The organism is Pseudomonas sp. IT-P171 (genome assembly GCF_949767765.1).
GTDB classification, from domain to species: Bacteria; Pseudomonadota; Gammaproteobacteria; order Pseudomonadales; family Pseudomonadaceae; genus Aquipseudomonas; species Aquipseudomonas fluorescens_B.
Genome location: NZ_CATKQN010000003.1, coordinates 171,429 through 228,391, shown reverse-complemented (window position 1 = coordinate 228,391; position 56,963 = coordinate 171,429). Strand labels below are relative to the sequence as shown.

The window sequence follows — 56,963 nt, the reverse complement described above, 5'->3', positions numbered from 1 at the left end:
CAACCATTCGGAGGCGTTATGGATGATCGCGCGCAGGTGGTCAGTGTGGTTTTTCAGTTCGCTGATGAACGCGAAGATCCCGGCTTCGGTGGAAAAGTCCCCGAATACCGCCGTCGCCCCCAAGTCGCGCAACGCCTGTACGCCGGGGCGTTCAGTGCGATAGCTGAAGATCACGGCATGGCCGTCTTCGAGCAAACGCTGCGCACAGTGCAGGCCGACACGCTGGCCTGCACCGGTAATGAGGATCGGGGCGGATGAAGAAGTCATGAACGGCTCGCGTCGCGGTAAGAGCAAAACTATACCAGCGACGGGAGCGGTGTACCTATCGTGGAGCCTCCTTTGTGCGAGCGAGCTTTTGTGGCGAGGGAGCTTGCTCGCGCTGGGCTGCGTAGCGGCCCCCTGTCGTGAGCGCTGCGCATTCAAGCGGGAGCAAGCTCCCTCGCCACAAAAAGCTCGCGCCCACAGGAGGATTGTTAGTGGTTTAGAGTCGAGGCATCGGCGGGCACCGGACGCGCGGGAGTGCTGTTCAGCCAGCCTGCAAGGATCCGGGTCGACAGCGGAATGAAGAAGTAGACCATCAACGGCGTCAGGCACAGCGTGCTGATCAACACCCGAGGCAGCAGGCTCATTTCGCCGAGCAGCGGCCCCAGTACAACGTTGAACATCAGCGACACCGGGAAGAACGCCAGCCAGATCGCCACGGCCTGTTTCCAGCGAGGGGGACGTTGGCCGGCAGCGCCGAACCACCCTTCGATGCCGCTCACCCGGTGTTCTGTCTTGTGCGCAAACAGGTCGCTGCCGCGTGCAAGCCAAGCGGTACGCGAGGCGGAATGCTCCCAGGCGTGCATCGTCTGCTCGTTGGCGAAGCGGAAAATAATCTGGAATTCGTCATCCTCGGGCGGCGGGGCGAGCACGCCTGAGCCGAGATAACCCTGGAAGTCGGTGGCCAGTTGTTCGCCTTCGCGCAACCAGGCCATCAGGTCCTGATAACGCCCATCGGCGACGCGGCGCGCAACCATCAGCGTGACGGGTGGGGTAGACATTGTGTATCTCCGTATGGACTAACGCGTCACTCCGGGTAGGAGTTTCGCCAGGCGCAGCGCCGGGGTGGTGGGCTGCGTCTCGGAACAAGCAAGGATTATTCCGATTCTACAGGTTGTGCCCCTGATAATCGTTGTTCATCTATGTGTTGAATGATCATGGGGCAACCGAGTTAGAATGGGATCCAATCCTTGCAAGGACGTTGACCTGCCTTATGCCTGTTCTGACTGACGATGTCGCTGGTACTCAGACCTCTGTTCCGCTTGAGCAGGAAGAACTGTTTCCGATTCGCGAGGTGTCTCGGCTGACAGGCGTCAACCCGGTCACGTTGCGGGCATGGGAGCGCCGTTATGGTCTGATCCAGCCCAAGCGCACCGAAAGCGGGCATCGCTTGTACGCGGTGGCCGATATCGAGCGGGTCCACAGTATCCTTGGCTGGATCGACCGCGGCGTTGCCGTCAGCAAGGTCGCCAAGATCCTGGCCAGGACCGCGCCGCTTCAGGCGCTGGCGCACCTCATCCCCAATGAACTGGTGCAAGCGGATTACGCGCAGTGGCAGGAACAGGTCAAAGTCGCCGTCAGTGCGTTTGATGAGGTGCAACTGGAGCAGGTTTATGGGCAGATTTTTTCCAGTTATCCCCTGACGGTGGCGTTCCAGGACATTCTGATTCCGCTCTGGCAGCAATTGCTGCAACGCCATGAAGGGTTCGGTCAGACAAGCGAGTGGCTATTCCTGGATGGCTTTCTGCGTTCTCGCGTGTTGCAGCGTCTGCTGTTGGTACGTGTCATGCAGCCGCGCCGCGTGATTGTCGCTGCCCTTAACGATCAATGTCGCGAGCTGGAAGTGCTGCTCACGGCGCTGTTTCTGAGCAGTGTCGATTCGGCGATTCAAGTGCTGGCGCTCGGACAGCCCTTCGACGAATTGACCCTGATCTGCGAAAGAGTCAAGCCACAGGCGTTGGTGCTGGTGTCCAGTCATGCTCCTGCCCCTGAGCTGCCGCGGCGTTTGAATCGGCTGGCCATGAGCCTGGATTGCCAATTGATGCTCGCCGGCGATGCGTCGGATCTGGCGCAAGAGAGCCTGAACGGCTCGTCCATTGGTTGTCTGGGGAGCGAGGGAATGGTGATGCGCCAGCGTCTGAAACAGTTCCTGGCAGGCAACCTGGATACCTGAATCAGAAGTGCAGGGCGGGATGCGTCAGCCGATGCTGCTGAAGGATGTACTGGCGCAGGCGCTCGGTTTCGTCGGTGTCGCTCTGGCTCAACTGATATGCGTAGAAACCGTTATCGGTTTCCTTCTCGAAGGTGCCGCGCATCGCGATCCGCTCATAGCCTGAAGGGCTGAACCACAACGCGAAATGTTTGGGTGGTTTGGTCTTGTTGCGGACTTCCAGCAGGACGCCCTTGAACGACACCTCGTGCACCCACATCGTACCGGGCTGGCCACTGGCATTTTCCAGCGCGACCGGCTCGTCGAGTACCAGGCGCCATGGCCGGACCATCGGCCCGTCTTCATAGATGCTGGGGACGCCGAGGCGCAAATGCAGCGCATGAAACTCGTCTTCCACCAGATGCAGCGGGAAGGTCATTTGCTGATTTTCGAAATTGGCCTGGATGGTGACTTGCTCATGTGCGGCAAGGCGCGTGAGCAAGTCACGGATTTGCGAACCACCGTTGACGAGCAGGCTCGACGTCGCATCCCGCACATTGAGTTGCGGGTTGTGTTGCATGGTCTGGATGAAATCCAGCTCATCCTGGGTCAGGAGTGCGTCGCGTTGCATGATCTGCTCGAATGAAATAGTTACAAAGTCACCGGTGATTGTAGTTAATGACAATCAATTCTTGGATTTGTTTTCGCCGTTCGTCGCTTTTAGCGCGGCAAGCTCTTTTTCAAGCTCGGCGACTTGCGCCTCCAACTGTGTAACCCGCTGCTGTGCCTTGACCTGAACAGTCACGTCTTTTTGCACGCCGACAAAATAAGTCTGGCCGTCGCTCGGGTTTTTCACCGTCGAAAGCGACAGCTCATTCCAGAAGGGGGTGCCGTCCTTGCGGTAATTTCGCAGGATTTCCCGGCAGGAGCCGCCGCTGTCCAGCGCCTCGCGAATCAACTGCAGTGCGTCCTGATCGCGGTCGCCTGACTGCAGGAAGCGGCAATCCTGGTAGAGGATTTCTTCGCTGGTGTAACCGGTCAGGCGTTCGAATGCCGGGTTGACGTAAATCAGAATGTTGTCTTGCTCGCCTTCTTTTTCGGCGATCACGATGCCGTCATTGGAGGCGTTGATGACCATTTGAAGCAATTGCGCGTTGATCATTGAAGAATCCCTTCCTGATTGATTGACGTTCTGCATTCTAAAAGAACAATGAGGTCTGTGCTGTTAATATCCCGGTCTTTTAAGCTTCAGGATCAGATTGATGAAAGTCGCCATCCTTTCCGGCTCGGTGTACGGCACGGCTGAAGAAGTCGCCCGCCACGCCGCGAACATTTTGAAAACTGCGGGATTCGAAACCTTTCACAACCCGCGTGCGAGCCTCGCCGATGTTCAGGCATTCGGCCCCGATGTCTTTCTGGCGGTGACTTCGACCACCGGCATGGGTGAACTGCCGGACAACCTGCAACCCCTGTATTTCGCCATTCGCGATCAGTTGCCAGCGGCCTGGCGTGGTTTGCCCGGTGCTGTCATCGGTCTGGGTGATGCGAGCTATGGCGACACGTTCTGCGGCGGCGGCGAACTGATGCGTGAACTGTTCGGCGAACTGGGCATCCGCGAAGTGCTGCCGATGCTGCGCCTGGATGCCAGCGAAAGCGTTACACCGGAAACCGATGCCGAGCCTTGGCTGGCGGAACTGGCCACGGCCCTGCGCGGCTGACTGGCCGTTCGCCCAGACCCACAAGGCACGGATTTTTGACAGTGAGGAGGGGGCTGTTGAAGAGGCTCGCTGCGCCTTTGCTGGCGTCGGTACCTTGACATGGATCCATGCTTGTTCGCGCACTGACTCGTTAGGCCATCAAGCTGGCTGCCAATGCAACTACGCGAACCTCGAGGGCTGACTAGACTCGGTAGTCATTGGAAACACTCCATAATAAAAAAACGAGGTTCCCTGCCGTGAGCGTAGCCCCCCTCCAATCGTCCCCCAGCGTCAAAGACCAGGTCAGCGCCGCCGAGTGGCAGACCCGCGTCGATCTGGCGGCCTGTTATCGCCTGGTCGCCCTGCACGGTTGGGATGATCTGATTTTCACCCACATTTCCGCGAAGGTGCCCGGCACCGAAGACTTCCTGATCAACCCGTTCGGGCTGATGTTTCACGAGATCACGGCGTCGAGCCTGGTGAAGGTCGATCAGGCCGGCAACAAGCTGATGGACAGCCCTTACGAGATCAACCCGGCGGGGTACACCATCCACAGCGCCGTGCATGAAGTACGTCACGACGTGGTGTGCGTGCTGCATACCCATACGGCCTCAGGCGTTGCGGTTTCGGCGCAGAAGCAAGGCGTTCTGCCAATCAGCCAGCAGTCGTTGTTTGTCCTGTCCAGCCTGGCTTACCACGCTTACGAAGGCGTAGCGCTGAACCATGAAGAGAAGGCGCGGTTGCAAGCCGACCTCGGTGAAAACAATTTCCTGATGCTGCACAACCACGGCCTGCTGACCTGTGGCGGCACCATTGCCGATACGTTCCTGATGATGTTCACCTTTCAGCGCGCCTGCGATATCCAGGTGATGGCGCAGAACGGTGGCGCGGAACTGATCGCCATCGAACCGCAGATTCTGGCGGGCGCCAAGGCGATGATCGCGGGTGTCACCAAAAGTGCACAAGGCATGGGCGGCGCACTGGCCTGGCCAGCGTTGCTGCGCAAACTCGATCAACAAGACCCGGGTTATAAATTCTAATGCCACTTGCCGAGATCCCTCTGTGTGTCTGGCGCAAACGCGGCCAGACGTTCGTGTTCCGTGGCCAGAACCTCCGTTACTGGACGGCGGGGCAGGGTGAGCCGCTGTTGCTCATCCATGGCTTTCCGACTGCCAGTTGGGACTGGCATTACCTGTGGCAGCCGCTGGCCCAGCGCTATCGGCTGATCGCCTGCGACATGCTTGGCTTCGGCGATTCCGCCAAACCGGTGAACCACGAATACAGCCTGCTGGATCAAGCCGATCTGCAACAGGCATTGCTGGCGCATTTGAATGTCGAACAGCCGGTGCACGTGCTGGCCCACGATTATGGCGACAGCGTGGCACAGGAACTGCTGGCCCGGCATTATGAATCGCGCATTCATCTTGCCAGCTGCGTGTTCCTCAATGGCGGCCTGTTTCCGGAAGCCCACCGCCCGGTACTCATGCAAAAACTGTTGCTCAGCCCGCTGGGCTGGATGATCGGCCGAGCCTTTTCCCGGGATGCGCTGGTGAAGAGTTTCCGGCAGATCTTCGGGCCGCAGAGCCGTCCTAGCGAGAGTGAGATGGATGACTTCTGGAGCCTGGTGGACAGCAATCACGGGCCCCGGATCATGCACAAGCTGATTGCCTACATTCCCGAACGTCGGGTCCAGCGCGAGCGTTGGGTCAGCGCGATGCAGCGCGGTGAGGTGCCGTTGCGGGTGATCGATGGCGAGGCCGATCCGATTTCGGGCCGGCACATGGTCGAGCGCTATCGGGAGTTGATCCCTGAGCCGGATACCGTGCTGTTGCCCGGCATCGGCCACTATCCGCAGACGGAAGCGCCCGCGCAGGTGCTGAAACACTATCTGGCGTTTCGCGACCGGTTGATTTCGCTGCCGTTGAAGGCGGCCTGCTCGTGAGTCAGGTCTGAAAAGATCGCAGCCTATCACCCCAATCCCCAGCGTCATCATCCCCCAGCCTTATCGCGCACCATTCAGCCTCCCCCGTGTTTATTGTGACCCGCGGCGCCTTGCCTGACACTCGGACTCATTGTCCCTTGGCCTGCTGGAGTTCCCCCAATGAATGAGCCTGTGCGCTTCGAAGATAAAGTCGTGATCATCACGGGAGCCGGTGGCGGCCTCGGGCGTGCCCATGCGCTGCTGTTCGCGAAACAGGGCGCGAAGGTGCTGGTCAACGACCTTGGCGGCTCGGCTCAAGGCGAAGGCGCCAACGCATCTGCGGCAGACCGTGTCGTGGCTGAGATCCGCGAGGCCGGTGGCACCGCCGAGGCCAACCATGACTCCGTCACCGAGGGTGACAAACTGGTGCAACACGCCCTCGACGCCTTTGGCCGTGTCGACGTGGTGGTCAACAACGCCGGGATCCTGCGGGACAAGACCTTCCACAAAATGGACGACGCCGATTGGGACGTGGTTTACCGCGTCCACGTCGAAGGCGCCTACAAAGTGACCCGCGCCGCGTGGCCGCACCTGCGCGAGCAAAACTATGGTCGTGTGATCTTCACGGCGTCGACCTCGGGCATCTACGGCAACTTCGGCCAGTCCAACTACGGCATGGCCAAGCTCGGCCTCTACGGCCTGACCCGCACGCTGGCTATCGAAGGCCGCAAAAACAACATCCTGGTCAACGCCATCGCCCCCACCGGCGGCACCCGCATGACCGAAGGCCTGATTCCGCCGCAAGTGTTCGAGCAACTCAAGCCGGAGCTGGTCAGCCCGCTGGTGGTGTACCTCGCAAGCGAAAACTGCCAGGAAACGTCCGGGTTGTTTGAGGTCGGCGGCGGCTGGATGGGCAAGGTGCGCTGGGAGCGTAGCCTGGGTGCAGGGTTCGATCCACGGGTCGGTTTTTCTCCGGAAGACGTCGCGGCGCACTGGCAGCAGATCTGTGATTTCGAAGGCGCGGCGCATCCGAAGGACAACATTGAAGCGCTGAAGGAAATGATGGGGAATTTGCAGAAGTACGCGCTCTGATTCCTTCGCTTTCGCCAGGGCTCGCCTGAGACCTGCCATCCCTCAAAAAACCATCGCCCATAAAAAAGGCCGCTGCAAACGCAGCGGCCAAGGTAAGACGTTGGATCAAGGAGCTACAAATCAACGTCAGTGAACACGGGGCGATGAGTCGAAACCTTCGATTCATCTGAAGTCTGTCGCCAATGGGCGCGAGCTGATCACACGCTATCGCTGTGTGTCGTCAGGCCGTTTGCTGTGAAAGCCCGCGAAGAATAAGCGCTTGAACCGAAAGGAAAAATAGCGATTCCGAACATGCAGTGTTGCAGTCCGGGTAACAGTCTGGCGTTCATGCATCCGGCTGATGAGCCTCCATCCACTTCATCCATACCTCGCGCATCACTCCACGCGGCAAGGCCATTCATCCTTTAGAGGTACACAACGAATACCTCCTTCGTGCGCTTATCGCTCCCGAGCTGCGGCAGTAGGGTGGGGCCTTCTGTCACTCACCGGGGAAGACGCATGACAAAAACAACAATGCGCGCCATCTTCACACCGCAGGCGCTGGCCGCTGCGGTTGCCTTGGGTTGCTGTGCCCAGGCGCAGGCCGTTTCATTCAACATTGGCGAAATCGAGGGGACATTCGACTCCTCGCTGTCCGTCGGCGCGAGTTGGGGCATGCGTGATGCCGACAGGTCGCTGGTGGGCACCGTCAACGGCGGGACCGGCCAGGCGTCCACCGGTGACGATGGGCGGCTGAACTTCAAGAAGGGCGAAACCTTCTCGAAGATCTTCAAGGGTATTCACGACCTGGAGCTGAAGTACGGTGACACCGGGGTGTTCGTCCGTGGCAAGTATTGGTACGACTTCGAATTGAAGGACGAAGACCGCGAGTTCAAACCGATCAGCGACCACAATCGCAAGGAGGGCTCCAAGTCTTCCGGTGCGCAGATCCTCGATGCGTTCGTCTATCACAACTACTCCATCGCCGATTTGCCGGGCACTGTGCGCGCCGGCAAACAGGTGGTCAGTTGGGGCGAAAGTACCTTCATCGGCAACTCGATCAACAGCATCAACCCGGTCGACGTTTCAGCGTTCCGCCGTCCTGGTGCGGAGATCAAGGAAGGCCTGATTCCGGTGAACATGCTGTTCGCTTCTCAGGGGCTGACCGACAAACTGACGGTGGAAGGTTTCTATCAACTGGAGTGGGACCAGACCGTTCTCGACAACTGCGGCACCTTCTTCGGCGGGGACGTGGCGGCAGACGGCTGCACCACAGGCTATACAGTCGCCAGCCCGGCGATTGCGCCGTTGCAACCGATCGCTGCCGCTTTTGGCCAAGGGTTCCAGGTCGGCAGGGAAGGCGTGATCGTGCCTCGTGGCGGCGACCGCGATGCCCGCGACTCCGGGCAATGGGGGACGGCGTTGCGCTGGCTGGGCGACGACACCGAGTACGGCCTGTACTTCATGAACTACCACAGCCGCACGCCGAACGTCGGCACCACCACCGCCGGGCTGGGAACGCTGGCACGGATTCCGGCCATCGTCGGTACCGCCAACGCCATTGCCCCCGGCACCGGTTCGGCGCTGGCCCAGAGTGTGATGCTCGGTCGTGGCCAGTATTACCTCGAATATCCGGAAGACATCCGTCTCTACGGCGCGAGCTTCTCTACCACCTTGCCCACCGGCACCGCATGGACCGGCGAGATCAGCTATCGCCCCAACTTGCCGGTGCAGGTCAACAGCACCGATCTGACACTGGCCATGCTCAACCCGATTGCCGGCGGCGCGGCCTCGCCGATCGCCACGACGCCCGGCGCGGACAACAAAGGCTATCGCCGCAAGGAAGTGACGCAGATCCAGAGCACCCTGACGCACTTCATCGATCAGGTCGCGGGGGCGGACCGTCTGACGTTGGTCGGTGAAGCGGCCGTTGTTCACGTCGGCGGGCTGGAGGACAAAAGCAAGCTGCGTTATGGCCGCGATTCGGTCTACGGACAGTACGGTTTCCGTGGCGATACCGACGGTTTCGTCACCTCGACGTCCTGGGGCTACCGCGCCCGCGCAATCCTTGATTACAACAACGTCATCGCCGGGATCAATTTCAAACCCAACCTGTCGTGGTCCCACGATGTCGCCGGTTACGGCCCCAACGGTCTGTTCAACGAAGGCGCCAAGGCGATCAGCGTCGGCGTCGATGCGGACTATCGCAACACCTATACCGCGAGCTTGAGTTACACCGACTTCTTCGGCGGTGACTACAACACTCTGGAAGATCGCGACTTCCTGGCGCTGAGCTTTGGCGTGAACTTCTGATCTGGCTGAGAAGGATGATTTCAATGCGCAAAATGATTCTGCAATGCAGCGTTCTGGCTCTGAGCCTGTTGGCCGTCGATGTAATGGCCGCAGTGTCGCCGGAAGAAGCCAACAAACTCGGCACCAGCCTGACGCCACTGGGCGGTGAAAAGGCTGGCAATGCCGACGGTTCGATTCCGGCCTGGACCGGCGGCCTGCCGAAAAACGCCGGTGCGGTGGACAGCAAAGGTTTCCTCGCCGACCCGTTCGCCAATGAAAAGCCGCTGTTCATCATCACCGCAGCAACCGTCGACAAGTACAAAGACAAACTCTCCGACGGTCAGATTGCGATGTTCAAGCGCTACCCGGAGACCTACAAGATCCCGGTCTACCCGACCCATCGTACGGTGGCCTTGCCAGCGGACATCTACGAGTCGGCCAAGCGCAGCGCGCTGAACGTGACGCCGATCAACGACGGCAATGGCCTGGCCAATTTCACCGGCAATCGCTACTACGCGTTTCCGATTCCGAAGAACGGCGTCGAGGTCATCTGGAACCATGTCACCCGTTATCACGGTGGCAATTTGCGTCGCACCATCACCCAGGCCACGCCGCAATCCAATGGCGACTTCACGGTGATCCGTTTCAAGGATGAGGTCGCGGTGCCTTCGCTGCTGGGGGATTTGAAACCGGGCAGCGACGAGAACGTCCTCAGCTATTTCAAACAGGAAGTGACCGCACCGGCGCGGCTGGCGGGGAACGTGCTGCTGGTTCACGAGACGCTCGATCAGGTCAAGGAACCGCGCAAGGCCTGGATCTACAACGCCGGCCAGCGTCGCGTGCGGCGTGCACCGCAAGTAGCCTATGACGGCGTCGGTACATCGTCCGACGGGTTGCGCACCACTGACAACTTCGACATGTTTTCCGGCGCACCGGATCGCTACGACTGGAAGCTGATCGGCAAGAAGGAAATGTACATCCCTTACAACAGCTACAAGCTTGACTCGCCCAACCTCAAGTACACCGATGTGATCAAGGCCGGGCACATCAATCAGGACCTGACACGTTACGAGTTGCACCGGGTCTGGGAGGTCGTCGCCACGGTCAAGCCCAACGAACGGCACGTGTATGCCAAGCGGCACATGTACATCGACGAAGACAGTTGGCAGGTGGCGCTGGCGGATCACTACGACGGTCGCGGCCAGCTCTGGCGTGTCGCCGAAGGGCATGCCCAGTTCTACTACGATCACCAGGTGCCGGCCTATACCGTTGAAGCGCTGTATGACCTGATTGCCGGTCGCTACATCGCACTGGGGATGAAGAACGAAGAGAAGCGCAGCTTCGAATTCGGTATTGATGCCAAGGCAGGTGACTACACGCCGGCAGCGCTGCGGAGTACAGGGGTAAGGTAATCATTCCTACAGCCCCTACGGAAAAAGGTGACTTTGCGGTCACCTTTTTTATAGGTGTCGATCAGCGTGTTGAATACTTCTTCAACAAGTCGTGTGGGGAGGACTAGGGTGGCGCCACAATTATAAAAAGGCGCACCACTATGACTGCCATGGCCCCGTGTCTGGACCGTACTGGACTCTTGCCCCGCTTGTCTTCCCATCACCTGACTCGCGAGCGGTTGATCGAGCCGTTACTGGCCTCGACAGCGCGGGTGAAACTGCTCTGTGCGCCGGCCGGCAGTGGCAAGAGTGCGCTACTCATCGAATGCCTGATGCGGGCGCCCGAACCGTGTCACGTCTGTTGGCTGCCATTGGCGGGTGCGTCATTGAGTGTCGGCGAGTTTCTTCAGCGGTTGGCTCGGGCGTTGGGATCGAGCTCCGCGGACGAACAAGGATTGCTGGCGTATCTGGCGCAATTGCAAACGCCGACCTGGGTCTGCCTGGATGACTATTGCCGCACGCCCGACCCGGAGCTGGATCTTTTGCTCGACCGGCTATTGGCGATCAGTAACCCGGTGATTACCTGGTGGCTGAGTGGTCGCCGCCGCCCTCCCTGCAATTGGCCACGCCTGTTGCTCGCCGACGAACTGTACGACTGCGAGCGCGCCACGCTGGCTTTCACTCAAACTGAAATCGCCCGACTGTTGCATCACCTGGAGCCAGAGCAGGCCGCCAAGCGTGCCAGCAGGATTGTCGAACTGAGCGGCGGCTGGTGCGCGGGTGTGCGGATTGCGTTGCTGCAAAAATGCGACGGGTCGCGCAACGAGCCGCTGCATGCTCGGCCGGACACGCTGCACGATTACCTTGAGCACGAACTGTTCAGCATTCTGACCCCGGAGCTCACGGAAGCCTGGCGGGTGCTCGCCCATCTGCCGCGTTTCAATGCCCGGCTGTGCGACCACCTGTTCGGTGCGGGGGAGGGCGCGCAGTACCTGAATACGTTGCAGGCGTTGGGTTGCTTTATCGAGCCCTGGCAGGACTCGACAGACTGGCTGCAGATTTTCGCGCCACTCACGCATTTGATGCGCGAAGAACAATGGCCGGAGGCACGCTCCTGGCATCGCCGCGCCTGTCAGTGGTTCGCCGCTGAACTGGACTGGAAAGCCGCATTTGAACAGGCCTTGCTGGCGCAAGAGTTCGAAGTTGCGGTCAGCCTGTTGCAGCATTTCAGTTTCGAGCACCTGTTCGAGGAGCAGACAGTGGTGCTGTTGTTGCGTCTGCATGAACGGCAAGGCGAGGAGCTTACGCTGAGCTCGCCGCAACTGGTGGGGCTGATCACCGCAGCGTTGCTGTTCGCCGGGCGGTTCGAGCAGGCGGGCGAATGCATCGAGCACTTGTCGCGCTTCATGCCTCAGCCGTCGGCGCTCCAGCAACAGCAGCTGATCGCGCGCTGGCAAGCCTTGCAGGGTTGGCTCTTGCATTTGCAGGGGCGCATGGAGCCTTCGCGGACGCATTTGCTGGAGGCGCTCAGCGAGCTCGGCCCCCCGCTGTGGGGCGCCCGGCTGATGTGCCTGTCCGGCCTGACCCAGCAAGCGTTGCTGCGGGGCGAGCTTGAGGTGGCGCAGGCCCTCAACCGTGAGGCGTTGTGCCTGGCGCGCGCGCACGATTCGCTGGTGTTCGAAGGGTTGCTGGAGCTCGATCACGCGCAAGTGCTCGAACAACGGGGAGCGCCCGGCAGGGCCGAGCACTTGCTGGCGAACATGAACGATTTGCTCGCCCAGCGGCAACCGCTGGCCGAACCGTTGCTCGGGCGGATTGCCTTGCGTCGCGGGCGTTTGAGCTTGTCTCAGGGACAGGATGCACAAGCGGCCGAGTACTTCGAAAGCGGGCTACAGATGTGCCTGCGCAGTCAGGACAAGCGCGTGCTTTATGGCTTTCTCGGCCTCGCGCAATTGGCCGCCAATCGCCAGGACTACGCCCAGGCCTTTGTCCTGCTGCGTGACGCCGAGCGGTTGATGCAACAGCGGCGGATTCCAGACTCGGTCTACCGCAGTGTCCTGCTGCAAATCAGCTGCCATTTCTGGCTACAGCAGGGCCGCCCGGAATTGGCCCATGAAGCCCTGACCCGGGTGCTGCGCCACTATCATGGTGCCCATGCACGACAGGCTCCGCCGGCGACGCTGGAGCTGATTCCCGGCCTTGAATACCTGCTGGTGCTGACCGAAGTGTATCGCGGGCAGGCGCAAGCCCCTCTGGTGCAGCTCGAGGCCCAGTTGAACTGGGCACGACAACGGGGAATGTCGGGGCTGCAAGCGCAATTGCACCTGGCACTGGCAGAAGTGGCCTGGCTGACGGGCGATACGCCTGCTGCCCGCCAGTCGTTGCAGGAAGGCCTGGCAATGGTCGAGCGTTGTAACCTTCAACAGGCTCTTCGCGACTTTCGATTACGCCAGCCACGCTTGCCGGAGGCGATGGGTCGTACTGATTCAGCGCTTACCCCTGAATCGGCGGCTTTGGGCCAGAACCGGTTAAGTCAGCGTGAAATAGAAGTCCTTGAGTTGGTTGCCCTGGGGAACTCCAATCAACAAATAGCCGATCTGTTGTTCATATCGTTACATACAGTTAAAACCCATGCGCGCCGGATTAACGGGAAATTGGGGGTTGCGCGTAGAACTCAAGCAGTGGCCAAGGCAAAAACGTTGGGTATCGTTGTTTGATGGGTGGTTATATGTTTACGAATGCATACAAGTTTTAGAGTTACTTGTGTTGTTGGAGTGTTTTATAAAGTGGGCGTCGGCCCGTCAATTTGTATTTGTCTTTTTGAATGTATCTTGGCCGATCCCTTATTTATGGAAAGGATGCTGTTTGTGAAAAATTATTTGTTGGAAGAAGTCAGTAAAAAGTTGGCTGAGGTTTTCGGTGATATGAGTATTGCGATCAATGCCGATGAAACCTACCTGAATTCGGTAGTGGTCAACGACGAAGGAAAGCAGATGGTTGATTATTCCGAGAGCTTGAGCTGGGCGATCATGGAGAAAGTGCAAGAGAATGAACTGCCGGCGTTCAATGATGAGTACGCAGGTATTTTCTTCAAGCGATGGACTTTTGATAAAAATGATCGAGTGACCGAGTTGGATATCGCCGACCTTAATAAAGCAGGTCGGGTTGTAGTCGAATCCTACCGAAACAAGTAATCGCTCCAGTAGGCGATCAACTTGATTAACCTGTGACGGCGGATGGCTCATATCCCATTCGCCAACTTACGGCCCGCGTCGTCGTCAGCAATCGCTGCGCCGCCGGGCCGTTTTCGTCGGCGTGAAACAATGATGCCGGACCAACGATGGTCATGACCGCCGCCACGTTGCCGACGGCGTTGAAAACAGGTGCCGACAAGGCATCGACGCCCGGCATCAACAAACCATGGACATGATGCAAACCGCGCTCACGGATCTGTTCGCACAGCGCGGCATACGCCTGATCGTCCGCCAGCGCATGGGGAGTAGCGTTGCGCAGTTCTTGCTCGCGCAGGTCTACGGTTTCTCGTTTCGGCAAATAGGCGCCGAACACCAATCCGGTCGACGAGCTGAGCAACGGCAACACCGAGCCCAATTGCGTCACCACCGTCACCGCGCGCACCGCCGGTTCGATATGCACCACGGTCGCGCCTTGATTGCCCCACACCGCCAAAAAACACGTCTCGTTCAATTCATCGCGCAACTCGGCCAGGGGCAGGGCGGCAACTTTGAGCACGTCCATACTGTTGAGTGCGGCCAACCCCACACGCAAGGCCTCGCGACCCAGGCCGTAATGATTGGTGGCGGTGTTCTGCTCGGCAAAACCGCTGGCGATCAAGGCCTGCAAATAGCGGTGGACCTTGCTCGCCGGCATCTGCACGTGCTCGGCCAGGCGCGACAGGGACGTCGACGGTGACAGCTCGGCCAGTGCCTTGAGAATGTCGGTGCCGACCTCGGCCGAGCGGACTTTCTGTTTGTCGTTGTTGCGCGGCGTTTCCATGGAGGCGGTCTGATTCCGGGACGAATGGGCGTCTTTATAGCTTGACGGTCAATACCAATCAAATTACGTTATGCGTAATCGAATTACGATAAAAATAACCCAGGCGTGCCGGAACCTCTGAAACAGAGTGACAGGCCATTGCCTACTCCCTGTTCAGGAGGCTCCATGAACCTCGATTCAACGGCGCCAGCGCTGGCCTACCAGTCCGGCTTCGGCAACGAATTCAGCAGCGAGGCGTTGCCTGGCGCATTGCCCGTCGGCCAGAACTCCCCGCAAAAGGCGCCATACGGTCTCTACACCGAACTGTTCTCCGGCACTGCATTCACCATGGCCCGCAGCGAAGCGCGGCGCACCTGGATGTACCGCATTCAGCCATCGGCCAATCACCCGGCGTTCGTCAAACTGGATCGGCAACTGGCCGGTGGCCCGTTGGGTGAAGTGACGCCCAATCGCCTGCGCTGGAACCCGTTGGATATTCCGACCGAGCCCACCGACTTCATCGACGGGCTGGTGAGCATGGCGGCCAATTCGGCGGCGGAAAAACCGGCCGGAATCAGCATCTACAGCTACCGCGCCAACCGCTCCATGGAGCGTGTGTTCTTCAACGCCGACGGCGAGCTGTTGCTGGTGCCAGAACAGGGACGGCTGCGCATCGCCACCGAACTGGGCGTGCTGGAACTTGAACCGCTGGAAATCGCCGTGTTGCCGCGCGGTCTGAAATTCCGCGTCGAGCTGCTCGACCCGCAGGCGCGCGGCTACATTGCGGAGAACCACGGCGCGCCATTGCGCCTGCCGGACCTCGGCCCCATCGGCAGCAACGGCCTGGCCAATCCGCGGGACTTCCTGACCCCGGTCGCCCATTACGAAAACCTCCAACAGCCGACCACCCTGGTGCAAAAATTCCTCGGCCAGTTGTGGGGCTGCGAACTCAATCATTCGCCGCTCAACGTGGTCGCCTGGCACGGCAACAATGTGCCGTACAAGTATGACCTGCGCCGTTTCAACACCATCGGCACGGTCAGCTTCGACCATCCGGACCCGTCGATTTTCACCGTCCTGACCTCGCCGACCAGTGTCCACGGTCTGGCCAATCTGGACTTCGTGATCTTCCCGCCACGCTGGATGGTGGCCGAGAAAACGTTCCGGCCACCGTGGTTCCACCGCAATCTGATGAACGAGTTCATGGGCCTGATCAAGGGCGAGTACGACGCCAAGGCCGAAGGCTTCGTACCCGGTGGCGCGTCGCTGCACAGCTGCATGAGCGCCCACGGCCCGGACGGCGAAACCTGCACCAAAGCGGTCAACGCCGAGCTCGCACCCGCGAAAATCGACAACACCATGGCCTTCATGTTCGAGACCAGCCAGGTGCTGCGCCCAAGCCGATTCGCTCTCGATTGCCCGCAACTGCAAACCAACTACGACGCCTGCTGGGCCACGCTGCCCGCCACTTTCGACCCGACCCGGAGATAACCCATGACTCAGACTTCCATCACTCGTAGCTGGGTTGCCTCTGCCAACGGCCATGCGGATTTCCCGCTGCAAAACCTGCCGCTGGGCGTGTTCAGCGTGAAGGGCTCTGCTCCGCGCAGCGGTGTGGCGATCGGTGACCACATCTTTGATCTGGAGGCGGCACTCGATGCCGGGCTGTTCGACGGCGCGGCAAAAACGGCTGTCGAAGCCACCCGTGGCGGTCAGCTCAATGGGTTTTTCGAGCTGGGCCGTGAGGCTCGCGTCGCCCTGCGTGAACGCTTGATCGAACTGTTCAAGGAAGGCAGCACCCTGCACGGCAAGATCGAAGCCCAAGGCGCGAAACTGCTGCCGCTGGCGGCAAACTGCGAAATGCACCTGCCAGCGAAGATCAACGATTACACCGACTTCTACGTCGGCATCGAGCACGCGCAAAACGTTGGCAAACTGTTCCGTCCCGATAACCCGTTGCTGCCGAACTACAAGTATGTGCCGATTGGTTATCACGGCCGTGCATCGACCATTCGCCCGTCCGGCACCGATGTTCGCCGGCCGAAAGGCCAGACCTTGCCGGCCGGTCAGACCGAGCCGACCTTTGGCCCGTGCGCACGCCTGGATTACGAACTGGAACTGGGTATCTGGATCGGCCAGGGCAACGAGATGGGTGACGCGATCGCCATCGGCGATGCCGCCGATCACATCGCCGGTTTCTGCTTGCTCAACGACTGGTCGGCCCGGGATATCCAGGCGTGGGAATACCAGCCACTGGGGCCGTTCCTGTCGAAGAGTTTCATCACCAGCATCTCGCCGTGGGTGGTGACGGCCGAAGCGCTTGAGCCGTTCCGTCGTGCGCAACCGGCGCGTCCTGAAGGCGATCCGCAGCCGCTGCCGTACCTGTTCGACAAACGCGATCAAGCCGCTGGCGCCTTCGACATCGAACTGGAAGTGCTGCTGCTCACCGAAGCCATGCGCGAGCAGAACCTGCCGGCCCATCGCCTGACCCTGAGCAACACCCGACACATGTACTGGACCGTGGCGCAACTGGTGGCGCATCACAGCGTCAACGGCTGCCAGTTGCAGGCCGGCGACCTGTTCGGTTCGGGCACGTTGTCGGGGCCGGAGAACGGTCAGTTCGGCAGTCTGCTGGAAATCACCGAAGGCGGTAAAAAACCGATCGAACTGGCCTCTGGCGAAGTGCGTAAATTCCTCGAGGACGGCGACGAAATCATTCTGCGTGCCCGTTGCAGCCGCGACGGTTTTGCCTCCATCGGTTTCGGCGAGTGCCGCGGCAAAGTGCTGCCGGCGCGTTAAGAGGATCGGGTCATGGAGCTCTATACCTACTACCGCTCGACCTCGTCTTACCGGGTGCGTATCGCGTTGGCGTTGAAGGGGCTGGATTACCAGGCACTGCCGGTCAACCTGATCGCACCGCCGGGTGGCGAACATCGCCAGCCAGCGTATCTGGGCATCAACCCGCAAGGCCGGGTGCCGGCCTTGCGTACCGATGAAGGCGAGTTGCTGATTCAGTCACCGGCGATCATCGAGTACCTGGAGGAACGTTATCCACAGGTGCCGCTGCTGTCCAAAGACCTCGCCGCCCGCGCGCATGAACGGGGTGTGGCAGCGGTGATTGGTTGCGATGTGCATCCGCTGCACAACGTCAGCGTGCTCAACCGGCTGCGGCAGTCGGGGCACGATGAAACGCAGGTGGTCGAGTGGATTGGACACTGGATCGGCGAGGGCCTGGCGACGGTCGAGCAGTTGATTGGCGATGAGGGTTATTGCTTTGGTCCGACACCTGGCCTGGCGGATGTTTACCTGATCCCGCAGTTGTACGCGGCTGAGCGCTTTAGCATTTCCCTTGAGGCGTATCCGCGGATTCGTCGGGTGGCGGCGCTCGCAGCGTCTCACCCGGCCTTCATCAAGGCTCACCCGGCGAACCAGCCAGACACCCCTTGAGTCATAAACAAGCGCAAAAGGTCGCAGCCTTCGGCAGCTCCTGCCGGGTGTACCCCCTCTCAATGTAGGCGCTGCCGAAGGCTGCGATCTTCTGCGTTTAATGGACGACCGAGTTGGGCGGCAGGTGGCCTAATCGCTCGGTCAGGCGAATCCGCTGAATCGGGTCGTCGCTGAGCAGCAGCGCATGCTCCAGATCGAAACGCTCGGCGTTCGGGCAGTCCAGCCGTTGATACAGGCTGGCCCGGGCCAGGTAATCGGAGGCGCTCGCGTTACCCAGCTCCAGCACACGCTCGGCGTCGATCAACGCACCAATGTAATCATCGTGAGAAAGGTGCAACTGACGCAGGTTGCGCGACAGTCGCTGCAGCATCTGCACGGGCTCGGCGGTGAGTAAATGCTCGGCGTTGAGTTTCATGTTCGGGCCGTACTGGCGCTGCAACAGTTCACGGCAATCGTTGGGGTACAACCGGCGTCCACCGCAAGGGTCGAGCAAATGATCGGCTCCCGGAACCCGCAGCAGAAAATGCCCGGGAAAGTTGACCCCGACCATGGGGATTTCCAGGCCTCTGGCCAGTTCCAGCGCAATCAGCCCCAGTGCCAGCGGTTGCCCCCGCCGGCGTTCCAGCACTTTGTCGAGTAAGGCTGCTTGCGGGCGCAAGGGGGTAAAGTCGTCCTGGGCGAAGCCCAGGTCATTGAGGCGTCGCAGCAGCGGTTGGGCCAGTTCGCTCACGGGCAGCATCGGCAGACCGTAACTGACGCGTTGTTGCAGGTCCTTGAAATGGGCCAGGACCGCCGCTGGATTCACTTCCTTGTCATGCTCGACAGACATCCACAGCGCTGCCTCGAACAGCGCGGGCGGTGATCGTTGCAGACAATCGAAGAAGTGTTGGCGAGGCGTCATCAAAATCTCCGGGGAATGCCTCGTTTTAGCCTCGTCTGCGGCGTTCGTCCAGTGGCACGCCGGGTTATGTCCGAAAGCGCTGGATCGAGGCAATCCTTATTCCGGTGCGCTTCTGCAATTTTTGGGCGCGAGCCTATACTGGCGACTACAAGAAGTGATTCGGGAGCCCCTACGATGTTCGCTCTCATGCAAAGCACTCGCCTTGAATCGCTGCATCTGAGCGTCGACCCGGTCACCGGGTTGAAGGCGGTCATTGCCATTCACAACAGCCGTCTGGGGCCTGCCCTGGGAGGCTGTCGTTACCTTGCCTATCCCGATGACGAGTCCGCGGTCGAGGATGCCATTCGCCTCGCCCAAGGCATGAGTTACAAAGCGGCGCTCGCCGGTCTGGCGCAGGGCGGTGGCGTGGCGGTGATTGTGCGACCGGTCCATGTGGAAAACCGCGCGGCCCTGTTCGAAGCGTTCGGCCGCTGCATCAATCAACTCGACGGCCGCTACATCACGGCCATCGACAGCGGCACTTCGGTGGCGGACATGGATTGCATCGCCCAACAGACCCAACATGTCACCAGCACCACCTCGGCGGGCGACCCGGCGCCTCACGCGGCGATGGGCGTGTTCACCGGCATTCGTGCCACCGCCATGGCTCGCCTGGGCAGCGATAACCTGGAAGGCCTGCGCGTGGCCATTCAAGGCCTGGGCAATGTCGGTTTCGCCCTGGCCGAACAACTGCATGCCGCCGGAGCCGAACTGCTGGTCAGCGACATCGATCACGGCAAGGTGCAACTGGCCATGGAGCAACTCGGCGCTCATCCGATCGCCAACGACGCGCTGCTCAGCACGCCTTGCGATATTCTCGCGCCGTGCGGCCTCGGCGGCGTACTCAACAGCAATACCGTCACGCAATTGCGATGCTCGGCCGTGGCCGGTTCGGCGAATAACCAGCTGACTCATCTGGACGTTGCGGATCAACTGGAACGGCGGGGCATTCTTTACGCGCCGGATTATGTGATCAATGCCGGCGGGCTGATCTACGTCTCGCTCAAACACCGCGGCGAAGAGCTGACGACCATTACCGCCCACTTGTCGAAAATCAGCTCGAGGCTGACCGAAGTCTTTGCCCATGCCCAGGCGGAGAAACGTTCCCCGGCGCGGGTGGCGGACGAGTTGGCGGAGAAAGTGTTGTACCAATGAAGGCTCACAGCGTCCTTCATGCCGCTGGCAAATTCTAGAGTCCTGACTACGCTGCAAGCGGGATGGCGCAACGCCACCCGCCCGGTTGATGAAGGCCTGCCTGCGTCTGGGGCAATCATGACTGGCGCAATGCTTTTTCGTGATTTCAAGGAGCGAATCATGTCTTCCAGTTCATCTCTCACCTGCAATTTCACGATCAACTCCAGTCTCGATATTGGCGTGTCGTTTGTCAGTGACGATAACGGCGCCAATTACGGCGGGCAGATCACTATTTTCACCCCTGGCACCGCAGGTCCGGTGAGCACCGGTTTATGGGACAGCGACGGCAACGTCTTCTTCACCCTCTACCAGTCTGAAAACCCGGCCATCAACTGCGTGATCAACTCGGGTTCGACGCCCGGTTCCTGGGACCCCTATATCGAGGTTGCCCAGCAAAACGGCCTGACCTGCACCATCACCGGCCCAGTGCCACAACCCGGTGAAAACACATTTGGCTATACCCTCGACGTAGTGCCGAGCGCCGGCGTTGGTCAGGGCCCCGTGACGGCTCAGACAGCCGGATCGCCGACGCCTCAACACGTAACGCGAATGTTGCTTCCTGCGGGCGGCAAAGAGGCATGGACGCTGATCATGCAGGGCAATGCTGCGGTGCCCGATGAAATCAGCGTTGGCTCACCGGTTGTCATGGCGTGGGCGCGGTTTGACGACGGGACACAGGTGGCCGGCGGGGTCTACAAGTCCGACACCCCGACGGATTACAACGTCAAGTTCATGTGGGTGCTGGACGCCAACGGTAATCAGTATCCCGGTTGGCCCATCGATGTCAGCGATCACGAGGACTTCCTCAACAATGGCTATCTGTTTTCACTGACGCCCGACAGTGATGAGGTCTACCTGCTGAACGTCGTTGAACGGCCTTGGGTGAAATCATGACGACTACTTACACGTTCTCCGTCAGTCTGTTCGACGCGATCGCCAACCCGAACGGGTTGCAGGTTTGGCAGAGCGGCACGTTGACGTTCGACACCGATTCGATGACGGGCGCATTGGCGCTACCGGGTTTTTACAAAGATCCGATCCCATACGAGGGAAGCGCCGTATCACCGTCAACGTCGGCAGGCACGACCATCAAGGCCTCGGGTAAAAGTACCGAGGCACAGATCACCTTCACCGTGACCTATAACTTTGATGGTTTTCTTTTCAACGGCAGCTATGTCGGCGGTTTGATCAGCATGCTCGACTACGGCGCACAAGAGACCTACCTCTACGTCATCCAGGGGCTTTCTTCGCAGGGGCCATCGGGGGCTTCATTCCGCGGAGGTTCGACAGCGGTGGACAAGAGAACCCCGCGAACGGCCTGATCCCCGGTTTTTCGCAGGCATGAAAAAGGCCCTGAGTCATTCGACTCAGGGCCTATTCAATTCGGGTGTCGCTTACTTGGGTGTCTTGGCTGCTTTAGCTGGCTTGGCAGGCTCAGCGGCTTCGACTGCTTCAACAACGGGTTCCGCTATTTCAGCCGGCGCACTCAGCAGTTCGGACAACGCATCCGGCTGGCTCTTGAATGCCTTGGCGAACACATCGCGGTTCTTCGCCATGTAGATCCCGGCTTCTTCCACTTGCTGCTCGGTCAGGGACGGAACGGCTTTTTGCAACACTTCAGCCAGCAATTCGGCCAGTTCGAGCATTTTGTCATGACGGTCAGCTTCGGCTTTATCCATGAACAAGCGCTCCAGATCTCGGCTGCTGCGGTATACCACTTCGACGGCCATTCACCACCTCACATGCCTTCACGATAGTTGTCTGTTTCGACCACTGTATTTATATACAGCGAAAAGGATAAGCGAATCCCTGCGCTTTGGGTAGTGGCTTTTTAATGTAGACCGAATTCAGGGTTTGTCAGGTGGGCCGTGGCGCTCCAATGGCGAGGGCTAGCCCCCACAGGGTGCGACCAAACGCCACGGAGCGCGTTTTAGAGCACCTCGCCATCATGTCGCAGGCGCCTCTGGCCTTTTTTCTGCATGCAGAACAACCGTCACGTCCAACCCGCATCATCCGCTCGAACCGAGCTAAGGAAGAATCATCGTGAAAATCAACTGGGCCGAGAACCTGCGGCAAAACGTGCACCAACTGGCCGAGTCCCTGGGCAATCTGTTCGTCGAGACTTTCCACTACCTGGCGCTGTTCGCCATAGGTGCCGTGACCGCGTGGGCAGCGGTGATGGAATTTCTGGGGATGATCGAAGAGGGGCACATCAAGATCGACGATATCTTGCTGCTGTTCATCTACCTCGAACTGGGCGCGATGGTCGGGATTTACTTCAAGACCAACCACATGCCGGTGCGCTTCCTGATTTACGTGGCGATCACTGCGCTGACGCGGCTGCTGATCTCCAACGTCTCGCACCACAACCCGCCTGACCTGGGCATCATTTACCTGTGCGGCGGGATTCTGCTGCTGGCGTTTGCGATTCTGGTGGTGCGTTACGCCTCGTCGCAATTCCCTTCGGTGAAGATCGAACACCCGCAACGCAAGATCGGTGCGGGTTCCGGTGAGCATCCCGAAGTGGAAAAGGGCGAGATTTAAAGGCGCATGGCGGGCCGCGGCTGGCCTTTGGCTGGCGGCGGCAGCTTGTGGTTGTCGCCGTCGGTCATGGCTTCGAGGATGGTCATGGCGCACTGGCCCTGTTCGATGGCAATGCCGAACTGGATGCTTTGCACCAAACGTTTGAGGCGCTTGGGGTCATTGCGTTGTTCGGCGCTGATCATCCGTTTGGCCACGATACGGCCACTGTTGGAGAGGGTCAGCATGATGCTGCCGTCCAGACCCTGAATGCTCAGGTTGATCTGGTAATCCGGTGCAAAGGCATCGGTAATGAGCTGAAAGGGGTTGTCCATGATGCGTCACCGCCTGATTGAACGTGCAGTTGTTGACCGGCCATGGTCGGGTTGGTTCGCAATACCGGACCATCGGCAGGCGCTCGCTGAGGTTCTCAAAAAATCCTTTTTGCCTCGTCAGGGGTGTAGCAAGGGGCATGCCGGAAAGGTTGTCGGACAATGATCGCGGGATAAAAGAGGCGGGCTCTATGGCCCGCCTTCTTTTTGCCTGCCCGTTTCAGGGCATGAATGAGTCGATGATCGCTGACAGTGCAATCAGACCGATCAGCACTCCACCCAGCTGACAGCCAGGCCGCCTCGTGAAGTCTCTTTGTATTTGTCGTGCATGTCGGCGCCGGTGTCGCGCATGGTGCGGATCACCCGGTCCAGGGAAATGAAGTGTTTGCCGTCGCCGCGCAGGGCCATTTGCGTGGCGTTGATCGCCTTCACGGCAGCGATGGCATTGCGCTCGATGCACGGCACCTGTACCAGGCCGCCGACCGGGTCGCACGTCAGGCCGAGGTTATGTTCCAGGCCGATTTCGGCGGCGTTTTCCAGTTGCTCCGGGGTAGCACCGAGTACGTCCGCCAAACCGGCGGCGGCCATGGCGCAGGCCGAGCCGACTTCGCCTTGGCAGCCAACTTCGGCACCGGAGATGGAAGCGTTTTTCTTGCAGAGAATTCCTACGGCTGCAGCGCCCAAAAAGAACGCCACGACATCATCGTCCGACGCGTCCGGGTTGAACTTCATGTAGTAGTGCAGGACGGCGGGAATGATCCCGGCCGCGCCATTGGTTGGCGCGGTGACCATCCGTCCGCCGGCGGCGTTTTCTTCGTTCACGGCAAGGGCGAACAGGTTCACCCATTCCATCGCCGACAGCGTCGAAGTGATGACATTCGGCTTTCCGATTTCCAACAGGCTGCGGTGCAATTTCGCCGCCCGACGCGGAACATTCAGACCGCCGGGCAGGATCCCTTCGTGGCGCAAGCCCTGCTCGACGCACTCGCGCATCACCGACCAGATATGCAGCAAGCCCTGACGGATGTCGGCTTCGCTGCGCCAGGCCAGTTCATTGGCCATCATCAACTCGGAAACCCTGAGTCCATGCTGATTGCACAGCTTGAGCAATTCGGCAGCGCTGGAGAAATCGTACGGCAGCACTACGTCGCTGGTCGGAGCGATGCCGGATTCGGCTTCGGCCGCTTCGATGATGAAACCACCGCCGATCGAGTAGTACGTTTGCTCCGACAGCTCACCGGTTTCGCCGAAGGCTGTCAGAGACATGGCGTTGGGGTGGTAGGGCAGGCTCTCATCAAGCAGCAGCAAATCGCGGTGCCAGTCGAAGGCAATGGTGGTTTGGCCGGCCAGATTCAGTTCGCCGGTCTCCAGCAATGTGTTGATGCGGCTGTCGATGCAGGTCGGATCGATGCTGTCCGGCCATTCGCCCATCAGGCCCATGACGCAGGCCCGGTCGGTAGCGTGACCGACTCCGGTTGCGGACAGGGAGCCGTACAGGCGGATTTCCACCCGACGGACGGCATTGAGCAGATTCTGCTCGATCAGTGCCTGGGCGAAGGTCGCGGCGGCGCGCATCGGGCCGACGGTGTGGGAACTGGACGGACCGATGCCGACTTTGAAAAGATCAAAAACACTGATAGCCATGCTAAAGCCTATACAAGCAATGGAAGAGAAATCGCCGCCATTTTTGTAGGACAAGCGCAATGTCAGCGATACTGCGCGTCTCGGTCCTACGTGACTAACGAAACTTCCTAAGACAGCCTTTAGCAGGACTAAACAATGAGTCGCCAATTGCACGCCCAGACTTACGTCTGGCTGCACGTGTTTTCCTGTGCCGCGCGGCACTTGTCGTTCACCCGTTGTGCCGAAGAACTGCACATCACACCGGGTGCGGTCAGTCAGCAAATCCGCCAACTGGAAGAACGGCTAGGGTTCCGACTGTTTCACCGGCGTGCGCGGGGGGTGGAGTTGAGCGCGCATGGCCAGCGACTGGCCATTACGGTCAACGAGGCTTACGGCAGCATCGACGCCGAATTGCGACGACTGGACGCCGGAATGATCAGCGGGATTTTGCGGGTGCGCTCGATTCCCTCGTTCCTGAGCAAATGGCTGACCCCGCGTCTACCGCGCTTGCAGCAGCGGTTTCCAGACATTCAATTGCGCCTGGTGGCGGAGGACAGCAGCGTGCCGTTGCACGAGGGCGACTTCGACCTGGCGATCGATCTGAACGATGGCAGTTACCCCGGCCTGATGTCCACAACCTTGCTCGACGAGCAGATCTTCCCGGTCTGCGCGCCGAGTCTGTTGCGCGGGCGGCCGCCGTTGCATGGCCCGGCAGACCTGTCGCACTTTCCGCTGTTGCACGACATCACGGCCTGGCGCGGCAGTTATGAGTACGCGGAATGGGAGTTCTATCTCAACGCCATCGGATACGAAGGCGCGGATGTGCGGCGCGGGCACACCTTCAATCGCAACCACCTGACCATCGAGGCGGCGATTGCCGGTATGGGCGTGGCGATTGCGCGGCGCACCTTGCTGAATGATGAGCTGGAACGCGGAGCGTTGATTGTGCCGTTTGGTCTGGCGGTGCCGAATCACAAGCGTTACATGCTGCTGTATGCGCCGGGGGCGCTGAGCCATCCGGGCGTGCGTGCAGTGCATGACTGGCTGGTGGAGGAGGCGGGCGTTTTTCGAAGCCTGCACCCGCTGGCAGAGCGGCAGATGTGAGTATTTGTGACAAAGAAGTGAAGCGACCCAACTCCCGACCTTAACAGCGCTTTTGCTCCTTGTCCGGCTTTTTTTGCGAATGAAAATTTATCTTTTTTCAGGGGTTGAAATGTTCGGCGCACAGACCGATTGTGTAGGTAAGAGGTCACGGTGATGACGCCCAAGGGCCAGCCGAAGGGCCTCTCGCGAGCTAGCTGAAATAAGGGATGAACTATGCAAATCCAAGTCAACAGCGATAACCATATTCAAAGCAGCATCCGACTGGAGGAGTGGGTACGTACTACCATTGAGAGCACGCTCGAACGTTATGAAGAGGACCTGACACGCGTCGAGGTCCACCTGCGGGACGAGAACGGCGACAAGCCCGGTCCCCACGACATGCGCTGCCAGCTGGAAGCGCGGCCAAAAGGCCACCAACCGATTTCTGTTACCCACAAAGCCGCAAACCTGGAACTGGCGATCGACGGTGCGGCTGAAAAACTCGAACACGCGCTGGAACACCTGTTCGGCAAACTGCGGGGCAAACCACGTGCCGCTATAGTGCCGTTCGAAAGGCCCACTGCCGATGCGCTGCTGGAAGACGAGTTTCTCGAGAACGAACAGGCTGCACAAAACGGCTGACGCCTGAATCACTATTTGTCTTTCCACCTCTGAAAACGGGCCTGCTGATGCAGGCCCGTTCTTGTTTCAGGGGTTGGCTAATTCTCAGGTTGATCAATACCTGTGGCGAGGGGATTTATCCCCGTTCGGCTGCGAAGCAGTCGTAAATGGATATCAGGCACCCCGTGATTGCAGATTTTGGGGCCGCTTCGCAGCCCAACGGGGATAAATCCCCTCGCCACAGTGATGTTTGCCTCCAGGCATCGTTGGATCAAACGCAGGAAAAACCGGATCTTTTTTGCGTATGAGAATATTTATCATTAATATTGCGACCTTGTTGGCCCCCTGACTTTCTCGCGGCCTCACCCGTTTCAAGGTCGAAACATGAAAGCACTCCCCGTTTCCTATCGATTGGCCGTCACGTCGCGACTGCTCGCTGCCGTGGTGGGCGGCTATATCGTCGCGGCGCTCGCCAGTGTCAGCCTGAGTCTGTGGGTGCCCATGGCCCGCGCCGACGCCGTGGTGACCGGGATGATGACCTCGTTTCTGGCCTACCTGTGCGCGGTGATCTGGTGCTTTGCCTGTCAGAGCGCGTGGCGAGCCTGGTTCGGGGTGATCGTGGCGAGCCTGATGCTGGCCGCGGTGTCAGGGCTGGCTTACTGGGTGGGCCATTCATGAAAGAGGGCTTCCGTCAGGCGATGGCCTGGCTGCATACCTGGGCCGGGTTGATCTTCGGCTGGTTACTGTTCGCGATTTTCCTGACCGGCACACTGGCCTACTTCAAGGACGAGATCAGCCACTGGATGCAACCGGAAATTCCTGCCCGTTCGGTGACCTCCGAAGCCAGTCTGACCCTGGCGCAGAACTACCTTCAGCAACACGCCGCCGGTGCCTCGCGCTGGCTCATCGACCTGCCCGATGCCCGCGAGCCCGGCCTGTCAGTACGCTGGCAGCAGACCCCGGCCAAGCGTGGCGAACGTGGTCAGTTCACGGAAAAACTTCTCGACCCGCAAACCGGCGCCGAAGTGCAGGGCCGCGAAACCATGGGCGGCGAGTTCTTCTACCGTTTCCACTTCCAACTGCAAATGCCCTATCCGTGGGGCCGCTGGTTGTCGACCATCGCCGCCATGGCGATGTTCGTCGCGCTGATCAGCGGGATCATCACCCACAAGAAAATCTTCAAGGACTTCTTCACCTTCCGTCCGCGCAAGGGCCAGCGCTCCTGGCTCGACGGGCACAACGCGGTGGGTGTGCTGGTACTGCCGTTTCACCTGATGATCACCTACAGCAGCCTGGTGATTTTCATGTCGATGGTGATGCCGGCCAGCATTCTGGCTTCGTACAACGGTGATGTGCGGGCGTTTTTCGATGAGGTGTTCCCGGCATCTGCTACCCCGGAGCTGGCGGGCAAACCGGCTGAACTGGCGCCGCTGGCACCGCTGCTGGAAAAGGCTCGGGAGCAGTGGTCGGGCGGGCGGGTCGGGCGGCTCACCGTGAACAATCCAGGCGATGCGAACGCTTCGGTGGTGCTCGTGCGTGACGGTGCCGATCGCGTGGTCCATGACTTTGGCCGCGCGGCGACCTTCAACGGCGTGACCGGACAATTGCTCGGCACCACGCCGGAGCAATCGCTGCCGAGGGCGATTGCCGGCAGTTTCTACGGTTTGCATATGGGCCGTTTTGCCGACCCGGTGCTGCGCTGGCTGTACTTTATCTGCGGGTTGGCCGGCACGGCGATGATCGGTACCGGGCTGGTGGTCTGGCTCGGCAAGCGTCAGCTCAAGCATGCGAAAAGCGGCGTGATGCCCTTCGAGTTGCGGCTGGTGGAGGTGCTGAACATCGCCAGCATGTCCGGGCTGATGGTCGCCGTGGCCGCGTTCTTCTGGGCCAATCGCGGATTGCCGGTGGACATGGCCGGGCGGGCGGATTGGGAAGTGAACAGCTTCTTTATCGTCTGGGGCCTGAGCGTGTTGCATGCCATGGTCCGTCGTGGCCGTGCGGCGTGGGTCGAGCAGTTGGCGCTGGCGGCGCTGCTGTTTGGCGCGGTGCCGCTGCTGAACGCCCTGACCACGCCCTATCACTTGGGCGTCACGCTGGTGCAGGGCGATTGGGCGATGGCCGGTTTCGACCTGACGTGCCTGGGCAGCGGTGTGTTTTTCGCCTGGGCTGCGTGGAAAATGCAGCGCTCGGCACAGGCTGCAGTCGTCACCCGACAGCGTGCGCAACCGATCACCCTTGAGCGCGAGGCGAACTGAATGTTGCTGGCCCTGTTGCTCTGTTACGGTGGTTTCACCGCGTTGTGTTTATCGATGGACCGGCATCATGCCGAGCTGTTGGGCCGCAAGCCGTCGGCCCGTCGCCGCCAACTGATGAAACTTGGTGGCTGGCTGTTACTGGCCTTGTCGCTGTGGGCGGCGTTGGCTTCGACCGGTTGGGGGCTTGGGTTGGTGGAGTGGTTTGCGGTGCTGATGCTCAGTGCATTGCTGCTGGTGCTGTTGATGCCCTATCGACCGCGTCTGGTGTTGTCACTGGCCGGTCTGAGTCTGCTCGTCAGCCCTGTTGCCGCGTTTGCGCAGTATTGACCTGATGATCACCCGTCCTCCTGATTCCCACGACGAAGAGCCTCGCGGCGCGCGTGCGCATTTCCTGCAGGTGTTCTTGTCCCAGCGTTCGCAAATGGAAGCGCTGGTGAACCGTCGTGTCGGGTGCCGGGCAACGGCAGCGGACCTGGTGCAGGACTTGTTTTTGCGCTTCTGGCGCCGGCCGCTGGTGCAGGTCGAAGAGCTCAGCACGTACCTGTTGCGCTGCGCCGGCAACATCGCCATCGACCACTTGCGCAGCGAAGGCGCGCGGGTTCGGGTCAATGAAGGCTGGCAACCGGATCAACCCGACAGCCATGGCAGTGAACCCCAGGCCGCACTGGAGGCCGGCAATGATTTGCGCCACGTCGAAGCCGCGTTGCGCGCGTTGCCCGAGCGCACGCGGCAGATTTTTCTGCTCAATCGCATCCACGGCCGTAAATACGCGGAGATCGCCAAGGCCATGGGGTTGTCCCAGAGTGCCGTGGAAAAACATATGATGCGCGCCCTCGAAGCCTGCAAGGCCAGCCTGCGGGATCCCGAATCGCGCACGCCAGGGAAAGCACCGTGAATCAGCTTGACCGCGTCACCCCGACGCTCGCTCAGGAGCAGGCCGCTTTCGCCTGGCTGAGTCTGTTACATGACCAGCCGAGCAGTGGCGACCAGGCCACGTTCAGCCATTGGTTGCAGGCCGATCCCGCGCATGCCGAGGCCTACGCCCGGGCGCAAGTGGTGTGGGAGTTGAGCGAAGGCCCGGCGCGCACGCTGGCCAACGAAGACGCATTCGCCTTGCAGCGCTACCTCAACAGCATGGGTCAATCGCGTCGCAGCGGTGTTCGGCGTTGGTCCGGTGCGCTGGCGATGGCGGCGTGCCTGTTGTTGATGCTCAGCCTCGGTTCAGGCTGGCAGCCGCTGCGCTGGGTCGATGATCTTGGCGCTGATTATGTGTCGGCACCGGGGGAAATTCGCACCGTCACGTTGGCGGATCAATCGCAAGTCACCCTGGATGCCGACAGTGCCATCGCCGTGGATTTCACTCGGGGCGAGCGCCGCGTCCAGTTGCGGCGCGGCGCTGGTTTCTTCAGCGTCACGCATACGGGCGAACCGTTTGTGGTTGCTGCGGAAAAGGGGCAGGCGCGGGTGCTGGGGACGCAGTTTGAAGTGCGTTTGCAACCTCACGGTGCACAAGTGACGGTGTTGTCCGGCCGGGTCGGTGTGACAGCGGACAATCACACCGAACAGCAGATTCTGACCGCCGGCCAGCAAGTGGCGTATGGCGAAGGCTCGGCGGACAAACTGCGAGCCGTGGACAGCGAAGCGCAGTTGGCGTGGCGCCAGGGCTGGCTCAATTACTACAAGGTGCCACTGGCTGATGTGGTGGAGGATCTGCGACGTTACTACCCGGGGCGGATTGTGCTGCTCAATGATGAACTGGCGGCGCGGCGCATCAGTGGCAGTTTTCCGGGCAAGGACCCGCAGGCGGTGTTGAGTTCGTTGCAGGGGGTGATGGGATTTGAGCAGCACTCTGTGGGGCCGTTGATTATTTTGCGGTGAAGCAAAGTCAAAAGATCTTTTCAAATATTTTCAAAATCAGGGTGAGGTAAACCCGGGCGCCATCCGTGTAGTGACTGAAACTGCGAGTCATTCGCATCCGTACGGTTCTACACAGGTCATGAGCAATGAAGTCCAGGGCAAAATCGGGTTCGGTCAAACAGTGGTTGGGTGCCTCAGCACTGAGCATTTCGGCATTGGCGTTGTTGCCATTGAGCGTGGCATTGGCCGCTGAGGCCGGCACGGCGCAGCAGCGTTCGCAGTTCAATTTTGCGATGGATGCCAAACCGCTACCCCAGGCCTTGAGCGACTTCAGCCGGATTACCGGCATCAGCGTGGTCTATACCGACGAAGCACCGTACGGCGTTACCGCGCCAGCGGTCAGCGGGCAGATGAGCGCCGAACAAGCGATCCAGCGTTTGCTCAGCGGTTCGGGATTGACCTTCCGTCGCACCGATGCTCACACCCTGGCGCTGGAACCGCAGCCCACCGAAGGCGCGTTGAACCTGGGCGCGACCACCATCACCTCGGTGATGGATCAAACCATGAGTTACCAGCCGCCGCCCACCAGTTTGGTGATGCGCTCGTCGGCCTTGCTCCAGGAAATCCCCCAGACCGTCAACGTGATCCCGGCACAGGTCATTCGTGATCAGGCGCCACGCAACCTCGACGACGCGCTGGCCAACGTCAGCGGCATCACCCAGGGCAACACGCTGGGCAGCACCCAGGATTCGGTGATGACCCGTGGCTTCGGCGATAACCGCAACGGCTCGATCATGCGCGACGGCATGCCGGTGATTCAGGGGCGTGGCCTCAACGCCACAGTCGATCGGGTCGAAGTGCTGAAGGGCCCGGCCTCGTTGCTCTACGGCATTCAGGACCCGGGCGGTGTGGTCAACATGGTCAGCAAGAAACCTGAACTCGAGCAGTACAACGCGTTGACCCTGCGCGGCTCGACTTACGGCGACGGCAAAAACGGCAGCGGTGGTGGCCTCGACAGCACCGGCGCACTCGGTGAGTCCGGGCTGGCGTACCGCATGGTGCTGGACCACGAAGACGAAGATTACTGGCGCAACTTCGGCACCCACCGCGAAACCCTGGTGGCGCCATCGCTGGCCTGGTTCGGCGAAAGCACCAAGCTGTTGTTCGCCTACGAACACCGTGAATTCCTGACCCCGTTCGACCGCGGAACGCTGATCGACCCGCGCGACAACCATCCGCTGGACATCTCCCGCAATCGACGCCTCGACGAGCCGTTCAACAATATGGAAGGGCGCTCGGACCTGTATCACTTCGAGGCTGACCACGAGCTCAACGACAACTGGAAAGCGCACTTCGGCTACAGCTGGAACCGTGAAACCTACGACGCCAGCCAGGTGCGCGTCACGGCCATCAACACCGCCAAAGGCACGCTGACCCGCAGCATGGACGGCACGCAAAACGCGATCAGCACCGACCGCTTCACCACCGCCAGCCTCGAAGGCAAGGTCAATGTGCTGGGCATGCAGCACGACCTGGTGTTCGGCGTCGATGACGAGTACCGCAAGATCTACCGCGAAGACCTGATCCGCCAGAAAAGCCTGACCACCTTCAGCTACCTCAACCCGGTCTATGGCCGTGAAGTCGCCGGCACCACCGTCAGCCCGGCCGACAGCGCGCAGACCGATAGACTGCGCAGCGATTCGCTGTTCCTGCAGGACTCGATCCACCTCACCGACCAGTGGATTCTGGTGGCTGGCGGCCGTTTCCAGGAGTACGACCAGTACGCCGGCAAAGGCGTGCCGTTCAAGGCCAACACCGACAGCAATGGTCAGAAATGGGTGCCACGTGCGGGACTGGTGTATCGCTACACCGACGCGTTGTCGTTCTACGGCAGCTACACCGAATCGTTCAAACCCAACTCGACCATCGCCCCGTTGAGCGGCAGCAGCACCGTACTCGACGGCAGCGTTGCGCCGGAAGAAGCCAAGTCCTGGGAAGTGGGGGCGAAGCTGGACATTCCGGGGCGTGTGACGGGTAACGTCGCGTTGTTCGACATCAAGAAGCGCAACGTGCTGGTGGCCAATTCCGAAGGACCGGTGACGATCTACAGCGCCGCCGGCGAAGTGCGTTCCCGTGGGCTGGAAGTGGATTTGACCGGCCAGCTCAGTGACCGCTGGAGCATGATCGGCAGCTATGCCTACACCGATGCCGAAGTCACTGAAGACCCGGATTACAAAGGTAAGAAACTGCAAAACGTCGCCAGGAACACCGGCTCGCTGTCGGCGGTCTACGACTTCGGCACCATTGTCGGTGGCGATCAGTTGCGGGTCGGCGCGGGCGCGCGGTATGTCGGTGAGCGGGCGGGCAACGCAGTGAATGATTTCGACCTGCCGAGCTATACCGTGGCCGATGCATTCGCCACCTACGACACCAAGGTCGAGGGGCAGAAGGTGAAGTTTCAGCTCAACGTGAAAAACCTGTTTGATCGCACTTACTACACGTCGGCGGCGAGCCGGTTCTTTGTGTCGATGGGGGATGCGCGGCAGATTTCGCTATCCAGCACTTTGGAATTTTGACCGGATACCGCGTCATCGTTCTTCGCGGGCCTGCCCGCGATGGCGGACTCTCAATCAGCGCAAAAACGCCTGGCGATACTCGCCAGGCGTCCCGCCGAGAACCTGCCGAAACCGGTTGGTAAAGTGACTCGCACTGGCAAACCCGCAGGCCAGCGCAATCTCCCCCAACGGCTGCGATGTCGCGCGCAGTAATTCCTGCGCCCGGCTCAAGCGCCGCGCCAACACATACTGATGCGGCGGCAATCCAAAGCTCTCCCGAAACATCCGCGCAAAGTGATATTCCGACAGCGCACACAAGCCCGCCAACTGCCCCAGGCTGATGGCTTCGGCCAACTGATGGTCGATGAACTCGACCAACTGCCGTCGCTGATGTGCAGCCAAACCACCCTTGAGCCGCAAACCCTCGCGCATCCCGACCTGGCAGAGCAACACGTGGCTGAGCATCTCATGGGCCAGGCTGCTGGTGAGCAGGCGTTCGCCGGGTTCATCCCAACTGAGGGTGAGCATCTGGCGAAAACGCCGGGCCTGCTGCGGATCGTCGAGAAACGTCCCTTCGCGCAATTGCAATTCGCGAGGTTCGCGGTCGAGCAACGTGACACAACCGAGGGCGAACTGTTCGGGGCTGAAATACAGATGAGCCAGGCGAATGTCGCCGTTGATCACCCAGCCTGACTGATGGTCGGCGGGCAGGATACACAGTTTGTCCGGGCCACCCTTGGTGCCGGGCTGGTCACGGCGAAAGGTACCGGTGCCGCCCGCGATGTAACAGGACAAGGTGTGATGGCTCGGCGCCTCGTAATCCTGGGCATCGTGATGGTTGTTCCACAAGGCTGCAGCCATGCCGTCACCGAGCTCGGCGCTGTGCTCGAGGCGAGCATTGGGCGAGCGGTTGAGTGCTTGAAAGACTTGCAGGGTTTCCAGTGCGGGCATGATCGTTTCTCCAACGCTTCGCATCCTACTCCGTAGACATTGGCCTGCCAGCCTCCGGGCCGACAAAAGCGCAAGTTTATGCAAGTGCGTGCGCGTTCGGCGCAGCACACTGGATCCTTAATCAGACAATGCCCTGTGGCGAGGGAGCTTGCTCCCGCTTGAGTGCGCAGCACTCACAAAAAAGGGTCGCTTCGCAGCCCCGCGTCGGATCGCCGCCCGGAGCCAAGCTCGCTCGCCACAAAAGCAGACCGCATTGCACCATCCGGAGCCTTCGCCATGAACCTTTCGCTGTACCTGCTGACCGTACTGATCTGGGGCACCACCTGGATTGCCCTGAAATGGCAATTGGGGGTGGTGGCGATTCCGGTGTCGATCGTCTATCGCTTCGGCCTCGCCGCACTGGTGCTGTTCGTGCTGCTGTTGCTCAGCCGCAAGCTGCAAGTGATGAACCGTCGCGGGCACTTGATCTGCCTGGCGCAAGGGCTGTGCCTGTTTTGCATCAATTTCATGTGCTTCCTGACCGCCAGCCAGTGGATACCCAGCGGCCTGGTGGCCGTGGTGTTTTCCACTGCCACGCTGTGGAATGCCCTGAATGCGCGGGTGTTCTTCGGCCAGAAGATCGCCCGCAACGTTCTGTTGGGTGGTGCACTCGGTTTGCTGGGGCTGGGTTTGCTGTTCTGGCCAGAACTGGTTGGCCACACCGCCAGCCCCGAAACCTTGCTTGGCCTGGGGCTGGCGTTGCTTGGAACGCTGTGTTTCTCGGCGGGCAACATGTTGTCGAGCCTGCAGCAAAAGGCCGGTCTCAAGCCGCTGACCACCAACGCCTGGGGCATGGCCTACGGCGCGGCGATGCTGTCGGTGTGGTGCCTGGTCAAAGGCATTCCCTTCGACATGGAATGGAATGCACGTTATATCGGCTCGCTGCTTTACCTGGTCATTCCGGGTTCGGTGATTGGTTTCACGGCCTACCTGACGTTGGTCGGGCGCATGGGCCCTGAGCGTGCAGCCTATTGCACGGTGTTGTTCCCGGTGGTGGCGCTCAATGTGTCGGCGTTTGTCGAAGGCTACCAATGGACCGCACCGGCGCTGGCAGGGCTGGTGTTGGTGATGCTGGGTAACGTGCTGGTGTTTCGTAAACCCAAGGCGCCGATGGTGCAGGGGAACGGCAAGCTGGCGTAATTGGCCGGGCAGACGTTAACCACGTCTGCCCGTGTCAGTCAGCCTTTCCAGACTTGCGGATTGACCAGATCCTGCGGCCGCTCGCCCAGCAGTGCGCTGCGCAGATTGGCCAGCGCACGGTTGGCCATGGCCTCGCGGGTTTCGTGGGTCGCCGAGCCGATGTGCGGCAAGGTCACTGCGTTTTTCAGTTGATACAGCGGCGATTCGGCCAACGGTTCCTTCTCGTATACATCCAGCCCGGCGCCACGGATCTGATTGTTTTGCAGCGCTTCGATCAGCGCCGGTTCGTCCACCACCGGGCCACGGGCGATGTTGATCAGAATCGCACTGGGCTTCATCAACGCCAGTTCTCGGCGGCTGATCAGGTGTTTGGTTTTCTCGCTGAGCGGCACCACCAGGCAGACAAAATCGGCCTCGGCCAACAGCTCATCCAGGCTACGGAACTGCGCGCCGAGTTCTTGTTCCAGCGCGGTTTTGCGGCTGTTGCCGCTGTAGATGACTGGCATGTTGAAGCCGAGCCGACCGCGACGGGCGATGGCCGCACCGATATTGCCCATGCCGACGATGCCCAGGGTTTTGCCATAGACGTCGGTGCCGAACAGCGGGGCGCCGACGGTCGCTTGCCATTGGCCGGCCTTGGTCCAGGCGTCCAGCTCGGCAACACGGCGGGCGCTGCTCATCAGCAGGGCGAAGGCCAGGTCCGCGGTGCTTTCGGTGAGGACATCAGGCGTGTTGGTCAGCATGATCCCGCGTTCGTTGAAATAGGCGACGTCGTAGTTGTCGTAGCCGACCGACACGCTGGACACCACTTCCAGTTTGCTCGCGTTCTCCAGTTGCGCCCGGCCAAGCTTGCGACCCACGCCGATCAGGCCATGGGCGTGGGGCAGGGCTTCGTTGAATTGAGCGTTGATGTCGCCGTTTTTCGGGTTGGGCACGATGACGTCGAAGTCCTGCTTGAGGCGTTCGATCATGTCTGGCGTGATGCGGCTGAAGGCGAGGACGGTTTTTTTCATGGGAGGAGGGCTCGTCGGGCGGGGAGAATGCCAAGCACGCTAACATTCTTCCCGGATAGTGTGCGAGTCCCCCGAAGCTACCGGGCGTCCGCAGCCCTTCGTAGGCGCCAGCAAGCCGGCGCCTACGGGTGGGTGGGGTTAGTTCGCCAGTCGAGCCCCTGCCAGACTCCCGCTCAACTCATACGCCGCCAGTTCCGCCTGATGCGCCGCCAGGATATCCGGCAAGGAACCGCGCAAATACTCGACCCAGGTCTTGATCTTCGCATCCAGGTACTGCCGCGAGGGGTAGATCGCGTACAGGTTCAGTTCCTGCGACCGGTAATTCGGCATCACCCGCACCAGCGAACCGTTACGCAACCCTTCAATCGCCGCATACACCGGCAACACGCCGACGCCCATGCCGCTGGTGATCGCGGTCTTCATCGCGTCCGCCGAGTTCACCAGAAACGGCGAGCTGTGGATGGTGACCATTTCCTGACCTTCAGGCCCGTCGAAGGTCCACTTCTCCAATGGGATCACCGGGCTGACCAGGCGCAGGCACGCATGGTTCAGCAAGTCGCTGGGTTTATGCGCGCAACCGTTGGCTTTCACATACGCCGGCGAGGCGCAGACGATGCTGTAGGTGATGCCCAGGCGTTGGGAGACGAAACCCGAATCCGGCAGTTCGCTGGCAAGGACGATCGACACGTCGTAACCCTCGTCGAGCAAGTCCGGCACACGGTTGGCCATGGTCAGGTCGAAGGTCACGTCAGGGTGAGTCTTGCGATAGCGGGCAATGGCGTCGATCACGAAGTGCTGACCGATGCCGGTCATGGTGTGCACCTTGAGCTGCCCGGCCGGGCGCGCGTGGGCGTCACTGGCCTCGGCCTCGGCTTCTTCGACGTAGGCCAGGATCTGCTCGCAGCGCAACAGGTAGCGCTTGCCGGCCTCGGTCAGGGCGATGCGGCGGGTGGTGCGGTTGAGCAGGCGGGTTTGCAGGTGGGCTTCCAGGTTGGAGACCGCGCGCGAGACGTTGGCCGTGGTGGTGTCGAGTTGCACGGCGGCGGCGGTGAAGCTGCCGGCCTCGGCCACGTAACTGAAGGCGCGCATGTTTTGCAAAGTGTCCATGGGGTGCTCTCGGGTGCGATGGCAAATTGTGACACAACGTTTCAGGATCTGAGACCCCGACCAAGGGATTATCGCGTGAACGGTAACAAAGATTCACAGGAATCCCGGCTTATCGCGACCAGGACCCACCCCTAGAATTGCGGGCACTCCTGTAGACGCAGCCTTCGGCAGCTCCTACAGGGGAGACTTCTCCCCCTCTCAGGAAATCGCAGCAGTGCCGCGTCGCATCAGCAGAGCGCTTCAGACGCTCAGTGTTTTGGCTTTAACCCTGGCAATCAGCGGCTGCATCGGAACCGGAGGTATTGCCCCGCAGGGCAAGGCACTGGAGGCCAATTCACTGGCCACCGACGAAGCCATCCAGAGCGCCGCGCAGGACGCTCACTGGCCCACCGCACAATGGTGGCAAGCCTACGGCGACCCGCAACTGAATCGCTGGATCGATCTCGCCCTGCAAGGCAGCCCGACCATGGCCATGGCGGCCGCGCGAGTGCGTCAGGCCAGATCCATGGCCGGCATCGCCGAATCCGCCGAGTCGCTGCAGATCAATGGCCAATCCACCCTCAAGCGCCACAACTGGCCCACCGATCAGTTCTACGGGCCGGGCGAGCTGGCCAATACGACGACCTGGGACAACAACGCTGCACTGGGCTTCAGCTATGCCCTCGACCTTTGGGGCCGCGAAAGCAATGCCACCGAGCGTGCCGTGGACATGGCGCACATGAGCGTCGCCGAAGCGCGCCTGGCCCGGCTCGAATTGCAGAACAATATCGTGCGCGCCTATATCGAACTGTCGCTGCATTACGCGCAACGGGACATCGTCGCTGCTACCCTGAAACAGCAACAGCAAATTCTCGACCTCGCACAGAAGCGTCTGAGCGGCGGTATCGGCACGCACTTCGAAGTCAGCCAGGCCGAAACGCCGCTGCCGGAAACCCACCGCCAGCTCGATGCCCTTGATGAAGAGATAGCCCTCAGCCGCAACCAGCTCGCAGCCCTTGCAGGCAAGGGGCCGGGCGACGGTGCGCAGTTGCAGCGGCCGACGCTGGCGTTGGCCACGGCGCTGAAATTGCCGTCGTCGCTGCCCGCGCAATTGCTCGGCCAACGCCCGGACGTGGTCGCCAGTCGCTGGCAAGTCGCGGCCCAGGCGCGGGGCATCGATGTGGCTCACGCCGGTTTCTACCCCAACGTCGATCTGGTCGGCAGCCTCGGCTACATGGCCACTGGCGGCGGAGCGCTGGAGTTTTTGACCGGCAGGAAACTCAATTACAGCGTCGGCCCGGCGATCTCGCTGCCGATTTTCGACGGTGGCCGTTTGCGGGCCGAACTGGGTGAAGCCTCCGCCGGTTATGACATCGCTGTGGCGAAGTACAACCAGACGCTGGTCAACGCGCTGAAGAACATCTCCGACCAGTTGATCCGCCGCGAGTCCATGGACAAGCAGCAAACCTTCGCCGCCGAGTCCGTGGCCACCGCGCAGAAAACCTACGACATCGCGATGATCGCCTGGCAACGCGGGCTCACCGATTACCTCAACGTGCTCAACGCCCAGACGTTGTTGTTCAAACAGCAGCAGGTGCAGCAACAGGTTCAGGCTGCGCGGCTCAGTGCGCATGCCGAACTGGTGACGGCGCTCGGCGGTGGACTCGGTACGGGCAACGATGTGCCGACTGCCGAACAGACCCAGGTCCCGAAAACCCCGAGCCTTTTACGTTGAACACACTACCTGTGGGAGCCAGCCTGCTGGCGATGAGGGGGCCACCACCAACATTGATGTCGACTGATACTCCGCTATCGCCAGCAGGCTGGCTCCCACAGGTTTTACTGAGCAGGATTCCATGACCCCCTTGCCCGCACCTCTGCGCTGGCTGTATTCCCTCGAATGGCGCCGGGGTTTCTTTGACTGGGCACGCAGTGACGGCGTGACCTGGGTCTACATTTTCAAGGTGTTGATCGCCGCGTTCATGACCCTGTGGCTGGCGATGCGTCTGGAATTGCCGCAGCCGCGCACGGCGATGATCACGGTGTTCATCGTCATGCAGCCGCAAAGCGGTCAGGTGTTCGCCAAGAGTTTCTACCGTTTTCTCGGCACCTTGACCGGGTCGGCCGTGATGGTCGCGCTGATTGCCTTGTTCGCGCAAAACACCGAACTGTTCCTCGGTTCGCTGGCGATCTGGGTCGGCATCTGCTCGGCGGGTGCCGCACGTTATCGCAACTTCCGTGCGTATGGTTTTGTCCTGGCCGGCTATACGGCGGCGATGGTCGGGTTGCCCGCGCTTGCACATCCGGATGGCGCATTCATGGCGGCGGTCTGGCGCGTGCTGGAAATCTCGCTGGGGATTCTCTGCGCCACCGTGGTCAGCGCCGCAATCCTGCCGCAAACCGCCAGTGCGGCAATGCGCAACGCCTTGTATCAGCGCTTCGGTGTGTTCGCCTTGTTCGTCACCGATGGTTTGCGTGGTCGTAGCAAGCGGGACGCTTTTGAAGCGAGCAATGTGCGCTTCATCGCTGAGGCGGTCGGCCTGGAAGGGCTGCGCAGCGTCACCGTGTTCGAAGACCCGCACATGCGTCGGCGCAACGGTCGACTCAGTCGTCTGAACAGCGAGTTCATGGGCATCACGACGCGCTTCAACGCCTTGCACCAACTGCTTGAACGCTTGCGCAGCAGCGATGCCGATCACGTGGTCGCGGCCATCAAACCGGGCTTGCAAGACCTGGCGGAAGTGCTCGACGGTTTCAGCGGTCGTGCCTTGACCAGCCCCGATGCGGCACGGTTGGTCATCGCGCTGAGCGTTTACAAGGAAGGGCTGCCGGCCAGGGTTCGCAGCCTGCGGGCGAGCTTTCAGGAGCGCAACCCGAGCGACGCCGAACTGCTCGATTTCCACACCGCGTACGAGCTGCTCTACCGTTTTGTCGACGACCTGCACAGTTATGCGCAGACCCACGCGTCCCTGGCCGATCACCGCCATGAACGCGAGCGATGGGACGAGCCGTTCACCCCGCAAACCAACTGGCTGGCATCCGCCGCTTCGGGGATTCGCGCGGCATTCATTCTGGTTGTACTCGGCAGCTATTGGGTCGCAACGGCGTGGCCGAGCGGGGCGACCATGACCCTGATTGCAGCGGCGACTGTCGGGTTGTCCGCCGCAACGCCCAATCCAAAACGCATGGCGTTCCAGATGGCCTGCGGCACGTTCCTCGGCGCGCTGATCGGCTTCGTCGAGATGTTTTTCATCTTCCCCTGGATCGACGGTTTTCCCTTGCTGTGCGTGATGCTTGCGCCGGTGATCGTGCTCGGTTCGTTCCTGACCTCGCGCCCGCAATACGCCGGCGTCGGTCTCGGCTTGCTGATCTTCTTCAGCACCGGTTCGGTGCCGGATAACCTCACCGTCTACAACCCTTACGCCTTCATCAACGACTACATCGCCATGGTGCTCGGCATGCTGGTGTGCGCGGCGGCGGGGGCGATCATCCTGCCGCCCAACAGTCGCTGGTTGTGGCGTCGGCTGGAGCAGGATCTGCGTGGACAGGTGGTGTACGCGATCAGCGGCAAGCTCAAAGGCCTGGCCTCAAGTTTCGAAAGCCGCACGCGTGACTTGCTGCATCAGGCCTATGGTCTCGCGGCCGGCCAGCCGCAGGTGCAACGGGACTTGCTGCGCTGGATGTTCGTGGTGCTGGAAGTCGGTCACGCGATCATCGAACTGCGCAAGGAACAGGCGATTCTGCCGGTGCACCCGGCGTATGCCGAATCGCAGCCGTGGCGCCAGGCCATCCGCGTAATGGGCCGCTCGCTGGTGCGGCTGTTCCTGCAACCAAGCCAGAGCAATCTGGAGCGCGGCCTGATCGCGGTGGACCATGCGATCAGCCGCGTACAAGCCACCGACGAACCCTTCGCCCCGCACTTCGATACCTCGGCATTACGTCGGGTGAAGAGCTACCTGCACTTCATCCGCACTTCGTTGCTCGACCCGCAATCACCGCTCGCCGCCTACGTGAACATCCCGCCTCAAGGACTTGAACATGCCTCGTGAAATCGCCTTCCACGGCGTGTACATGCCGACCATGACGCTGATGTTTTTCATTGCCGCGGCGCTGGCCTGGGCGCTTGACCGGTTCCTGTCCGGGTTCGACCTGTACCGTTTTTTCTGGCACCCGGCGCTGCTGCGCCTGAGCCTCTTTACCTGTCTGTTCGGCGCGCTGGCGCTGACTGTCTACCGTTGACTCTCTATCACTGAAGAAGGCCCTGATGAAAAAGCTTTTCAGCCTGCTTGCGACCCTGCTGGTGCTGGCCCTCGCGCTATGGATCGGCCGGACCCTGTGGGTGCATTACATGGACACGCCGTGGACCCGCGACGGCCGGGTGCGCGCCGACATCATCAACGTCGCCGCCGACGTCACCGGTGAGGTGGTGGACGTGCCGGTGCGCGACAACCAGCAGGTGAAAAAGGGCGACCTGCTGATGCGCATCGACCCCGAGCACTACCGTATCGCGGTCAAACAGGCGCAGGCGATGGTGGCTTCACGCAAGGCGACGTGGGAGATGCGCAAGGTCAACGCCCATCGCCGCGCCGACATGGATGCCCTGGTGATCTCCAAGGAAAACCGCGACGACGCCAGCAACATCGCCGACTCGGCCCTCGCCGATTACCAGCATGCGCAAGCGCAACTGGAAGCGGCCGAACTGAACCTCAAACGCACCGAAGTGCGGGCGGCGGTGGACGGTTATGTGACCAACCTCAACGTCCATCGCGGCGACTACGCGCGCATCGGCGAAGCGAAAATGGCCGTGGTCGACATGAATTCGTTCTGGGTCTACGGCTTCTTCGAGGAAACCAAATTGCCGCACGTGCGAGTGGGCGATAAGGCCGACATGCAACTGATGAGCGGCGAAGTGCTCAAGGGGCATGTGGAAAGCATCTCGCGTGGTATCTACGACCGCGACAATCCGGAAAGTCGTGAGCTGATTGCGGATGTAAACCCGACCTTCAACTGGGTGCGCCTGGCACAGCGCGTGCCGGTGCGGATTCACATTGATGAAGTGCCGGAAGGGGTGCTGTTGGCGGCGGGGATTACGTGCACGGTGGTGGTTAACTGATCTTCGCACCGCCGCTCCCACACTTGACCGAGTTTTTCCTGGATAAATACGATCGAATGTGGGGGCGGGCTTGCTCGCGAAGGGCGCGATTCGGTCTCACGCCTTGCAGAAAGTTTCATGCAAATGCCGCCAAAGAATCTTGCCTTCCACCTTCTCGAACACCACGGTCGAGCGGCGATCGGAGTGCAGGCCTGTGGCATCGGTCTGTTGCTCGCGGTAACTCACGGTTGCACCACCGTCATGTAACGCGAGGCCACGCAATTCGCTCAGCTCGATCCGGAACCCGAGTTTCTTGCCGCCCGCCAGCGTGAACAACTCGTTCAACGCCGCAAAATCCAGCACCCGGCCCAACGGCGAGACCATGGAAAACTGCGGGGAAAAACGTGTCAGCAGGTGTTCAAGTTCAGTGGCATCCCGTTCTTCGGCCAGCCATTGTTCGATGGCCACATGGGCCTGGATCACTTCGTCAAAGTATTCGGTGTAGTCGGTCATGTTGTTTCCTGAAAAATGTGCAGAACCTGTTCTGACGCCTTCGCCAGCAGGCTGGCTCCCACAGGATTAGCGCTATTTCAAAATCTGTGCATGACCTGTGGGAGCCAGCCTGCTGGCGATGGCGTCAACTCGGTTTCAGAGCTGCCCACGCAACCCGAACCGCTTCATCAACCCCGACTCCAGCACCCCCTTGGGCAACAACCCCGCCAACAACGGCAACGCCCGGCTGCCATTGCCCAAACGAATCAGCCGCGGCGGCTTGCTCTGCTGCACGGCCTTGAGCAAACCGGCGGCAAATTCACTCGCCGGAGTGGGGTTGTCCTGAGACGCCTTGGCTCGCGCCCGGATGCCTTCTCGCAGTGGAAACCACGGCGACTGCTCGCTGATCAATTGCTCGGCCTCAGCCCCTGCATTCTTGGCAAAACTGGAGGCGATAGCACCCGGTTGTACCTCCATCACCCGCACGCCAAACGGCGCCAGTTCCATGCGCAACGCATCGCTCAAGGCGTGTACCGCCGCTTTCGACGCGCAATACGCGCCCGCGAACGGCGTGACCAATACGCCGGACACACTGCCGATATTCACCACGATCCCTTTGGCCCGGCGCAACACCGGAAACAGCGCGCGCGTCACGCCGACGATGGCAAACACATTGGTTTCGAACTGCCGTTGCATGGCCGGTACGCCACCGTCCAGTAGCGGGCCCATCGCCCCATAACCGGCGTTGTTGATCAGTACATCGAGGCCGCCATGCCGTTGATTGATCTGTTCGCTCAACTGTTCGAGTGCCGCGCCATCGTTGACGTCCAGCTGCACGGCAGTGAACCCGGCGGCGGTCAAAACCGCCACGTCCTCAGCCTTGCGCGCACTGGCCCAGACTTCATAGCCGGCACCTTTGAAGGCATCGGCCAGGGCGCGGCCAATGCCGCTGGAACAACCGGTAATCAACGCAACGGGCATGGCGCGGTCCTTGTGCAGAAGAGAGAAAAGGGATCAGTCGGAGAAACTACCCTGCAAACGCTCGGCGCGAAACTCCAGGGTTTGCGGGCGATAGCCGGGGCGCAGCGGCGGCATGGGCAAACAGTCTTCCCAGTTCGCGCCGGCCTGCAATTCACCGGGACCGCGATAACGCGGCGCGGTGTATTGGTTGTCGGCCAGATTGACTGTGTCGCCCGGTGCGTACGCGGCGATGCGCCAACGCAGCTCGGTCAGCGGCACGTCGTTGCCGTTGTTCATTTTCAACAGCAGTGGGCGATCCGCCGGGCAGTGCTCCGGCGCATAAGTGATGCGCAACTCAAGCCGTGCCAGTTGCTTGACCTCGCGGTTGTCCATCCAGATCACCCAGGTGGCTACCACACCCAGTCCAATGGCGGCCGCCACCGAGACGGGCAAGGCCTTGGCCGGGTAACGCAGCAACAGGATCAGCCAGGTGATGACCAACAGGACGCCGATAAACATGTCGCACAACCTCGCAGGAGAGAGGCTCATCCTACCTAAGGGCAGGTGTGCTTGGCGATGGGCGTGGTGAGGGCGACCGTTTGTCGAGCCTGTAATTTGTGACAGTAGCCATGCGTGGGTTTTCAGCATTAGCTGGTGCAAATCGACATGAAGACGCCTGATGCGGCCTCACCTGGCTTTCATACATCGCGACACCCCAGAGATGACGGTCGTTGAACCGCGGGGGCTGGCTGTGCGTTCGGTGGATTACTACCGTGCCGTGGAGGGGGCGGATGCCGAAGCGCGGGTCAATCGCACGGTTCATGACCCGGTAGGCAGGGTGATTGCGCAGAGTGATCCGCGGTTGTTCCTGTATGCCACGGCACCGGCCAATCTGGTTACGATTCATGGACTCTCGGGCACGGCTTTGTGCACCCTCAGTGTCGATGCCGGTCTGCATGTGAGTCTGTTCGGCGAGGCGGGTCAGCCGGTTCACAGCTGGGATGGTCGGGGTTCGCAGCACTGGATGCACTACGATAATCAGCTGCGATTGACGGCGCTGTTCGAGCAAGCTGCGGAGGGCGAGGCGTTTTGCGCGGAACGTTTGACTTACGCGGCCAACGATCAGGCATTCGCCGATCACAACCAATGCGGCCGATTGATCTGCCACGAGGACCCGGCTGGGGCTGTGCTGTTCAATGACTACGGATTGAGCGGCGCGATACTCGAGCAAGAGCGGTGTTTTGCCAAGGAGTCGTCTCCCGGTTTCGCCACGCACTCACGATTCAATCCGTTGAACGATCTGCTGTCCCGAACCGATGCACAAGGTAACGAACAACGCTTCAGCCAGACCGTGGGCGGCCATTTATGCGCCGTGGACTTGCGCTTGAACAACACGCTGGAATGGCTGCCCATGGTCAGCGCCATCACCTGCAACGCCCACGGCCAGGTCGAGAGGGAAGTCGCCGGCAATGGCGTGATCACCACCCTCGAATACGCCACCGAAGACGGACGCCTGCAACGCCTGCTGTCCCGACTCGGTCAGGATGATCCGTTGCAGGACCTGCGTTATACCTACGACCCGGTCGGCAATGTGCGAAGCATCGAAGACGCCGCGCTGCCGATCCGCTACTTCGCCAATCAGCGCATCGAGCCGGTCAGTCATTACTTTTATGACACGCTTTACCGGCTGATCGAGGCCACAGGCTGGGAGGCCGGTTGGGTCAAACACGGCCCGTCATCGGCGATGACGGCGGACCCCGCCATGCCCGGCAATTACCGCCAGACCTACCGTTATGACACCGGTAACAACCTGCTCGAACTGACCCACGTCGGCCCGCAAAACCACGGCCATCGGCTGGTTGCGGATGCCCACAGCAACCGCTGCCTGCCGGTGCGTGATGGTATCGAGCCGGGTGAGGAGGATTTCCGCAACGGCTTCGACGCCAATGGCAACCTGCTCAAGCTGCAACTGGGGCGGACGTTGCGTTGGGATCTGCGCAATCAATTATGCGAAGTTCGACCGGTAGAGCGGGACGGCGCCGAAAATGATTGTGAGCGTTACATCTACGGCGCCGATGGCCTACGCGTGCGCAAAGTCCGCTCGCTACATACCAACGTCCAAACCAACATCATCGAAACCTTGTATTTGCCCGGCCTGGAAATCCGTACCCACAGTGGCACCGGCGAAGTGCTGCACGTCATCGACGTGGCGACCGGACGCGGCAACGTGCGGGTGTTGCACTGGGAGGCGGGAATACCGAATGAGATCACCAACAATCAGCAGCGCTACAGCCTGACGGATCATCTGGGCTCGAGCACGCTGGAGCTGGATCAGGACGCCAACGTCATCACCCAGGAACGGTATTACCCGTTTGGCGGCACGGCGTGGAGTAATGGCGCAGCGGTGCAGGTCAGTTACAAAACCGTGCGGTACTCGGGCAAGGAGCAGGATGCGACGGGGCTTTATTGCTATGGGTTCAGGTATTACATGCCGTGGTTGCAGCGGTGGTTGAATCCCGATCCGGCGGGAACTGTTGATGGTCTTAATTTATATCGGATGATTAGAAACGCACCGATAAATGAGATCGATGTCATGGGGTTGGCATCATCTGGAAATTTTAATGGTCTGAGAAGTACCTTTGCTAGTTTGCGTGAATGGGTTGTTTCAAAATGGAAGGGCGGGAGGGCTGACCAGTCAAGAAAGCCAAGTGCGCCAGGGCCGAGTGCCTCTGTATATGATCGTGCAATCTTTACTCTTGCGCAAAGGGAGGGTAAGGCGAGCAGTATTGCGGATTTGAATGTATTTAAGGGGAATATTAACAATAACGTCGCGCAGCAGAACTTGAAGATTGAAGGTTTTCTTTATCGTAGTCACCACGTTGGTGCAATTAGTTCTACGGGGCTGATAAGAGCAAATGGAGCAGCAGAGCCAAGCGGTGACGAATTCTTTGCGCAGATTTTTCAGCACAGTGGAATGCAATCTGGGCTTGCAGGAAAGGTACTGTCTTTCACTCCTGATATTAATGTTGCTAGGCGATTCTCGAAAAGAGATGGGAATATTTTGGTTCGTGTTAATACCCGCTCGGATTCGGTAAAAGCGGGGTCTAGAACTACTGCCGATATAGTTCTGACAGACGCCGAGCGACTGATTGAAAATAGAGTAATTAGAATTCCCAGTCTGGTTAATGTGTTGGGGTATTTAGGGCAGGGGGAGATTGAGACTTTTTATATGGGAGGGGATATCCCGAGTGAGGCTGTTCAAGTTAATTATGAGGGTGGGTGGATCTCTGTTCAGGAATATGAAAATAAAAAGTCCAAGTTGTCAGCTCGGTTTGGAAAAGATTTACAAGTTGTGAAGTAAAAACTATCTACTTGGTGAGCCGTGAAAAAGCCCCCGCCCAACCCACTGCGGATAGGGAACGCAGTGGTCTGGACGGGGGCTTGTTTTTACCAACTACTTACTGCGCGATGGTTTTCACCGACACGCCGCGCTCGATCGGCGTAGACCGACCATAGATATCTTCAAACCGCTCGATATCGTCCTCACCCAGATAGCTGCCCGATTGCACTTCGATAATCTCGAGTGGAATCTTGCCCGGGTTGCGCAAACGGTGAACCGATACGATTGGAGTGGATTGACCGATATTCATACCAGTCGTCGAGACTGTTACTTTTGACAGTAGCTGAACGTGGATTTTAAGCATTAGCTGGTCGTCATTCTTCGAGACGACTGTCATGAATATCCAGGCAGCGCCAATACACCGCCATACCCCTAAGCTGATGGCCATTGATCCGCGTGGTCTGGCGTTACGCTCAGTGGATTATTACCGTTTCGACCCTGGTGACACGGCAGAAGCGCATGTCGAACGCACAACCCATGACTTGGCGGGAAGGGCGGTCGCGCACTGGGATCCGCGCCTGTTTCAGGAGGCTTCAGCGCCTGCCAACCTGCGCATGATTCATGGCCTCTCCGGCACGGCTCTGTGCACCGTCAGTGTCGATGCAGGTTTGCGCGTGAGCCTGTTCGGCGAGGCGGGTCAACCGGTTCAATCCTGGGACGGCCGGGGTTCGCAGCACTGGATGCACTACGACGATCAGCTGCGATTGAGTGCGTTGTTTGAGCAAGCCAAAGAGGGCGAAGCGGTTTGTGCGGAGCGTCTGACTTATGCGGCCAACGATCCGGCGTTGGTCGGTCACAACCAGTGCGGCCGACTGATCAGGCATGAAGACGCTGCCGGTGTTCTGCTGTTCAACGACTACGGATTGAGCGGCACGGTACTTGAGCAAGCGCGGCGTGTTGGCGAGAGCACGCAGTCTTTTTCAACGTATTCACGTTTCAACCCACCCGGAGATCTGCTGTCGCGAATCGATGCACAAGGTAACGAACAACGCTTCAGCCAGACCGTGGACTGTGAGTTGCGCGCCGTGGATTTGCGTCTGAGCAACACGCCCCAACACCTGCCCATGGTCAGCGCCATCACCTACAACGCCCACGGCCAGGTCGAGAGGGAAGTCGCCGGCAATGGCGTGATCACCACCCTCGAATACGCCGCCGAAGACGGACGCCTGCAACGCCTGCTTTCCCGACTCGGTCAGGATGATCCGTTGCAGGACCTGCGTTATACCTACGACCCGGTCGGCAATGTGCGAAGCATCGAAGACGCCGCGCTGCCGATCCGCTACTTCGCCAATCAGCGCATCGAGCCGGTCAGTCATTACTTTTATGACACGCTTTACCGGCTGATCGAGGCCACAGGCTGGGAGGCCGGTTGGGTCAAACACGGCCCGTCATCGGCGATGACGGCGGACCCCGCCATGCCCGGCAACTACCGCCAGACCTACCGTTATGACGCCGGCAACAACCTGCTGGAACTGACCCACGTCGGCCCGCAAAACCACGGCCATCGGCTGGTTGCGGATGCCCACAGCAACCGCTGCCTGCCGGTGTGCGATGGCATTGAACCGGGCGAAGACGATTTCCGCAGCGGCTTCGATGCCAACGGCAACCTGCTGAGCCTGCAACCGGGACAAGCGCTGACCTGGGATCTGCGCAATCAACTGCGCGAAGTCCGGCCGGTCAAACGCGACGCTGGTCCTGACGATTTCGAATGCTACGACTACGGCGCTGACGGCATGCGTGTGCGCAAAGTCCGCTCGCTGCAAACCAATGCGCAAACGGTGGTCATTGAAATCCGTTACTTGCCCGGTCTGGAAATCCGTACCCACAGCGGCACCGGCGAAGTGCTGCACGTCATCGACATAGCGACCGGCCGCGGCAGCGTGCGGGTGTTGCACTGGGAGGCGGGAATACCGAATGAGATCACCAACAATCAGCAGCGCTACAGCCTGACGGATCATCTGGGCTCAAGCGCGCTGGAGCTGGATCAGGACGCGAAGATCATCACTCAGGAACGGTATTACCCGTTTGGCGGAACGGCCTGGTCGAACGGAGAGGCGGTGCAGGTCAGTTACAAAATGGTGCGGTATTCAGGGAAGGAGCAGGATGCGACGGGGCTTTATTACTACGGGTTCAGGTATTACATACCGTGGTTACAGCGTTGGTTGAATCCTGATCCGAAAGGATATGCTGATGGTTTAAATCTGTTTGCTTTTGTCAGTGATAATCCATTGAGATATAAGGATCTTCAAGGGACAGAGCGCATTGACCTGAATGAGCTGACTACAGAACAGAAACGCGCTATCGGTCTTGATGGTGGGCAAGTTTCAGTTGCGGATCAATTGTATTCCTTCAATATTGTGAACGAGCCAATTTTTGGTGTTCAAGAAGTTAGGGGTAGGATTTTTAAGGACCTAAAGCGCGTGAGTTTTTCAAATTTGGTTACCAAAATGTTCTTGGTTGAGGGCGCTCCTAACCAAATCGTTGATCAGTTGCGATCCCGCTTGGAACCTGGCGAAATGATAAAGGCGCTAGATAAAATTCGCAAGTCGGACGTAGAATCAAGTTTGAAGTTGTCTATAGAAACAGGGATTGGTCATTGCGGCGAACATGCGGATATAAATTTTCATCTGTTGGCCAGTTCCAAAACAGAGCAGCCGGTTTTTCGGGTTAAGGCTGCAAATAACGTTGATCACGGTTTTGTTGTGATAGGAGATCCTCGTGTTCTCTCAATAGATAAGATTGTGGTAGCCGATGCCTGGGCAACCTTTCCTAGGGCTCATACTTTGGATGTTGGTATTTTTGGGGTTGGTAACATCACTGCGAGTGCTGGCGCAGACGCCGATCCTAAATATCAGATGGATGATGCGCAATTAATACAACACAGCCAGATCGAATTCCCGATCATGGGAACCTCTCAGCGTTTTGAGTCAGTGGCTGGCGGGTCAGCGTATATGCAGCTGTTTTCAGTTCAAGAGAGTTTTCAAGGGGTTGACTATAAAAGAGCAGGTTACCGTCGGGGGCATTTTAATGAACTTCCCGTGCGCTATGTATTTGAGCGAATCTCGCAACTTCGAAACTATAATGATTTTCTCGCGCAGCGTGGTGGCGGACATGCATGAATTTAATTAGTCGATCTCAAGTGGAGTCTTGTCCGGGGGAAGTGGAGGCTCCAAAGTGATTGGACTGTAGTGTGAACATTCACGTTGGTTGCGGCTGCAATTCCTGACTCTAGCCAAACATCAACATTTAGCATCAGCTGATACTCATCGTTTTTTTTCAGAGTGTTCCTTAATTCGCGATAAATTTTTCCAACTTAAAAAGCCCCCACCCAACCCACTGCGGATAGGGAACGCAGTGGTCTGGATGGGGGCTTTTTTTTACCGATGACTTACTGCGCGATGGTTTTCACCGAAACCCCACGCTCGATCGGCGTAGACCGACCATAGATATCTTCAAACCGCTCGATATCGTCTTCACCCAGATAGCTGCCCGATTGCACTTCGATGATCTCGAGTGGAATCTTGCCCGGGTTGCGCAAACGGTGAACCGAAGCAATCGGAATGTAGGTCGACTGGTTTTCAGTCAGCAGAAACACATTCTCATCGCAGGTCACTTCGGCGGTGCCGCTGACCACGATCCAGTGTTCGGCGCGGTGGTGGTGCATTTGCAGCGACAGGCACGCGCCCGGTTTGACCGAGATGTGCTTGACCTGGAAGCGCCCGCCCATGTCGACCGAGTCGTAGGAGCCCCACGGACGATAGACTTCGCAGTGGTTCTGGGTTTCGCTGCGACCCTGTTCGTTGAGGGTGTTGACCATCTGTTTCACGCCTTGGACCGAGTCCTTGTGCGCGATCATCATGGCGTCCTTGGTTTCGACGACCACGATGTTTTCCAGGCCGATCACCGACACCAGTTTGCCATTGCCATGGATCATGCAGTTCTTGCTGTCCTGAATGACCACGTCGCCTTTGGTGACGTTACCGTTGACGTCTTTGTCATTCACTTCCCACAGCGACGCCCAGCAACCGACATCGCTCCAGCCTGCAGTGAGTGGTACGACGCAGGCGCGCTGGGTTTTTTCCATGACCGAGTAATCGATGGAATTGTCCGGGCAGCAGGTGAAGGTGGCTTCGTCGATGGTGACCGTGTCGGCATCCTGTTCGCTGCGCTCAAGGGTCAGCAGGCAGGTGTCGTAGATGTCCGGATCGTGTTTTTTCAGCTCTTCCAGGAAGCGGCTGGCACGGAACAGGAACATGCCGCTGTTCCAGAAGTAACCGCCGGACTGGACGAACTCGGTGGCGCGTTTGACGTCAGGTTTTTCAACGAAGTGCGAGACGCGGCTGACGCCTTCAGGCAGCAGTGAGTCGTTGGTCGACTTGATGTAGCCGTAGCCGGTTTCCGGTTTGGTGGCCGGGACGCCGAACAGCACCATTTCGCCGTTTTCGGCGGCGACAGTGGCCAGGGCCAGGGCGCGTTGCAGGGCTTTCTGGTCTTCCAGGACGTGGTCGGCTGGCAGCACCAGCATCAGCTCGTCACGACCTTCATTGACCAGCATCATCGCGGTCAGGGCAACGGCCGGCGCGGTGTTGCGACCGAACGGTTCCATCAGGATGCGCTGGGTGTCCAGTTTACGGTTGGCCAGTTGCTCGTTGACGATGAAACGGTGGTCCTTGTTGCAGACCACGATCGGGGTGTCCATGCCTTCGAACACCAGGCGTTCCAGGGTTTGCTGGAACAGTGTGTGTTCGCCGGTCAGGGCGAGGAATTGCTTAGGGAACTGCTTACGGGAAAGCGGCCAAAGACGTGAGCCACTACCACCTGACAAGATCACCGGAATCATGTTGTTACTCCTTGAAAATCGTATGGGTCAGAGCTACTGCGTTCTGTCGTTTCACTCTTGTTCTTATTCCGTAGCCCGACTGACGACCCGGTCCCACAGGGGGACGGGGTCAATCAGGCAAATTTTTAGCGCGTCGAAACCGGGCGTTTTACCCAGACTGGCGACAGGCTGCTGCCGTTGCCGGTGACGTACAGCACCGCCGCTTCACCGCGTTCCAGGGCAACCGGCTTCACGTCGCCCACTTTCGTGGCGCCATCGTATAGCGCCAGGCTGACTTTGACCGGGTTGATTTCACGCTCGCCACGGCCCTTGGCGGCCACGGATGGCACCACTTCGGTCTTGCCGTCAGCGGTTTTCAGGGTCAAGGCCTTGTCACTCAGGTTCTGTACCCGAACCAGGGATTTCTGCTTGTTCTTGAACGGCGGCTCTTCGATCAGTTGTGGCGCGCCGCTGGCGTTGTTGACCAGGGTGTAATAGTGATCACCGGCCAGTTTCACCGGCAGGGTCTGGCTGCCGACCTTGGCGCTGTAGTCGCCGCCCGGCATGAAGCTGAAGTCGGTGCTGGACAGCGGCGCGACGTCGGCCAGGTTGGTGCTGCCGACGGTGGCGCTGACTTCAGCGTTGCCGGCGTTGTAGACACGCACGAAGCTCGAGCCTTTCGGTGCGGTCGGGCCGTAGAGCGCGGAGTCACCACCGGCGAAGGCGTTCATGGAAAGGACGCTGAAGGTCGCGGCCAGAGCGAAGGTCTTGGCGAGACGGCGAGGAGTAGTAGTGAAAGTCATGGTGTACCTCTCTTTCAGTTTTGCGCCCGGTCGGGCGTCTCGGATTTAGTGTTTGCGGCTACGTTTTGTTGGCGGGCGCCGGCTTCTTTGAGCTCTGCGACCCACTGCGGGTCGGCGTCGCCGATTTCGTTGTTCACAGGCAGATAACGTTCAGGAAACTCCCAGATCAGCACTTGTGGCGGACTGTTCTTGAAAGCATCGCTTTTCAGGTAGCTGAGCATCGGCAGAATCGGTCCGTGGCCGTCTTCGGCGTAATTGACCACGTCGCTCTTCAGCGCTTGTTTCAACGCACCGACGAAGTTCCAGTTCGGGTTGGCGCTGTAGCTGGTGCCGATCAGGGCCACCGGCACTTCGGTGTTGGCGAACAGCGCGTCATCACCGCCAGCCTGATCGTCGGCCACCACGGTGTTGCGTTTCTGCAACGGCTCGGTCGCCGGCATCAGGTTTTCGAACAGCGGATCGAGCGGCAGGAACAAGCGCAGGTCACCCTTGTGGGTCACTGTCTCTGCCGGCTCGGTGACGAAACGTTGTGGCTCGCCGCTGAGCGGGGTTTTTTCGGCAATGGTCTTGGCCAGGGTCTCGGCGGCGATTTGTGCGCCTTCCGGGGTCCAGTGGGTGTCGGTGCGCAGGAACACTTGCTGACCGTCGAGCTTGGCCTTCAGCAACGGGCCGTACAGGTCGGGGGCGAGGATCTTGTTGGCCGCCACACGGGCGTGGAAGTCCTCATAGAGGTTGGCGTGAATGCTCGAAGGCTTCTCTTCGCCCAGGTGTTCCGGGTACAGGCGAGTCTTGGCCGGCACAATCGCCATCACCAGTTTCACGCCTTTGGCTTTCAGTGCCTGGCGTACGCCTTCGACCAGCGCGTAGTTGCCTTGCAGGTTCAGCTCTTCGTTGACGATCGGGTTGAATTCCTCATCGCTGTACAACCACTGGTCACGGCCGAGCACGACGCCCGGACGACCTTCGTTGAACAGTTTGAAATCCAGCGCGGCCCAGAGGTTGGTGCCCAGGCGCTTGATCGGGAACTCGTCGTCGTAATGCGTTTCCACGGCTTTCGCCCAGCGGCCGTTGAGCACCGTCGCGTCGGCGTTGGTGCTGAAGCCGAGGAAGCTGCGCGTCGACCACAGGCCCAGCACCAGCAGGGTCACCATGAACAAGGTGATGTAGAAGATACGTAATGAGCGGGTCATGGTCAGATCCCTCAGAACTGGAAGTAAAGGAACGGCGAGAAGCTTTGCGCCGAGAGTTTGAAAATCGAGGCGATGAACAACACCAGTACCAGCGTGCGCATCACGTAACGCGACCAGTCCGCCGTCCAGTAGGCCGGTTGCACGGTGGCTTCAACGCCGACGGTGTAACCCGGTTCGTGGATGCTGGCCGGGTTGTCGCCCGGTACGGCTTTGATCATTCCAGGCGTTGCGGCAGCGGGGCCATCGGCCTCGACGTTCACAACAGGCTTGGTCTTCTCAGGCGGCAGGTTGCTGTAGAAGTCACGGATACCGAAGAACGCCAGGGTCATGTAAGCCACCACCAGTGTCGCCACTTGCAGACCGGTGAGGCTGGCCTGGTTGAGTTCCGACAGCGACCATTCGCCAAAGCTGAACATTGCGCCGTACATACGACCGGCGACGTGCAGGTTTTCCGAGCGGAAGATCACCCAGCCCATGACCACGAGCAGGAACGTCAGTGCCCAGCGGATCGGGTTGATGCTGCGTGGCGAGGTGTTCAGGCCCAGGGCTTTTTCAATTGCCAGCCACATGCCGTGCCATGCACCCCACACGATGTAAGTGATGTTCGCGCCGTGCCACAGACCACCGAGCAGCATGGTCAGGAACAGGTTGCGATAGGTCATCAGCGTGCCTTTGCGGTTACCGCCCAGCGTGATGTACAGGTAGTCACGCAACCAGGTGGACAGGCTGATGTGCCAGCGACGCCAGAACTCGGTGATCGACTGGCTGATGTACGGCTGCTTGAAGTTTTCCATGAAGCGGAAACCCATCATCAAGCCCAGGCCGATGGCCATGTCGCTGTAGCCCGAGAAGTCGAAATACAGTTGCGCGGTGTAGGCCAGGGCGCCGAGCCAGGCATCGCCCGTGGTCGGGTTCTGCAAGGCGAAGCAGTGGTCGGCCACCACCGCGAGGGTGTCGGCGATGAAGACCTTCTTGATGAAACCCTGCATGAACCGCGTGGCACCTTCGGAGAACTTGTCGAGGGTGTGGGTGCGGTTGTTGAACTGGTCGGCGAGGTCGCGGAAACGCAGCACCGGACCGGCAATCAGGTGCGGGAAGATCGCCACGAACGCCGCGAAGTCGATCAGGTTGCGCGTTGCCGGGGTGTCACCACGGTAGACGTCGATGATGTAGCTGATGGACTCGAAGATGTAGAACGAGATCCCGATCGGCAACAGCACATGGGTCAGGATGAACGGCGACAGACCGACCGAAGTCATCATCGCGTTGATGCTGTCGACGCCGAAGTTGGCGTACTTGAAGTAGCCGAGAATGCACAGGTCGACAGCCACGCCGAGCAGCAGCCAGCGCTGGGCCGGTTTGGTCCGAACGCCTGCGGCGCCGACTTTGAGGCCGATCCAGTAGTTCCACAGCGTGACGGCGGCGAACAGCGCGAGGAAGTCCACGCGCCACCAGGCATAGAACACATAGCTGGCGATCAGCAGCAGCAGGTTGCGATAGCGTATTCCGCTCAAGTAATACATGCCGAGAAAGATCGGCAGGAACAAGAACAGGAACACGTTGGATGAAAATACCATCCCGGTCTCTCCATGTTTAACCAACAGTCAAGGGCCGCAGCCCCCCCAAACCCCCCCATAGAATTCGGGACGGTTGTATTGCATGTTGCGCACTAGCCTGTGGCGAGGGAGCTTGCTCCCGCTGGGGTGCGAAGCGCCCCTGAACCTGATGAACGCGGTGTGTCAGTCAGTCCGCGTTTACTGGGTTACGACTGCTTCGCAGCCGAGCGGGAGCAAGCTCCCTCGCCACAGGGGAATACAGTGAACGTTAAGAGCCTTTACCTTTTTCGTTGGCCGGATCGTAGACCTTGGTCAGGTCACCCCCGAGACGGAAGGTCTTGAATGGCTGCATCTCGTGCTTCTTCTCAAGCACATCCGGCGAGCAGGTGTAGAGCGTGCAGAACGGTTCGAGCCAGGCGAATTTCGAGTCGACCTTGAGGTCGGTCATATCCTGTTCCTTACCGTTCTTCTTCTCGAATTCTTCCGGGTCTTTGACACCCGCGAGCACTCGGTCACCCAGGCGTTTCAATGCGCCGTTGTTTTCCTGACGCAAGTCCACACCGTTGACCTGAGCGAAACTGGCGATCATCGCCAATGGCGGCAGGGCATAGTTGTGATAGGCGAGGGCGCGTTGCTGGCGCTTGAGTTCGTTCGGCAGGAAACCCTGGGCGTCGATCTGATTGGCGCCGACCTTGAATTCCTTCACCGACCAATCGAACAGGTCGCGACGGTTGGTGGCAATGGACGTTGCCATCACCGACCAGGCGGACCAGTACGAGTGGTTGTTGGTTTTTTCCAGCGGCAGGTTGTCCCAGTCACTGACCACCTGATCTGCCATTTTGCTGAACCAGGCTTCAATCAACTGCGACTCTTGCTGATGGTTGGCCAACGGATGCGAGTCGGAGAATTTCAGGCGCAGGTACGAAGACGCCATGCTGCCCAGCGCCCATTTGCGCATGGACTTGCCGGTGTGGTTGAAGTCCTTGGACATCAACGCATCGGCCTTGGCCCACGCGGTCAACCAGTTCAGCGTGCATTCGAGCTGTTCCGGGCGACCGTCACGCATGTACTGCATCACGCGCTTGCTGGTGCCGCGCTCAATCTTGGTGATGTCGGCGGTGGTGTCGCGGAAGGCTTTTTCCGAGGCTTTGTTCAGGGTCGAACGTGCCTTGTCGGAGCCTTCGTATTTGCTGCGAAATTGCAGCGAACCGGTGTAGGGCGTCGGCATGGCGTCACAGCCTTCGCTCTTGTCGCCGGTTTTGATTTTTTCGATCGGCGCGAAGTAACCCTGGGGTGGACGCAGGGGCGCGGCGGCCTGGGTCGCACCGGCAAACATGGCCAGGCTCAACAGGGACGGTGCGATCAATCTTTTCAAAGTTCGGGTTTGCATGATTGCCTCATTGCCCGGCTTGAGCGGTACGTTGCTCAGCGCCTGGGAA

51 protein-coding genes and 2 pseudogenes (2 of these 53 cut by a window edge) are annotated in these 56,963 nt (G+C 59.8%); 31 read left to right on the top strand and 22 right to left on the bottom strand.

Going from position 1 to position 56,963, the window contains the following annotated elements; genetic code table 11:
- Positions 1-267, bottom strand: the start of a protein-coding gene (gene folM / locus ACM6I5_RS03300) for a dihydromonapterin reductase (RefSeq protein WP_017336575.1). 444 nt of this gene lie to the left of the window's left edge; the window shows 267 of its 711 coding nt (coding positions 1-267); the start codon lies at positions 265-267; its stop codon lies beyond the left edge, outside the window.
- A gap of 206 nt (positions 268-473) precedes the next feature.
- On the bottom strand, positions 474-1,043 hold the full coding sequence (locus ACM6I5_RS03295; protein ID WP_414883176.1) for an antibiotic biosynthesis monooxygenase: 570 nt from the start codon (positions 1,041-1,043) through the stop codon (positions 474-476).
- Positions 1,044-1,255: 212 nt separating this feature from the next.
- Between ACM6I5_RS03295 and ACM6I5_RS03290 the strand changes: the two genes are divergently transcribed.
- Positions 1,256-2,215: a MerR family transcriptional regulator gene (locus ACM6I5_RS03290; RefSeq protein WP_017336577.1), complete on the top strand. Its 960-nt coding sequence runs from the start codon at positions 1,256-1,258 to the stop codon at positions 2,213-2,215.
- A 1-nt stretch (position 2,216) separates the two neighbouring features.
- Here the strand turns inward: ACM6I5_RS03290 and ACM6I5_RS03285 are convergent, their stop codons facing one another.
- Together ACM6I5_RS03285 and ACM6I5_RS03280 are read right to left on the bottom strand one after the other, a co-directional pair.
- Complete coding sequence (locus ACM6I5_RS03285; RefSeq protein WP_414883175.1) at positions 2,217-2,822, bottom strand: hypothetical protein; 606 nt, start codon at positions 2,820-2,822, stop codon at positions 2,217-2,219.
- Between the two features lie 54 nt (positions 2,823-2,876).
- Positions 2,877-3,353 carry a PAS domain-containing protein gene (locus ACM6I5_RS03280; RefSeq protein ID WP_414879382.1) on the bottom strand — a complete coding sequence of 159 codons (477 nt, stop codon included), beginning with the start codon at positions 3,351-3,353 and terminating at the stop codon, positions 2,877-2,879.
- Between the two features lie 100 nt (positions 3,354-3,453).
- Here ACM6I5_RS03280 and ACM6I5_RS03275 point away from each other — a divergent pair, with 100 nt between their 5' ends.
- The 8 genes from ACM6I5_RS03275 to ACM6I5_RS03240 all read left to right on the top strand — a co-directional run bounded on the left by ACM6I5_RS03275 (position 3,454) and on the right by ACM6I5_RS03240 (position 13,757).
- Positions 3,454-3,909 (top strand): flavodoxin, encoded by a 456-nt coding sequence (locus ACM6I5_RS03275; protein ID WP_017336580.1) that lies wholly within the window; start codon positions 3,454-3,456, stop codon positions 3,907-3,909.
- Between the two features lie 236 nt (positions 3,910-4,145).
- Entirely contained in the window at positions 4,146-4,928 is a 783-nt protein-coding gene (locus tag ACM6I5_RS03270) for a class II aldolase/adducin family protein (protein ID WP_414883174.1), read from the top strand.
- Positions 4,928-5,830: an alpha/beta fold hydrolase gene (locus ACM6I5_RS03265; protein WP_017336582.1), complete on the top strand. Its 903-nt coding sequence runs from the start codon at positions 4,928-4,930 to the stop codon at positions 5,828-5,830. Before ACM6I5_RS03270 ends, ACM6I5_RS03265 begins: the two co-directional genes overlap by 1 nt.
- Positions 5,831-5,989: 159 nt before the next feature.
- Positions 5,990-6,901 (top strand): SDR family oxidoreductase, encoded by a 912-nt coding sequence (locus ACM6I5_RS03260; protein ID WP_414879385.1) that lies wholly within the window; start codon positions 5,990-5,992, stop codon positions 6,899-6,901.
- A gap of 498 nt (positions 6,902-7,399) precedes the next feature.
- Positions 7,400-9,193 (top strand): DUF1302 domain-containing protein, encoded by a 1,794-nt coding sequence (locus tag ACM6I5_RS03255; RefSeq protein ID WP_414879386.1) that lies wholly within the window; start codon positions 7,400-7,402, stop codon positions 9,191-9,193.
- A 23-nt stretch (positions 9,194-9,216) separates the two neighbouring features.
- The gene (locus tag ACM6I5_RS03250) at positions 9,217-10,584 is read left to right on the top strand and encodes a DUF1329 domain-containing protein (RefSeq protein WP_414883173.1); all 1,368 of its coding nucleotides are present in this window, start codon (positions 9,217-9,219) and stop codon (positions 10,582-10,584) included.
- A 140-nt stretch (positions 10,585-10,724) separates the two neighbouring features.
- Positions 10,725-13,280 (top strand): LuxR C-terminal-related transcriptional regulator, encoded by a 2,556-nt coding sequence (locus ACM6I5_RS03245; RefSeq protein WP_414883172.1) that lies wholly within the window; start codon positions 10,725-10,727, stop codon positions 13,278-13,280.
- A 141-nt stretch (positions 13,281-13,421) separates the two neighbouring features.
- Positions 13,422-13,757 (top strand): hypothetical protein, encoded by a 336-nt coding sequence (locus ACM6I5_RS03240; RefSeq protein ID WP_414879637.1) that lies wholly within the window; start codon positions 13,422-13,424, stop codon positions 13,755-13,757.
- A gap of 25 nt (positions 13,758-13,782) precedes the next feature.
- On the opposite strand, the gene ACM6I5_RS03235 is transcribed toward ACM6I5_RS03240, so the two are convergent.
- Positions 13,783-14,577: an IclR family transcriptional regulator gene (locus tag ACM6I5_RS03235; RefSeq protein ID WP_414879388.1), complete on the bottom strand. Its 795-nt coding sequence runs from the start codon at positions 14,575-14,577 to the stop codon at positions 13,783-13,785.
- A 165-nt stretch (positions 14,578-14,742) separates the two neighbouring features.
- Here ACM6I5_RS03235 and hmgA point away from each other — a divergent pair, with 165 nt between their 5' ends.
- The 3 genes from hmgA to maiA are packed head-to-tail and all read left to right on the top strand — an operon-like array spanning position 14,743 to position 18,003.
- Positions 14,743-16,047, top strand: coding sequence for a homogentisate 1,2-dioxygenase (hmgA, locus tag ACM6I5_RS03230; RefSeq protein ID WP_414879389.1), 1,305 nt, complete (start codon positions 14,743-14,745; stop codon positions 16,045-16,047).
- A 3-nt stretch (positions 16,048-16,050) separates the two neighbouring features.
- Entirely contained in the window at positions 16,051-17,355 is a 1,305-nt protein-coding gene (fahA, locus tag ACM6I5_RS03225; protein WP_414879390.1) for a fumarylacetoacetase, read from the top strand.
- Positions 17,356-17,367: 12 nt separating this feature from the next.
- The gene (maiA, locus tag ACM6I5_RS03220) at positions 17,368-18,003 is read left to right on the top strand and encodes a maleylacetoacetate isomerase (RefSeq protein WP_414883171.1); all 636 of its coding nucleotides are present in this window, start codon (positions 17,368-17,370) and stop codon (positions 18,001-18,003) included.
- Positions 18,004-18,100: 97 nt separating this feature from the next.
- Here maiA and ACM6I5_RS03215 read toward each other — a convergent pair whose 3' ends face one another.
- A complete protein-coding gene (locus ACM6I5_RS03215; RefSeq protein WP_017336592.1) occupies positions 18,101-18,904 on the bottom strand; it encodes a SirB1 family protein in 804 nt (267 codons plus the stop codon).
- A gap of 174 nt (positions 18,905-19,078) precedes the next feature.
- On the opposite strand from ACM6I5_RS03215, the gene ACM6I5_RS03210 reads away from it, so the two are divergent.
- The 3 genes from ACM6I5_RS03210 to ACM6I5_RS03200 all read left to right on the top strand — a co-directional run bounded on the left by ACM6I5_RS03210 (position 19,079) and on the right by ACM6I5_RS03200 (position 21,459).
- A complete protein-coding gene (locus ACM6I5_RS03210; RefSeq protein ID WP_017336593.1) occupies positions 19,079-20,098 on the top strand; it encodes a Glu/Leu/Phe/Val dehydrogenase family protein in 1,020 nt (339 codons plus the stop codon).
- Between the two features lie 117 nt (positions 20,099-20,215).
- Positions 20,216-21,031 carry a hypothetical protein gene (locus ACM6I5_RS03205; RefSeq protein ID WP_414879392.1) on the top strand — a complete coding sequence of 272 codons (816 nt, stop codon included), beginning with the start codon at positions 20,216-20,218 and terminating at the stop codon, positions 21,029-21,031.
- On the top strand, positions 21,028-21,459 hold the full coding sequence (locus ACM6I5_RS03200) for a hypothetical protein (protein ID WP_414883170.1): 432 nt from the start codon (positions 21,028-21,030) through the stop codon (positions 21,457-21,459). The genes ACM6I5_RS03205 and ACM6I5_RS03200 overlap by 4 nt, the downstream gene beginning before the upstream one ends.
- Positions 21,460-21,612: 153 nt before the next feature.
- Here ACM6I5_RS03200 and ACM6I5_RS03195 read toward each other — a convergent pair.
- Positions 21,613-21,867: pseudogene (locus ACM6I5_RS03195) on the bottom strand (YebG family protein); the annotation flags it as partial.
- Between the two features lie 313 nt (positions 21,868-22,180).
- Here ACM6I5_RS03195 and ACM6I5_RS03190 point away from each other — a divergent pair.
- Positions 22,181-22,681 (top strand): phosphate-starvation-inducible protein PsiE, encoded by a 501-nt coding sequence (locus ACM6I5_RS03190; RefSeq protein ID WP_017336597.1) that lies wholly within the window; start codon positions 22,181-22,183, stop codon positions 22,679-22,681.
- Here the strand turns inward: ACM6I5_RS03190 and ACM6I5_RS03185 are convergent.
- Both ACM6I5_RS03185 and ACM6I5_RS03180 read right to left on the bottom strand, forming a co-directional pair.
- The gene (locus ACM6I5_RS03185) at positions 22,678-22,992 is read right to left on the bottom strand and encodes a DUF3509 domain-containing protein (RefSeq protein WP_017336598.1); all 315 of its coding nucleotides are present in this window, start codon (positions 22,990-22,992) and stop codon (positions 22,678-22,680) included. The two genes, ACM6I5_RS03190 and ACM6I5_RS03185, sit on opposite strands and share 4 nt — an antisense overlap.
- Before the next feature lie 264 nt (positions 22,993-23,256).
- Positions 23,257-24,633 carry an L-serine ammonia-lyase gene (locus ACM6I5_RS03180; RefSeq protein ID WP_017336599.1) on the bottom strand — a complete coding sequence of 459 codons (1,377 nt, stop codon included), beginning with the start codon at positions 24,631-24,633 and terminating at the stop codon, positions 23,257-23,259.
- 135 nt (positions 24,634-24,768) lie between these two features.
- Here ACM6I5_RS03180 and ACM6I5_RS03175 point away from each other — a divergent pair, with 135 nt between their 5' ends.
- From ACM6I5_RS03175 to ACM6I5_RS03140, 8 genes are all read left to right on the top strand, one after another.
- The gene (locus ACM6I5_RS03175) at positions 24,769-25,716 is read left to right on the top strand and encodes a LysR substrate-binding domain-containing protein (protein WP_414883169.1); all 948 of its coding nucleotides are present in this window, start codon (positions 24,769-24,771) and stop codon (positions 25,714-25,716) included.
- A gap of 213 nt (positions 25,717-25,929) precedes the next feature.
- The gene (locus ACM6I5_RS03170; protein WP_017336601.1) at positions 25,930-26,337 is read left to right on the top strand and encodes an HPF/RaiA family ribosome-associated protein; all 408 of its coding nucleotides are present in this window, start codon (positions 25,930-25,932) and stop codon (positions 26,335-26,337) included.
- Positions 26,338-26,700: 363 nt separating this feature from the next.
- Positions 26,701-26,994: a DUF3649 domain-containing protein gene (locus tag ACM6I5_RS03165; RefSeq protein ID WP_017336605.1), complete on the top strand. Its 294-nt coding sequence runs from the start codon at positions 26,701-26,703 to the stop codon at positions 26,992-26,994.
- Positions 26,991-28,571, top strand: coding sequence for a PepSY-associated TM helix domain-containing protein (locus ACM6I5_RS03160; protein WP_414879396.1), 1,581 nt, complete (start codon positions 26,991-26,993; stop codon positions 28,569-28,571). Before ACM6I5_RS03165 ends, ACM6I5_RS03160 begins: the two co-directional genes overlap by 4 nt.
- Positions 28,572-28,898, top strand: coding sequence for a DUF3325 domain-containing protein (locus tag ACM6I5_RS03155; RefSeq protein WP_414883168.1), 327 nt, complete (start codon positions 28,572-28,574; stop codon positions 28,896-28,898). It begins immediately after the preceding gene.
- Between the two features lie 4 nt (positions 28,899-28,902).
- Positions 28,903-29,466, top strand: a complete 564-nt coding sequence (locus ACM6I5_RS03150; protein WP_414883167.1) for an RNA polymerase sigma factor — start codon at positions 28,903-28,905, stop codon at positions 29,464-29,466.
- Complete coding sequence (locus tag ACM6I5_RS03145) at positions 29,463-30,449, top strand: FecR family protein (RefSeq protein WP_414879399.1); 987 nt, start codon at positions 29,463-29,465, stop codon at positions 30,447-30,449. Before ACM6I5_RS03150 ends, ACM6I5_RS03145 begins: the two co-directional genes overlap by 4 nt.
- Positions 30,450-30,574: 125 nt before the next feature.
- Positions 30,575-33,004 (top strand): TonB-dependent siderophore receptor, encoded by a 2,430-nt coding sequence (locus ACM6I5_RS03140; RefSeq protein WP_414883166.1) that lies wholly within the window; start codon positions 30,575-30,577, stop codon positions 33,002-33,004.
- A gap of 54 nt (positions 33,005-33,058) precedes the next feature.
- On the opposite strand, the gene ACM6I5_RS03135 is transcribed toward ACM6I5_RS03140, so the two are convergent.
- Positions 33,059-33,934: a helix-turn-helix domain-containing protein gene (locus ACM6I5_RS03135; RefSeq protein WP_414883165.1), complete on the bottom strand. Its 876-nt coding sequence runs from the start codon at positions 33,932-33,934 to the stop codon at positions 33,059-33,061.
- 276 nt (positions 33,935-34,210) lie between these two features.
- On the opposite strand from ACM6I5_RS03135, the gene ACM6I5_RS03130 reads away from it, so the two are divergent.
- Positions 34,211-35,113, top strand: a complete 903-nt coding sequence (locus ACM6I5_RS03130; protein ID WP_017336612.1) for a DMT family transporter — start codon at positions 34,211-34,213, stop codon at positions 35,111-35,113.
- Between the two features lie 38 nt (positions 35,114-35,151).
- Here ACM6I5_RS03130 and ACM6I5_RS03125 read toward each other — a convergent pair whose 3' ends face one another.
- Complete coding sequence (locus ACM6I5_RS03125; protein ID WP_414879402.1) at positions 35,152-36,126, bottom strand: 2-hydroxyacid dehydrogenase; 975 nt, start codon at positions 36,124-36,126, stop codon at positions 35,152-35,154.
- A gap of 138 nt (positions 36,127-36,264) precedes the next feature.
- Positions 36,265-37,233, bottom strand: coding sequence for a LysR family transcriptional regulator (locus ACM6I5_RS03120; protein ID WP_017336614.1), 969 nt, complete (start codon positions 37,231-37,233; stop codon positions 36,265-36,267).
- Positions 37,234-37,447: 214 nt separating this feature from the next.
- On the opposite strand from ACM6I5_RS03120, the gene ACM6I5_RS03115 reads away from it, so the two are divergent.
- The 4 genes from ACM6I5_RS03115 (at position 37,448) to ACM6I5_RS03100 (ending at position 42,325) form a co-directional block, all read left to right on the top strand.
- Complete coding sequence (locus ACM6I5_RS03115) at positions 37,448-38,947, top strand: efflux transporter outer membrane subunit (protein WP_414883164.1); 1,500 nt, start codon at positions 37,448-37,450, stop codon at positions 38,945-38,947.
- A 121-nt stretch (positions 38,948-39,068) separates the two neighbouring features.
- Complete coding sequence (locus ACM6I5_RS03110) at positions 39,069-41,261, top strand: FUSC family protein (RefSeq protein ID WP_414879404.1); 2,193 nt, start codon at positions 39,069-39,071, stop codon at positions 41,259-41,261.
- Positions 41,251-41,451 carry a DUF1656 domain-containing protein gene (locus tag ACM6I5_RS03105; RefSeq protein ID WP_007896379.1) on the top strand — a complete coding sequence of 67 codons (201 nt, stop codon included), beginning with the start codon at positions 41,251-41,253 and terminating at the stop codon, positions 41,449-41,451. Before ACM6I5_RS03110 ends, ACM6I5_RS03105 begins: the two co-directional genes overlap by 11 nt.
- Before the next feature lie 25 nt (positions 41,452-41,476).
- A complete protein-coding gene (locus ACM6I5_RS03100) occupies positions 41,477-42,325 on the top strand; it encodes an efflux RND transporter periplasmic adaptor subunit (protein WP_414879405.1) in 849 nt (282 codons plus the stop codon).
- Between the two features lie 96 nt (positions 42,326-42,421).
- On the opposite strand, the gene ACM6I5_RS03095 is transcribed toward ACM6I5_RS03100, so the two are convergent.
- From ACM6I5_RS03095 to ACM6I5_RS03085, 3 genes are all read right to left on the bottom strand, one after another.
- A complete protein-coding gene (locus ACM6I5_RS03095; protein WP_414879406.1) occupies positions 42,422-42,817 on the bottom strand; it encodes a DUF4440 domain-containing protein in 396 nt (131 codons plus the stop codon).
- A 135-nt stretch (positions 42,818-42,952) separates the two neighbouring features.
- On the bottom strand, positions 42,953-43,777 hold the full coding sequence (locus ACM6I5_RS03090) for an SDR family oxidoreductase (protein ID WP_414883163.1): 825 nt from the start codon (positions 43,775-43,777) through the stop codon (positions 42,953-42,955).
- 33 nt (positions 43,778-43,810) lie between these two features.
- Entirely contained in the window at positions 43,811-44,275 is a 465-nt protein-coding gene (locus tag ACM6I5_RS03085; protein WP_017336620.1) for a hypothetical protein, read from the bottom strand.
- 202 nt (positions 44,276-44,477) lie between these two features.
- Here ACM6I5_RS03085 and ACM6I5_RS03080 point away from each other — a divergent pair, with 202 nt between their 5' ends.
- The gene (locus tag ACM6I5_RS03080; RefSeq protein ID WP_414883162.1) at positions 44,478-47,117 is read left to right on the top strand and encodes an RHS repeat domain-containing protein; all 2,640 of its coding nucleotides are present in this window, start codon (positions 44,478-44,480) and stop codon (positions 47,115-47,117) included.
- Between the two features lie 97 nt (positions 47,118-47,214).
- Here ACM6I5_RS03080 and ACM6I5_RS03075 read toward each other — a convergent pair.
- A pseudogene (locus ACM6I5_RS03075) lies at positions 47,215-47,394 on the bottom strand (mannose-1-phosphate guanylyltransferase/mannose-6-phosphate isomerase); the annotation flags it as partial.
- Between the two features lie 97 nt (positions 47,395-47,491).
- Here ACM6I5_RS03075 and ACM6I5_RS03070 point away from each other — a divergent pair.
- Entirely contained in the window at positions 47,492-50,275 is a 2,784-nt protein-coding gene (locus ACM6I5_RS03070; protein WP_414883161.1) for an RHS repeat-associated core domain-containing protein, read from the top strand.
- A 269-nt stretch (positions 50,276-50,544) separates the two neighbouring features.
- Here ACM6I5_RS03070 and ACM6I5_RS03065 read toward each other — a convergent pair whose 3' ends face one another.
- The 6 genes from ACM6I5_RS03065 to ACM6I5_RS03040 form a co-directional block, all read right to left on the bottom strand.
- A complete protein-coding gene (locus ACM6I5_RS03065; protein ID WP_414883160.1) occupies positions 50,545-51,996 on the bottom strand; it encodes a mannose-1-phosphate guanylyltransferase/mannose-6-phosphate isomerase in 1,452 nt (483 codons plus the stop codon).
- Positions 51,997-52,121: 125 nt separating this feature from the next.
- Positions 52,122-52,778 (bottom strand): alginate O-acetyltransferase AlgF, encoded by a 657-nt coding sequence (locus tag ACM6I5_RS03060; RefSeq protein WP_017336623.1) that lies wholly within the window; start codon positions 52,776-52,778, stop codon positions 52,122-52,124.
- A gap of 14 nt (positions 52,779-52,792) precedes the next feature.
- Positions 52,793-53,968, bottom strand: coding sequence for an alginate O-acetyltransferase (locus ACM6I5_RS03055; RefSeq protein ID WP_017336624.1), 1,176 nt, complete (start codon positions 53,966-53,968; stop codon positions 52,793-52,795).
- 11 nt (positions 53,969-53,979) lie between these two features.
- Entirely contained in the window at positions 53,980-55,545 is a 1,566-nt protein-coding gene (locus ACM6I5_RS03050; protein WP_017336625.1) for an MBOAT family O-acyltransferase, read from the bottom strand.
- Positions 55,546-55,792: 247 nt separating this feature from the next.
- Complete coding sequence (locus tag ACM6I5_RS03045) at positions 55,793-56,914, bottom strand: mannuronate-specific alginate lyase (protein ID WP_017336626.1); 1,122 nt, start codon at positions 56,912-56,914, stop codon at positions 55,793-55,795.
- 7 nt (positions 56,915-56,921) lie between these two features.
- Positions 56,922-56,963 carry the 3' end of an alginate O-acetyltransferase gene (locus ACM6I5_RS03040; RefSeq protein ID WP_414879409.1) on the bottom strand. The gene runs 1,407 nt beyond the window's last position, so 42 of the gene's 1,449 nt are visible here — the last part of the coding sequence; its start codon lies beyond the right edge, outside the window; its stop codon occupies positions 56,922-56,924.

Bases quoted from the DNA above. Each gene is read 5' to 3' on its own strand.
- ACM6I5_RS03295 (WP_414883176.1), bottom strand. From the start codon at position 1,043: ATGTCTACCCCACCCGTCACGCTGATGGTTGCGCGCCGCGTCGCCGAT.
- ACM6I5_RS03290 (WP_017336577.1), top strand. From the start codon at position 1,256: ATGCCTGTTCTGACTGACGATGTCGCTGGTACTCAGACCTCTGTTCCG.
- ACM6I5_RS03285 (WP_414883175.1), bottom strand. From the start codon at position 2,822: ATGCAACGCGACGCACTCCTGACCCAGGATGAGCTGGATTTCATCCAG.
- ACM6I5_RS03280 (WP_414879382.1), bottom strand. From the start codon at position 3,353: ATGATCAACGCGCAATTGCTTCAAATGGTCATCAACGCCTCCAATGAC.
- ACM6I5_RS03275 (WP_017336580.1), top strand. From the start codon at position 3,454: ATGAAAGTCGCCATCCTTTCCGGCTCGGTGTACGGCACGGCTGAAGAA.
- ACM6I5_RS03265 (WP_017336582.1), top strand. From the start codon at position 4,928: ATGCCACTTGCCGAGATCCCTCTGTGTGTCTGGCGCAAACGCGGCCAG.
- ACM6I5_RS03260 (WP_414879385.1), top strand. From the start codon at position 5,990: ATGAATGAGCCTGTGCGCTTCGAAGATAAAGTCGTGATCATCACGGGA.
- ACM6I5_RS03255 (WP_414879386.1), top strand. From the start codon at position 7,400: ATGACAAAAACAACAATGCGCGCCATCTTCACACCGCAGGCGCTGGCC.
- ACM6I5_RS03250 (WP_414883173.1), top strand. From the start codon at position 9,217: ATGCGCAAAATGATTCTGCAATGCAGCGTTCTGGCTCTGAGCCTGTTG.
- ACM6I5_RS03245 (WP_414883172.1), top strand. From the start codon at position 10,725: ATGACTGCCATGGCCCCGTGTCTGGACCGTACTGGACTCTTGCCCCGC.
- ACM6I5_RS03240 (WP_414879637.1), top strand. From the start codon at position 13,422: ATGCTGTTTGTGAAAAATTATTTGTTGGAAGAAGTCAGTAAAAAGTTG.
- ACM6I5_RS03235 (WP_414879388.1), bottom strand. From the start codon at position 14,577: ATGGAAACGCCGCGCAACAACGACAAACAGAAAGTCCGCTCGGCCGAG.
- hmgA (WP_414879389.1), top strand. From the start codon at position 14,743: ATGAACCTCGATTCAACGGCGCCAGCGCTGGCCTACCAGTCCGGCTTC.
- fahA (WP_414879390.1), top strand. From the start codon at position 16,051: ATGACTCAGACTTCCATCACTCGTAGCTGGGTTGCCTCTGCCAACGGC.
- maiA (WP_414883171.1), top strand. From the start codon at position 17,368: ATGGAGCTCTATACCTACTACCGCTCGACCTCGTCTTACCGGGTGCGT.
- ACM6I5_RS03215 (WP_017336592.1), bottom strand. From the start codon at position 18,904: ATGACGCCTCGCCAACACTTCTTCGATTGTCTGCAACGATCACCGCCC.
- ACM6I5_RS03210 (WP_017336593.1), top strand. From the start codon at position 19,079: ATGTTCGCTCTCATGCAAAGCACTCGCCTTGAATCGCTGCATCTGAGC.
- ACM6I5_RS03205 (WP_414879392.1), top strand. From the start codon at position 20,216: ATGACTGGCGCAATGCTTTTTCGTGATTTCAAGGAGCGAATCATGTCT.
- ACM6I5_RS03200 (WP_414883170.1), top strand. From the start codon at position 21,028: ATGACGACTACTTACACGTTCTCCGTCAGTCTGTTCGACGCGATCGCC.
- ACM6I5_RS03185 (WP_017336598.1), bottom strand. From the start codon at position 22,992: ATGGACAACCCCTTTCAGCTCATTACCGATGCCTTTGCACCGGATTAC.
- ACM6I5_RS03180 (WP_017336599.1), bottom strand. From the start codon at position 24,633: ATGGCTATCAGTGTTTTTGATCTTTTCAAAGTCGGCATCGGTCCGTCC.
- ACM6I5_RS03175 (WP_414883169.1), top strand. From the start codon at position 24,769: ATGAGTCGCCAATTGCACGCCCAGACTTACGTCTGGCTGCACGTGTTT.
- ACM6I5_RS03170 (WP_017336601.1), top strand. From the start codon at position 25,930: ATGCAAATCCAAGTCAACAGCGATAACCATATTCAAAGCAGCATCCGA.
- ACM6I5_RS03165 (WP_017336605.1), top strand. From the start codon at position 26,701: ATGAAAGCACTCCCCGTTTCCTATCGATTGGCCGTCACGTCGCGACTG.
- ACM6I5_RS03160 (WP_414879396.1), top strand. From the start codon at position 26,991: ATGAAAGAGGGCTTCCGTCAGGCGATGGCCTGGCTGCATACCTGGGCC.
- ACM6I5_RS03155 (WP_414883168.1), top strand. From the start codon at position 28,572: ATGTTGCTGGCCCTGTTGCTCTGTTACGGTGGTTTCACCGCGTTGTGT.
- ACM6I5_RS03150 (WP_414883167.1), top strand. From the start codon at position 28,903: ATGATCACCCGTCCTCCTGATTCCCACGACGAAGAGCCTCGCGGCGCG.
- ACM6I5_RS03140 (WP_414883166.1), top strand. From the start codon at position 30,575: ATGAAGTCCAGGGCAAAATCGGGTTCGGTCAAACAGTGGTTGGGTGCC.
- ACM6I5_RS03135 (WP_414883165.1), bottom strand. From the start codon at position 33,934: ATGCCCGCACTGGAAACCCTGCAAGTCTTTCAAGCACTCAACCGCTCG.
- ACM6I5_RS03130 (WP_017336612.1), top strand. From the start codon at position 34,211: ATGAACCTTTCGCTGTACCTGCTGACCGTACTGATCTGGGGCACCACC.
- ACM6I5_RS03125 (WP_414879402.1), bottom strand. From the start codon at position 36,126: ATGAAAAAAACCGTCCTCGCCTTCAGCCGCATCACGCCAGACATGATC.
- ACM6I5_RS03120 (WP_017336614.1), bottom strand. From the start codon at position 37,233: ATGGACACTTTGCAAAACATGCGCGCCTTCAGTTACGTGGCCGAGGCC.
- ACM6I5_RS03110 (WP_414879404.1), top strand. From the start codon at position 39,069: ATGACCCCCTTGCCCGCACCTCTGCGCTGGCTGTATTCCCTCGAATGG.
- ACM6I5_RS03105 (WP_007896379.1), top strand. From the start codon at position 41,251: ATGCCTCGTGAAATCGCCTTCCACGGCGTGTACATGCCGACCATGACG.
- ACM6I5_RS03100 (WP_414879405.1), top strand. From the start codon at position 41,477: ATGAAAAAGCTTTTCAGCCTGCTTGCGACCCTGCTGGTGCTGGCCCTC.
- ACM6I5_RS03095 (WP_414879406.1), bottom strand. From the start codon at position 42,817: ATGACCGACTACACCGAATACTTTGACGAAGTGATCCAGGCCCATGTG.
- ACM6I5_RS03090 (WP_414883163.1), bottom strand. From the start codon at position 43,777: ATGCCCGTTGCGTTGATTACCGGTTGTTCCAGCGGCATTGGCCGCGCC.
- ACM6I5_RS03085 (WP_017336620.1), bottom strand. From the start codon at position 44,275: ATGTTTATCGGCGTCCTGTTGGTCATCACCTGGCTGATCCTGTTGCTG.
- ACM6I5_RS03080 (WP_414883162.1), top strand. From the start codon at position 44,478: ATGACGGTCGTTGAACCGCGGGGGCTGGCTGTGCGTTCGGTGGATTAC.
- ACM6I5_RS03070 (WP_414883161.1), top strand. From the start codon at position 47,492: ATGAATATCCAGGCAGCGCCAATACACCGCCATACCCCTAAGCTGATG.
- ACM6I5_RS03065 (WP_414883160.1), bottom strand. From the start codon at position 51,996: ATGATTCCGGTGATCTTGTCAGGTGGTAGTGGCTCACGTCTTTGGCCG.
- ACM6I5_RS03060 (WP_017336623.1), bottom strand. From the start codon at position 52,778: ATGACTTTCACTACTACTCCTCGCCGTCTCGCCAAGACCTTCGCTCTG.
- ACM6I5_RS03055 (WP_017336624.1), bottom strand. From the start codon at position 53,968: ATGACCCGCTCATTACGTATCTTCTACATCACCTTGTTCATGGTGACC.
- ACM6I5_RS03050 (WP_017336625.1), bottom strand. From the start codon at position 55,545: ATGGTATTTTCATCCAACGTGTTCCTGTTCTTGTTCCTGCCGATCTTT.
- ACM6I5_RS03045 (WP_017336626.1), bottom strand. From the start codon at position 56,914: ATGCAAACCCGAACTTTGAAAAGATTGATCGCACCGTCCCTGTTGAGC.